Below are 57,671 nucleotides of genomic sequence, written 5' to 3' on the forward strand. Positions count from 1 at the left end.
CGGAAGGCACGAAGACTCCTGCGGGAGTACGGGGCAGTGGGAGACCCCACAGGCGCTTGCGCCGAGGAGGCTCCCAGGCACGCCCGCGGAAAGCGAAGTGCCTGGAGCGCAAATCAACAGACATATCAAATAGTTTTTGATTAATATCATTATAACAAATTAACGCGGTGAATTATTAAAGTGGTTATATAAAATAAAGGCTGTCGAAAGTTTCTCGACAGCCTGAGCGTGCACATCGAAGTGCACGCTTTTATTTGATGTAATGGAGACTATGGGCTTATTGTCCCACTAGAACTTAAAAGGACAGGCGTGCAAAGATACTTGCACGCCTGTCAGTCCTATTTTCCACTTTTCTTTTCACCGTTTTTTTTATCGCTAAGTGTTCGGTAAATTTGGGTATGCATGCTGCCTTCCACGATGTTCTCAAGAAAAAATGGACCGATTAGCTCTAAATATCCTTCATCGTCGAACATCTTTTTATTTTGCCATTCCATTTCTGCCAATCCCTCGTAGGTTGACAGAAGTGCATATGTATGATCATTGCCTGAAATTGGTGTGAGAATTTCGACTTTATGATTAAAATTCTCCATCCTGTATTTTTTAATTTCTCTTAAATTTTCGATTGCTTCTTTAAATTTTTCCAGTTTTACTACGAACGTCTGATACACAATGACAGACATTGCTGCACCCCCAAAGTATTAGCTGGTTATCAATAATATGGACCTTTTTCACTTCTTTATTCATTTTGGGCAGGGTAAAATGGAAATAAGACTTTTAGCACTTAAGCTGGTGAAATAGGAAACTAGCATGGTACGAAAGGAATGTTTGCCAGGAAAAAGAAACTGAAATGGAATAAACTGGGGGATTTCCTGAAACTAATTACTTGCGACATGCGTCTAAGTTACAAAAGAGGCATTGGAAAAATGAAAAACGGGGGAACAAGTGGGGATGTTTAAACGGCGTAGGTTGTTGTTGTTATTGGTCGTTTTCAGTTTATTTGGGTTGGTCGGATGCCTGGAGAAAACAGTCAAGGAAATAGAGGTCAAGGCAACCGAGGTTGAGCAGAAACAAGCAGAGAAGACCAAACCGGCTCAGCCAAAGGTTGAAAAGCCTATTATTGTCAATATAATTGACCCGAATACAAAGGCTATCATAAAATCGTATACGCCAAAAGACTATGGATTCGGGACAGACAATGAAAAATATAAAGCAGAACTAGCCAAATGGGCAAAAGAATTGGCTAGAGGTACCAAGGACACACCGGGATACGATAAGCGAATGACGCTTGACAAAATTGATGAAAATGGCCAGGTGATCAAAGGTACTCCACAAACGTTACTTGATGAGACCGAATTGACGGAAAGACTTCTCCAAGCATCCGGAAAAGGCGGCGATGTTGAGATACCGCTTTACACGACTGCCAGTGGCTACAAAATGGAAGATGTGCCAACACTTAATGAAGTAATGGTCGCCTCGTTTACAACCCGCTTTAATGGCAATGTTGCCGGAAGGTCAAAAAATATTGAATTATCTGCCGAGGCGATAAATAATATTATTCTTGGTGACCAAGATTCATTCTCATTTAATACAACCGTGGGACCAAGAACGGCGGAAACCGGTTATCAGAAAGCACCTGAAATCATCGATGGAAAGTTGGTTGACGGAATTGGGGGAGGTATTTGTCAAACCTCATCGACGTTATTTAATGCCATTGATCAATTACCTGTCACCTATATTGAGCGACACTTCCATTCCCTCGATGTCGGCTATGTGCCGAAAGGGAGGGATGCCACGGTTTCCTACGGCGGGAAGGACTTCAGGTTCAAAAATACGACCGGCGTGCCTTTGCTGTTAAGAACAGTTTATAAAAAAGGCTCATTAACCATTGAGGTTAGGACCTCAAAAATATATAAGTCCATGATGAAAAAGCCTGTGTAAAAAATTGATCCCTTCATGCCTAATGCATGAAGGGAATTTTTATTTAGCTATATTGTTCCCAATCAGTATAATGCCCGCTACCTTGGCATCCTGGACATTCAAATGAATTGAAATAGGCAAATTCATTATATGGATAAACCGTATAGCCCCGTCCTTGGCAATCAGGACACTTGCCTTGGTCTCTCATGTTGGAGAGATGATTTTGGTATCGAGTTTCCCTCCATTGATTAAACGAGCTGAGCAGTCCCATTTTTTTCACCTCATCATTCAGGCTTTTTAAATTAGTATTGGGTTAAAATGGAATATTTATGCTTCCGTTTTTCCCTAAAAAATCGGGGTCCCGCTGCGGCTGAAAAACTATTATGTAATAATATTTTTATGAAAGTTATGTCAATTTGTGAGTGTTCCTTGAAAAAAAGCTTGGTCTATTTAGGCGTTTTTTGCTTTTTTTCGGAAATACTAAACTCGAGGTGAGTCAATTGGACAAATGGAACGGGCAATCAGCCCCGAATAATAATCTGCCTCCGAAAACACTTCGGACAGGGAATTTTACCGGAAAACAACCAGACCATGAATTTTCTGAGGAATTGTCTGATGGCGGTGAGCGTGACCAATACATTAAGCGGCAACAAAAGGATTTGAAGATGAAATGAGAGTGGCGATGAAAAATCGTCACTTTTTTCTTTACAGGATAAAAATTTTATTATAGAATTTCTATGTACCTAATAAAACTAGGTAGGTGATAAAATGTTTAACCGTGAATTAGTCAAGGGAAGTACCTCATTAATATTGCTGCAATTGTTAAATGAACGCGATATGTACGGCTATGAATTGGTAAAAGTGCTTGAACAGCGCAGCGACAATGGCTTAAGTGTTAAAGAAGGGACTTTATACCCTGCGCTTCACAAGCTGGAAAAGCAGGAGTACATCGAATGCTATTGGCAGGAGCAGGAGAAAGGGCCGGCACGAAAGTATTATCGGATTACAAACGCAGGCAGGGAGCTGTTATCAGAAAAAACCCGGGAATGGCAGGATTTTGTAAAGGTCATGAACAAAGTAATCGGGAGATCAAACAATGGAACGGCTAAAGAGTAGATTTCTGGACCAACTGGCAATAAAGCTGGAGAAACATCCGGACAAAGAGAGCATTCTTTTAGAGTATGAATCGCATATTGACGAAATCCTTCTTGAATCATCACATTGCTCGAATGAGGAAGAATTAATGGAATTGATTATTTCAAGGCTTGGCAGCCTGGAAGAAATAGCGGATGCTTGGAAAGAAGAACTAGCTGTAACCCCAAGTAATATGAAGTGGCTGTTTATTTTGATGAACATTCTTTTTTTCGTTGGCGGCAGTTTGTTAACACTCGTACATAATCTCTATCAATGGACATGGCTGACAACCATATGGGAGCATCTAACCGCCATCCCAACCCTTATTGCTTTTTTATATATGTTTTTCTGGGCATTGCTTGGGTACGAAATTGGCAAAGGCTTCGGGCACGGCGGCCGCAAGCTTCTCAAGAAAACGTTTTTGCTCTCGCTGATTCCCAATTTGCTGCTCATGATATTAACTGTGTTTGAAATCATTCCGCATTCGTGGTTTGCGCCGTTATTGACGAAAACATTTATGATTGCTTGTATTATCTTTACCGTCAGCCTTTACCCCATCAGTTTGCTTGGCTACCGCTGGGGGAGGAAAGCTTCGATATGAGCAGTTTTTTTTGCCTACATACCTAGAATAACGATATATATAGAAATTCAATGGAAGAGAGTGCTAACAATGGAGAAGACATTTGCAACAAAAGATTGGGTCTTTTTGTTTTTATGTTTGCTGCTTGGAATATTGGCGGAGGAGATGCTGCTTCGAGGGAAAATCGGGATTTCTTATTTGGTCTTTATCAGCGCATTTTATGGTGTGTTTTTTTGGCGCTTCCGCGGGTTTTCGTTCTCCCACCAGCGCTTTGGCTACCTGCTGTTATGCTGTATCTGGCTATTGGCTGCGGGATATTTTATTAACGATAACATTCTGTTTCAGGTGTTAAATATGCTGGTCATCCCGGTGTTGGCAATTGCTCATTTGGCAGTAGTGACAAGCCCGAAAAATCAAAACTGGAATCAGTTTGCCTTTATCCACTACCTATTTAACAAGCTAATTGGGGTCTTCAAATACGTAGGCGAAAGTGCTGGAGTGATCGGGAAGGGGGTAAAACGGGGAGTCGATGAAGACAAATTATTAATCTGGAAAAAAGTGCTGATCGGCGTTCTAATCTCCATCCCGATTCTTGCAGTTGTACTCAGACTTTTGATGTCGGCCGATACCCAATTCGAACGAATGATCGGCGGGATTCCAAATTGGTTTCTTGTCATCGATATGGAGAACTTCATAAGGTTATTGGTCGTCCTATTTTTAACAGCTGCTTTCTTTTCTTACATGCAAGTTCTATTGAAAAAACACATCCAGGTGCTGAAGCAGCAAGACCATGCCGAAGGTTTCAAAATTGATGCGATTATTACGGTCACTTTTCTCGTTTTAATCAATCTGGTATATGTGCTATTTACCGTTGTCCAATTTAAATATTTCTTCAGCGGCACCCTTCAATCAGACTTTACGTACGCAGAATATGCCAGAAAGGGATTTTTTGAACTCCTGTTTGTGACGATGTTTAACCTGTCTGTAACGGTTATCGTGTTGACATTCGTTGACCGCAGCCTGAATGGCCTTAAGATGATAACACAGGTTTTGCTCACGCTATTGGTCGGATCAAGTTTCGTTATGCTTAGCTCCGCTTTCATGCGCTTAAGTATCTATGAAGAAGCCTACGGATTTACCTTTACCAGGGTACTGGTTCATTCGTTTATGCTATTTTTAGTGTTCATTTTGGTTTACACGCTGGCGAAAATCTGGATGGAAAAGCTGTCCTTATTCCATTTCTATTTTATTGCATCTTTAATCTATTACACAGCGATCGCCGTGATAGATTTGGATCGATTCGTGGTGAAGAAGAATATCGAACGCTATGAGGACACTGGAAAAATTGATGTCCACTACTTGAACAGCTTATCGTACATGGGTGTACAAGGTTTAATTGAACTTTATGAAAAGCATCCGGAAATCGAGGGCTTGGGCCCAATCATACAGGACAGGAAGCAGGAGGCCGTCTCAACGGATAATCCTTGGCAATCGTTTAATTTGGCGAGGGAGCTGACGTATAAGGAACTGAGAAATCTTGATTTGAAGTAAAAGTAAAAAAGCAGGGCCGTAATGCCCTGCTTCACCACAATAATTAGTCCCCATTAAACATATCAAAGATCCCGCGGGCGATGCTGCCTTCGTCTTTGCTTCCGCCTCGATGGGGTGCTGCTGCAAACACCCGGCTTGCCAGCCTGCTGAATGGCAGCGATTGAATCCATACCGAACCAGGACCACGCAACGTGGCAAAGAACAAACCTTCGCCGCCGAACAACGCGGTTTTAACTCCTTTTACAAATTCAATATCATAGCTGACATCCCGAGTCATCGCCACCAAACAGCCGGTATCCACACGCAATGTCTGGCCAGGAAGGAGCTCCTTTTTGGTAATCGTTCCACCAGCGTGGACGAACGCCATTCCATCACCTTCTAGCTTTTGCATGATAAAACCTTCGCCGCCAAAGAAACCGACGCCGATTTTGCGCTGGAATTCGATTCCAACCTGGACTCCTTTTGCCGCAGCAAGAAAGGCATCCTTTTGACAGATGATCTTGCCGCCAAGCTGGCTTAAATCCATTGGAATGATTTTTCCTGGGTATGGAGAGGCAAACGAAACATGCCGTTTAGCCGAACCGGCATTTGTGAAAGTAGTCATAAATAAACTTTCACCCGTGAGGACCCGCTTACCGGCAGAGAAAAGCTTTCCCATCAGGCCGCTAGTGCCAGCGCCGGAGCCGTCTCCAAAAATCGTCTCCATTTGAATGTCATCATCCATCATCATAAAGCTGCCCGCTTCCGCAACGACTGTCTCATGCGGATCAAGTTCAACCTCAACAAACTGCATATCATCGCCGTGAATCTTGTAATCAATTTCGTGGTTATTCATACCCGTTCCCTCCACTTATTTTAAAAAATAAAGGCCCAACTATATTTTAAAATAAATAGGAAGAAAGTGCTAACATTAGCCAAAAAAATCCAAAATAAAAGGACGCCTGAATAGTTCAGGCGTCCTCTTGCGTATTGCGGCGAAAAACCACACTCCACATTGTGTGTTCCATAAGGAATGTTTTTCGGCTTATGCAATTCAGCTCATCGCTTGGCTATTGTATCATGAAAGATTTACAAAAGCAAATGAACATTTTTTAGTATTTACCACTTGATATTAGTAATCTATTATTATATATTCAAATAATCAGATATACAAAAATAAGAAGATAAGAAGGGTGAACATGTTTACTGACAAAAGGTTCCATCACTATTCTTTAAAGAGCGTGCCAAAAGATCTGCTCTCAGGGTTGATTGTCGGGGTCATCGCGATTCCCCTTGGTATGGCCTTTGCCATTGCTTCCGGAGTGAAGCCAGAGTATGGAATCTATACGACCATCGTTGCCGGGATTCTCATTTCCTTATTTGGCGGATCGAAGTATCAAATTGGCGGTCCGACTGGTGCTTTTATCCCGATCTTGTTCGGGATAGTCATGACCTATGGCTATGAAAATCTGCTGATTGCCGGATTTATGGCCGGAATTATTCTTGTGTTAATGGGCATATTTAAGCTGGGCTCATTGATTAAATTCATCCCGAGGCCGGTCACGATTGGATTTACAACCGGGATTGCGGTCACGATTTTTACGGGTCAAATTGCCAGTTTCCTAGGATTAGAGGGTATTGAGAAGCACGAAGAATTTATAAAAAACATCGGGGAACTCGTGGTCCATTTGAGTACCATCAATATTTTCAGCGTCCTAACGGCGGCAATTTGTTTATTGACCATCATTTATACACCAAAAATCGCCCCAAAGATTCCCGGACCGTTACTAGGCTTGCTGGTATCGACCTTTATCGCGGCACTGTTGTTTCCAGGTGAGGTGGCAACGATAGGATCGGCTTATGGGCAGATTCCCAATTCATTGCCTAGTATCCAGATTCCCGAAATAAATCTGGATGTTATTATGAAACTGATTAAGCCGGCATTCATTATTGCAATGCTTGGCGGTATTGAATCGCTGCTGTCAGCAGTTGTTGCCGATGGTATGACTAACAGCAAGCATCACAGTAATCGGGAACTGGTTGGTCAAGGAATAGCCAATATGATTACGCCATTGTTTGGCGGGATTCCGGCGACAGGGGCAATTGCCCGGACAGCGACGAATATAAAAAACGGAGCGGTGTCCCCTTTATCAGGAATTTTTCACGGGATCGTTGTGCTCTTGGTATTAGTATTTTTTGCACCGTATGCTTCCTATATTCCACTTGCCAGCATGGCGCCTATCTTAATGGTGGTGGCTTGGAATATGAGTGAGCGAAAGGTGTTTGCCCATATATTTAAAACAAAATCAACGGATTCCCTGGTTCTAGTGGTCACATTTTTACTTACTGTTTTCGTCAACCTTACGACAGCAGTGGAAGTCGGTCTTGTCATGTCGGCTATCCTGTTTGTAAAACGGATGAGCGATGTCATGGTAACCGCAAAAGCGTTACCCAATCCGCAAACGAATCGGGCCAAGGTGGAGACAGGAATGGTCACGGATACTCATGATTGTCCGCAAATCAGTATCTTTAATATTGAAGGTCCGTTATTTTTTGGGGCGGCACTCAGCTTTGAAGAAACGATCATGAAGACCATCAATTACCGCCCGAAAATCCTGTTATTGCGGATGGGAAAGGTTCCGTTCATGGATACTACTGGGGAAGCGAATTTGTCGAGTATTGTTCGCCAGTTTTCTAAAAATGGTATAGTATTACTATCAGGGTTAAATCCTCAGCCGGAAAGTGTTTTGAAAAAGACGGGCCTATACGATGTCATTGGAGAAGATCACTTTTTCGAGCATACCGGTGAGGCCATTCAATATGCACTTGGTCAACTAAATCAAAATAAGTGTCTCGGGTGTAAGCATTTTGCGTTTAGAGAATGTCAAAAGTTGTCTGCTACCGAGGTTGTGGAAAGAAAGAAGCAGAAATTAACCGTTACAATTTAGCAAATAGGTAAAGGTGATGATGAGTTGAATTTGGAAATGCAAAGATTTAAGGCAGAATTTTTCAAAGCACTGGCACACCCCTTAAGAATCCGAATATTAGAGGTACTTGCAGAGGGTGAGAAAAGTGTCAATGAAATTCAAACCCATGTCGGCAGTGAAGGATCGGCTGTTTCTCAGCAGCTTCAAATACTGCGGGCTAAAAATATTGTTTCCGGAACAAAGGATGGAAATAAAGTCATATATACGCTAAAGGACCCGATGATTATCGAACTGCTAGCGGTGGCTCGGCAAATTTTCAATAATCATCTGGTCGATACCATTACGATTTTGGACAGATTTAAGGATGACGAGGAAGTGCCGGCTGCGCCGAAGAATTAAGTTCTTCGGCTTTTTTCTATTTGTAAGGTAAATACAGAGATATTGTTATAATTTGGAAATTATCGATTTATTGTAATATTTAACGCGTCATTTCGGCAGTAAATAGTATTACTATGAAGGTGGAACTAGATATAAAAGGAAGGTGATGGTCTGATGTATGACTTAGTGCTTCTGCATCCTCCAACCGTATATGATTTCAGGAAGGAGATGCTGTTTACAGGTCCAATCAGCGATGTGGTTCCTTCTTCACCCGTATTTGAAATGTACCCGATTGGGTTAACAAGTATCGGAGATTACCTGGAGCGATTTGGGTTAAAGGTGAAGATTATTAATATCGCCAACAGGATGCTGCTAAATCCAAATTTTGATGTTGAAAAAAAAATCAGGAAAATCAAGACGAAGGCATTTGGGATTGACTTGCATTGGCTCCCGCATGCCCATGGCAGCGTGGAACTTGCCAAAATCGTCAAGAAATACCATCCGGACACGCCGGTTATGTTTGGCGGCCTATCGAGCACTTATTTTCACAAGGAATTGATCCAATACCCATCCATTGATTTTGTCGTCCGCGGCGATACAACAGAGAAATTAATACTTATGCTGCTGAACAAATTGGAGGCCGAAGCGGACAGCTTTTTTGAAATCCCAAACCTTACTTGGAAACGGGAGGGGAAGTATTATCATAACGATATGACCTATGTTCCCGACAGTCTCGATGAGTTTGAACATCCAGGGTACCGTTATGTTATTGGTTCGGTGTTTAAATATTTTAATCTGTTGGACCCATTACCCTATAAAGGCTGGCTGCAATATCCAAATACAGCGATTCTAACTTCAAAAGGGTGTACATACAATTGTTTGATTTGCGGCGGCTCAAGGGATGCGTATGAATTAAACTGCAATCGGAAGAAACTGGTCATGCGCTCCCCGAAAAAAATGCTCGAGGACATTGCCTTGATCCAGCGGTTTACCCGTGCGCCCATTTTCTTGTTAAACGATATCCGCCAGGGCGGGAAGGAATACGTTGATGAATTCTTGAGCGGATTGGAAAAAATGGATTTGAAAAATGAAATCGTTTTTGAGTTATTTAACTATGCTGATGAAGAATTTTTTGAACGATTAAACCGGGCGATGCCCAAATATAGCATTGAATTGACACTGGAATCTGCAGATGAAGATATCCGAAAATATAACGGCAAACTCCCATGTACCAATGCCAAAGTAATCGAAATGCTGCAATATGCACTCAATCATGGCTGTGCAAAGATTGATTTATTCTTTATGACGGGAATTCCCAATCAAGACTATGACAGTGCATTAAGAAATATCGACTTTTGTGAAACTATTCACAAGGAATGTGGGGAAAGCACGAAAATTTCCTACTTTGTGGCGCCGTTATCGCCATTTCTTGACCCGGGCAGCCCCGCTTTTGAGAACCCGGAAAAATACGGCTATAAAAAGTTCTGCCAGAAGCTCGAAGACTTCCGCGCGGCAATGAAACAGCCATCATGGAAAAATATGCTAAGCTATGAAACAAACAAAATGACACGCGAGGACATTGTCCGGGCAACCTATGATTCCGCATTAAGGCTGAATCAATTTAAGTACAGAAATAACCTCGTCTCGAAAGAAGTCCATGATGAAGTAGCCTATAAGATCGAAAAATCGGTGGAATTCCTGCGGCAACTGGACGAATTTGCACTTCTTCCGCAGGAGGAGCAGGCTGCGGAGTTGGTAAAGATTAAAGAAGAGGTAGATCAAATTAACCGCCACAGCATTTGCGGAAAAAATGAATTGAAGTGGGAAGTGAAAAAGCTGTATGCGAATTTTCTCTCGCTCACTTACATTGGCTTTGAATTATTTGTGGATGACATGATTAAAAGGGTCAAATGCCGGCTTGGGATCATTGACCGGAATATAGTGGCTCCCAGTAATATAAGGAAATAGCGGCTTAAATTTAAGGAAATTCCATATATTTTTCAACAAAAATTGACAGCTTTCTTCATTGTGATTTTAGACAACATGAATGATTAGACTGTTATCATCGGTCCGGGCTAGGAAATGATCCCTTGGTTGGTCCCGTTTTCACTGGTTTCTAACGTATTGGGATAGAATTGTGTCGTATTATGTAGCCTGCCCCTTTGTTGACATCAAAAGAAATAAATGTTAAATTGTAAACAGCCGATTCACGAGATAAGATTTATGTTACAACTTCTTCAAGGTTTTAACCGATGTTTGGATGAGGTAATGAAAGTAAAGCTATCTACGTTGCAATTTGGTGAATTTTAAGCATGGCTTGCCCAAGCCAATAGGAGGATTTTTTTTCATGAAAAACGGTAAGGTAAAATGGTTTAACTCAGAAAAAGGTTTCGGATTCATCGAAGGAGAAGACGGAAACGACGTATTCGTTCATTATTCTGCAATCCAAACTGAAGGTTTCAAAACTTTAGAAGAAGGTCAAGAAGTATCTTTCGAAGTTGTTGAAGGAGCTCGTGGACCACAAGCTGCTAACGTAACAAAGAAGTAATTTTCTAATGCTAATTATAACAGCCCGGCAATGCGCCGGGCTGTTTTTTGTATGCTAAATTTTCCATAGCCCCGTAAAGTAGCTGTCATACTGGAATGAATTCCACCCCCCGGGCCCCCCGCTATTTTGATATAATAGAAGCATTGAGAGTTTCATAATGGAGTGATACAGATGAAATTTATCCACACTGCCGATTGGCATTTGGGAAAACTGGTACATGGCGTCTATCTGACCAATAACCAGCGGGAAGTGCTCGAACAGTTTATCGAAGTCGTCGCGGAAGAGAAGCCCGATGCCGTGGTTATTGCCGGGGACCTATATGACCGTTCCGTCCCGCCGACAGATGCTGTCGAACTGCTTGATGAGATCCTGTTTAAAATCAACGTTGAGTTAAAAACACCGGTTGTAGCGATTGCCGGTAACCATGACAGCGCCGAACGTCTTTCCTTTGGCAGCTCGTGGTACAAGCACAGCCAATTCTATTTAACTGGCAAGCTCACAAACAGCTTAGAGCCGGTTCGGATCAACGGAGTAAACTTTTATTTGCTTCCATATGCGGAGCCTGGCGTTGTCCGACAGGTTCTTGGTGATGATTCCATTCATTCTCACCAGGAAGCCATGAAAGCGATGATTGGAAAAATCGAAGAAAACTTAAACCCTAATGAACCGAATGTATTGGTAGGGCATGCCTTTGTATTGGGAGGCCAGACCTCTGATTCCGAACGGGTTTTATCAGTTGGAGGCTCCGGCTGTGTCGGGGCGGAATTGTTCGAACCTTTCTCCTATACGGCACTTGGCCATCTTCACAGCCCTGACGCGATCAAACACGATAAAGTGAAATATTCCGGTTCGCTATTAAAATATTCTTTTTCCGAAGCAAAGCAGCGCAAGTCCATTTCGATTATTGAAATGGATGAAAAGGGGGACTTTTCGCATCGCTACCGCTCACTTTCACCAACCCATGACATGCGGGAACTGGAAGGGCACCTGGAAGAATTATTGGATCCGCAATTTTATGAAAAAGAACGGACCCATGATTATTTAAAAATTACCCTGCTTGATGAAGGGGCGCTGATTGATCCCATTAACAAACTACGGCAGGTGTATCCGAATGTGCTCCATCTTGAGCGGAAATTGGACATGACCGACCTAAAGAAAAAACAATCGCTACAGGCTATTCGCAGTGAAAAGAAGTCGGAAATCGAGTTGTTTGAGCAATTTTATACCGAAATGACCACTGCTGAATTTTCGACACATAAAAAGGAAGCAATGGTTGAAATCATTGAGAAAGTCATGAAAGGAGTGGGGGTTGGATGAGACCTTTAAAATTGACCATGCAGGCGTTTGGCCCCTATGCCGAGACGGAGTCGATTGATTTTACCAAATTGGGAAACCGGACAATGTTTGTGATTTCAGGTAAAACGGGCTCCGGAAAAACAACCATTTTTGATGCCATCACCTATGCGATTTATGGAAAGGCCAGCGGGGAGGACCGAAATGGTCCTGAGCTGCGAAGCCAGTTTGCTAGAGACGACCTATTAACAGAGGTTTCGCTGGATTTTTCGCTTCGAAACAAAAGGTACTGTATTACCAGGTCCCCACAGCAGTTAAAAAAGAAGGATAAAGGTGACGGGTATACGCAAATCGGTGCCAAGGCTGAGCTGTATGAATGGAGCCCTGATGGTGAGAAATCTTTATTGGCTTCAAAAGTAAATGATGTTGAGGAAAAAATTAAAGAAATTATGCTGATCGATGCCAACCAATTTCGGCAGATCCTGATGATTCCACAGGGCGAATTCCGCAAATTGTTGACCTCAGACAGCAAAGATAAAGAGGTCATCCTGCAACGGCTGTTTCATACCCAACTTTATAAAATGGTGGAGGACAAGCTGAAGGAAGAAGCAACACAGTTGAAAAAGTCGGTCGAGGACCAGGTCCAAGCACGAAATGAAGCGATTCGCCGGATTCAGGCCGTGACAAATGAGGAGCTTCGGGGATACCTGGAAGCCGGCAGTGTGAATGACACGATTATCATGCCGCTTCTGGAAATCGAAATTGCCGGGATGGCCGAGCAGCTTGAAAAATTGAAAGATATACTCAATGAAAAGTCTACTGAACGCGACCGAATTAAGGCACAGCTATTTGAAGCGGAAGCGATTCTCAAGCAGCTGCGGACGAAAGAGGAATTAAAGGAGGAAGAGGCCCGGCTCGGGTCCCAGGAGCATTTTTTCAAGGAAGTCGATGTCCAGATTCAACGCGCACAGCGGGCGGCGTTGCTGGCTAAACAGGAAGAACTCTGCCACCGGCTAAAGCGTGACGCCGATCAATATGAGACCAATGTCAAAGCCATCAAAGAGGAAATCACAAAGTATACAGCGATGGTTGAAACATACGATGCCCAGCTCCAAAAAGAACAAGACCGAGAAGGGGAGCGTCAGGCTGCGCTTGATGAAGTGAATCGGCTAGTAAATATGAAGGACGATGTATATTCCTTTGCGGCATTAGCAAAGGAAACAGCCAAAACAGAAGGTTTGCAGGCTGCAGCCAAGGAAAAGCAGCAACAGCTTGAAAAACAGCTTGAGGGGAACGAGGCGAGAGCAAAGGTACTGCAAGCCAAGAAGGAAGAAATTGAAAAAGGAAAAATTACCTACCTTGAGAATAAAGCCAAGCTTGACAGGCTGCAAACCGAGTTTGACCGTCTTGAAAAATACGAGACTTTACTGGGACGTCATCGTGAGGCAGTTGGAAAGCTTCAGGCCATTTCTGGACGCTATGAAAATACTGCGGCAAAATTGGCGGATGCCCGTGCGTTAGTGGAGGAACTGGAACAAAAATGGCTTTATGGACAAGCCTCCCTGTTGGCAGCAAATCTCCGCGACGGGGAAGCCTGCCCTGTTTGCGGTTCCGAGCATCATCCCGCTCCAGCCACCTTGAATGACCATGGCCTCCCAAGTGAGGAAGATCTCAAGGCAGCAAAAGCTGAAGCGGTCAAATGGGAAAAAGCAAAATCTGCGGATGAATCGCTGCTGTATCAGAGTCAGTCAATCGAGAAAACAGCCAAGGAGGCACTTGAAGAAACTCTTGCCGGAATTGTCTCGCTGCGGCCCGGTTTTACCGAAGAGGACCTCAGTTTCGTTAAAGGTGATGTGAAAGCAAAAAGAGCCGGGCTTATGCAGGTTCAAAGTAATCTGGAACAGCAAATTAGGCTATTTGACCGTGTGATTCAACAGCTGGCCGACATGGAAACTGAAAAGTACAACCTGCAAAACCAGAGTCAACAAGCTGCTGCCGAGGCAACAGAGCTAACGATTCAATTTACAGAAAAGAAAACAAATTTGACAAGAATGATGAATGCGATTCCGGAGAATCTTCGTACTGAGGCCGAATATGAGAGAGTATATACCGCCTCTAAAAAGCATCATGAACTATTGGTGAAACAGCTCGAGGAGGCTGGGAAACGCCTGCAGGCTGCGAAGGAAAAGCTTACCACTGAAACTGCCAGATTAATCGATGCTGAAAAGCTATTGAAAGACAAGCAGCTGGAGCTGTTGACAGAGCGGGAAGTCTTTAAGACGAATCTATCGGAACAAGGTTTTGAAAATTACAATGTGTACTATTCTTCCAAACGTACAGAAACTGAGATTCAGAGATTAAGTGCGGAGTTGCGCGACTATCGGGAGAGACTTCGTTCCGTATCGGACAGGTTAAGAGAACTGACTGAGCTCCTGGCAGATGTGAAGGTTCCAGATGTCGCTGGCTTAAAGGCTGAGCTTGACAGAATTGGCAATGAAATTGAAGGTCTTAACCATGAACATACAAACCTGTTTATGAAAAAGCGGGATAATGAAGAAATCTACAGCCAGGTAGGGCGACTTAATGAAAGCATGAAGGTGCTCGAGGAGCGTTATAAACTGATTGGCCACCTGTATGAAATTACAAAAGGGCAGAACAGCTTCCGGATCACCTTTGAACGGTACGTGCTGGCGGCATTTTTGGATGATATTCTCCGTGAGGCGAATTACCGGTTGCGGAAAATGACTTCTGGGCGGTATGAATTGTTGCGTAAAACTGACAGGTCCAAGGGAAATGCCCAGAGCGGGTTGGAACTGCTTGTCTTTGACCAATATACCGGCCAAGAGCGTCACGTCAAAACGTTGTCCGGCGGCGAAAGCTTTAAGGCCTCGTTGTCATTGGCATTAGGGCTTGCCGATGTGGTGCAAAACTACGCGGGCGGGGTCTCTCTGGAAACGATGTTTATCGATGAGGGATTTGGCACATTAGACCCTGAATCGCTGGATCAGGCAATTGAAGCGTTAATGGACATCCAAAGCAGCGGCCGTCTGGTCGGGATCATTTCGCACGTTCCGGAATTAAAGGAACGCATCGATGCCAGACTGGAGGTAATTGCCGGTCAAACTGGAAGCCGGACAGAGTTTGTGTTTACGAATTAAAATTGACAGCGAGGAGCTTTTGACTCCTCGCTGTTTTTTATTTAGTTTGGTATTGTGACGGTCACTTAAAATAGTCACGTAGAAAATTTCTACGTGACCCAACTAGAAACATTTAAATCAAAACCTATCTGAGTTCCTCGGCCAGTGCCCGGCCCGCCTGCCTTCCCGTAAACAAGCAACCGCCGAGAAAGGTGCCTTCCAACGAGCGGTAGCCATGGATGCCACCCCCGCCAAACCCGGAAACCTCGCCTGCTGCATAAAGTCCTGGTACTGGATTACCGGACGAATCTAGGACTCTGCCAGATAAATCTGTTTGTAGTCCGCCGAGGGTTTTACGAGTGACAATATTTAACCGAACAGCAATTAATGGCCCTGCCTTAGGGTCAAGAATCTTGTGAGGCTTCGCTACCCTGATCAGTTTATCGCCAAGGTAGTTTCGGGCTGTCCGCATTGCCGCAATTTGCAGGTCTTTGGTAAATTTATTATCCATTTCCCGGTCACGTGCTTTTATTTGCCGCTCAATTTCTTCCAAAGAAAGCAAGTTATCTCCAGTCAGTTTATTCATCCCATCAACTAATTCTGGTAGTGTATTCGCAATGACAAAATCCTCACCTTTATCCATGAAGGCCTGGACCGGAGCGGTCGCCCCCGGAAGAACCCGCGACAATACCTTTTTAATGCTCTTTCCGGTCAGGTCTGGATTTTGCTCCGAGCCGGAGAGGGCAAATTCTTTTTCAATAATCTTTTGGGTTAAAATAAACCAGGAATAATCGTAGCCGGATCTCATGATCGCTTCGAGCGTGCCAAGCGTATCGAATCCAGGAAAATTTGGAGTTGGGAAACGCTTTCCTTTTGCATCAAACCAAAGCGAGGAAGGCCCAGGCAGAATCCGAATCCCATGCATCGGCCACACCGGATTCCAGTTTTTAATCCCTTCCGTATAGTGCCACATCCGGTCGCGATTCACGATTCGCCCACCGGCAGCCTCCGTAATTGCCAGCATCCGGCCATCCACATGCTCCGGCACCCCGGAAATCATTCTTTTTGGAGCGTCTCCAAGTCGGGAAGGCCAATTTTTCCGGATTAACTCATGATTTCCTCCAATGCCGCCACTCGTTACCATTACGGCTTGGGAATAGAACTCAAAGCTTCCAATGACTTCACGTGAACTTGATTCGCCGCGTTTAGCATTACTTGATACAAGGATTTCACCAATGGCACCAACTACGGCACCTTTCTCTGTTATTAATTGATTAACGCGGTGCCGCGGTCGGTAATGGACGATGCCATCAGCCATCGCTTTTCGAACTCTTTCTTCAAAAGGCTTAACCAGTCCGGGGCCTGTTCCCCAAACGATATGGAACCTAGGCACGGAGTTGCCATGACCATCGGCAAGATAACCGCCGCGCTCCGCCCAGCCAACCACTGGGAAGAAGCGGACACCCAAATCATACAGCCACTGCCGCTTTTCGCCGGCGGCAAAATCAACATAGGCCTCGGCCCATTTTTTGGCCCAAATATCTTCGTCGTCTTCGCGGTCAAATCCTGCGGAGCCAAGCCAGTCTTGCCAGGCGAGGTCCTTTGAATCCTTGATTCCCATCCGCCGTTGTTCCGGTGAATCGACAAGAAATAACCCGCCAAACGACCACCAGGCTTGTCCTCCTAGCGAGGCTTCAGGTTCCTGGTCTAAAAGAAGGACCTTCTTCCCGGCTTCAGCAAGCTCGGCAGTTGCCACCAAACCAGCCAGGCCGGCCCCAACTACGATCACATCATATTTCAAATTTCTCCCCCCTAACAAATATATCTCATTAGTACCAAATCGTATTGTAAGTTTGCTGAAAAGTCAATTATTTTTGGGGTTCAGATAAAAAGGGAAAAATGAAATTGAATTAACCTACGGGGGGATTATTATGTCTGACTACTGTCCGGTGCTTTGGCCGGAGGAACCGACTCCGGACCATCTTAACAATTGCAGTGATTGCGGTCTCGACAAGCATGGGTCGCGGATGGTATGGGGAGAAGGGAATCCGAATGCTCCAATTATGATTCTGCTCGATAATCCAGGAGCCCGTGAAGATCGTGAAGGAAATCCATTTGTATGCGGCACCAGGCAAACACTCCAGAAGGCTGCAGACCATGTTGGCTTAACCATGGAGGATTTATATGTAACCTGGATTTTAAAAAGAAAGCCTATTAGGGCCTATGACAAGGAACATGTTCGGCAAATTTGTATGAATCACCTAGGGCAGCTACTAAAGGTAAAACAGCCAAAACTGATTATTTGTATGGGAAATGTCGCGGTTCAGTCTTTTTTCAACGATAAGGATGCTGAAGTGAAAGGCGCTAAGGGGCAGGGTTCATCAAATCAATGGTTTTTCGACTGCAGTTGGTTATCATCTACTGGCAGTGCGGCGCCGCCCGAACCTTTGGTCTGTTTTTGCTGAGGATTGGAAGCTGGCAGCTGATTACTTTCATTCCATTTGAATTTTTTGGTAAGCTTAAAAAAAGGGGGGGACAATAGCATGATAAAAGCTTTATTATTTGATTTGGATGGAACATTATTGGATCGCGATGTTTCTGTCTATAAATTTATCAATAACCAATATGATCGTCTAAATATGTGGGTCGGACATATTCCAAAAGAAACATACATTTCTAGATTCATACAATTGGATTGCCGGGGTTATGTATGGAAGGATAGGGTGTATCAGCAACTCGTCTCTGAGCTAAACTTAAAGAACATTAAATTGGAAGACTTACTTCTGGATTATATCGAGAGATTCAAGGATTCCTGTGTCCCATACCCAAATTTGCACCAAATGCTAGAGGAGCTGATACATTACGACCTTAAATTAGGCATTATCACGAACGGGAAGGGGCAATTTCAACTTGATAATATCCGTGCCCTGGGCATCGAGCACTATTTTTCTACCATTCTAATTTCCGAATGGGAAGGAATCAAAAAGCCGGACACCGAAATATTTAAGCGAGGCCTTCAACAGCTTCAAGTTTTGCCACATGAAAGTATTTTTGTCGGCGACCATCCCAAAAATGATATTTTGCCAGCCAAACAACTTGGAATGACAACTATTTGGAAAAGAGATCAGCAATGGAATTATGTCGAGGCTAGCTACATAATTAACGATTTAAAGGAGATTCCACTACTAGTAAAGAATGGTAGTTTAAGTCACTGACATGAAAAGCTATCAAGGCAATGGCCAGAAAATTTCCCAATGATTTCAAGAGAAGAGGAAAAACTATGTTTAAAAGATCAACTCCAACTATAAACAGTGAACATGCAGTAGCGGAATTGCAAAAAGTTAGGATTGGCGGAGTCGACCAATGGCTGCTAATTCGTGGGGAAAGTTTAGCAAACCCCATATTATTAATGCTTCACGGCGGGCCCGGTGCGGCGCAGATCGGCTTTAATCGGGAATACCAAAAGGAATTGGAAAAACATTTCATAGTCGTAAACTGGGACCAACGCGGTTCAGGCCTGTCTTTTTCAAAATCGATTACTAAAGAATCGATGAGTGTGAATCAATTTTTAAACGATGCAATTGAAGTAACGGTTTATCTAAAGACAAGATTTCAAAAAGAGAAAATTTATTTAATTGGGCATTCGTGGGGCAGTATTTTAGGAATGCTAACCATTCATAAATATCCGGGGGATTTTTTTCATTATTTTGGTGTTTCCCAGGTTGCAAGTATGCGAGCAGCTGAAGAATTATCTTATAACCTAATTTTGGAACAAGCGAAGAAAAAGAACGACCAAAAAGCGATTAACGATTTGACCTTGATTGGAAAACCGCCATGGAGGAACTTAAGGCATGATAAAGTCCATCAAAAATATGTGGATTTGTTTGGCGGCGGCATTTCACATGATGGGAAACTGGTAAATGTATTTGTAAAGAAACTTTTAAAAAGCAAAGAATACACCTTCTTGGATGTTGTTAACCATTTAAGAGGGCAGCTATTCAGTATGAAATCAATGCTTGTGGAATTGAGAGATTTAGATTTAAAGGATGTCATTCACAATGTCGAAGTGCCAGTTACCATCATGATGGGTAGACATGATTTAACGGTGCCGCATGCTCCAACACAAGAATTTTTCGACCAATTGCAGGCTCCGAGTAAAGAATGGTTAACCTTTGAAAATTCGGCTCATTCGCCGAATTATGAAGAATTGGAGAAGTTTACACAAATTGTCGTGTCAAAGCTAAAGAAATAACTATAAAAGGAACTGACTTTATGATCCGAAAAATTAATTTTCAAGATAATCGCCTGGTTCAAAATCTGTTCGAACTTCAAAGGGCTTCCTATCTGGTGGAAGCAAACTTAATCGGCTTCGAAGAGATTCCGCCTTTAAAGGAGAGCTTTGAAGAACTTATGAATTGTGGAGAGACTTTCCTGGGGTATTTTGAAGGAGAAGAATTGGCTGGTGCAATTTCATATACAATCAACGGACAAGAGCTCACCATTTGCAGAACAGTGGTTGCCCCAAATCATTTTAGAAAGGGAATTGCTCAAAAACTATTAAAAGCAGTAGAGGATACACATAAAGAAATTCCAGTTTTTAAGGTTTCTACCGGCAAGGATAATTACCCTGCGAAAAATTTATATTTAAAAAATGGCTTTATATTAGGAGAGAACATAGAAGTTGCACCCAATTTCTTTATAAGTACTTTTGAAAAAAGAAAGGCAGATAAGTGATGATCGGGGTGGCCACACTGGGCACCCCGTTATCCTTTTATAGCACCGTTTCGAACTCTTGAACGTTCTTTTATGATCGTCAGTTGTTTCAGTGTAGCTTCCCCCGGTGAATTGTGAAATAGTCCTCCGCCAGAAGGCTTTCGCAGGTTCGTTTTTTTCAATTTGCGTAATATGCCATTTTCCCGAGAACATGTTGAAAATTTCAGTTGCAGCGATTTTTCCATAACCATTTCCGGCATATTTTCGAACGATGAAGAATTCAAGTATAGCGTTGGGTTCTGTTTCCGTGGCGCTTTCAACCAAAGCAAACCCGATTAGCTCGTTGTCCTTTTTAATAAAAAACGCGTGATGGTTGGGGCGCTCCCAAAAGAGCGTTAAATCGAAGGGTTTGTAAGCTCCATTTTCCTCCAACGTGATGGAAGGAATATATTGACTAAATTCATAAATATAAAATTGCATAAGATTATGTAAAGTATACGCCTCTTCTTTTAACACTTTTACTATTCTGATCATGTGTGGCCTCCTAACTTTTCTATTAAAATTTGACAATCGCCTACAAAATTCCTCTAAAATAAATGTAGTTATAATGAACGGTGCAGATGGTGTTATTTAAAGTAGAAAAGCAAAAATTGGTTTCAACGCTTTTTCGGCCATTTTAATTTCTTACCCGCAACTTGGTTTAAAGCTATTGTGATAAAGCTGGGTGCTCGGTCAGGTAGCTCGTCAATTCCTGCAAGTCCTGCGACTCATGGACCATACCAATATTGTCAAAAACGATGAAGGCTGTTTTTTTCTTAATATGGAGATTGGGATAGATTTTTTTTGCCATATCCCATTCCGGTAAACTTAAAATATTTTTTACTGCAGTTGTGATGGTTTGATTTTCCTCAACAGGTGCCCCCTCATCCTGAATTCCCACGACCAAAAGTGAATAGGTTTGATCATCTTCAGCCAAAAGGTTGGGATAAGGAAAAGGTTGGTTAGGATCCTTTTCTTGATTTTTCTGCTGGCTGGCCTCACTTTTGGGTTTTGTATCAACAGCCTTTGGTTCACTGTTTTGACATGCGGTTAATAACATTAAACCCGCGAGCATTGGTGCAATCAATTTTTTCATATTAATCTTCCTTCTGTTAAAAATGTCCTTTCTAAAAACATAGCACATTATGAAAAACAATTACCTTTATGATTGTGGAGGATTAGTGACAACAAAAGCAGGAAAAATAAAAGATATGTCAAAAAGAACTATATACATTTTTGGGGGAGTGATCGAATGTGCAACAGGTTAAAGCAGGGATTGACGCTGGTGGGACATTATTAAAAATTGTTTACCAGGAAAACGGTGCGAAGCACTATAGAAAGTATCCGATTGGTGAATTGGATTCGGCTATTTCATGGCTAAAAATGATGGCGCCGGATTTAGACGTCGCGTTAACAGGCGGGAAAGCCCATATCGTCCAGGAAAAATTTTTCCCGGATGGGTTGATGGTGCCGGAGTTTCAGGCTACATGTGAAGGTGCTCGGCTTCTCTTGCTTGAAGAAGGGAAGAAGCTGGATGCACCGTTTATCATTGTAAATGTCGGGACCGGGACGTCTTGGCATTTGGTTAATGGGGAAAAGTATGAGCGCATTCTTGGCAGCGGAATGGGCGGAGGAACGTTTATGGGACTTGGGGCATTGGTAACGAATGAAGCTAACTATGAAAAATTCACTGAACTGGCTGCAAGTGGTCAAAAGGGTAATCTTGACCTACTTGTCAAGGATATTTACGAATCAGATCAGGCGCCGATTAATGGCGACTTAACTGCAGCCAATTTTGCAAAGGGATTATCTGTTAAGCACAGTCCAGCAGACAGGATGGCCGCTTTGGCCAATATGATTGCAGAAACCATTATGTTATTAACCCTGCAGGCAGCTGCGATCCATAAGGTAAAAGAGGTCGTGTTTATCGGAAGTTCGTTAATTGACAATCCATTGTTAAAGGGTACGCTTAACAATTATATGACGATGCTAAGTTTGGAGGCCATCTTTTTAAAAAATGGTGAATATTGCGGAGCGCTTGGTGCGTTTCTATCTGTTTGAAAAATGTTCCCTTGAACATTCAAGCCAATAAAGCTACAGTAGAGGAGAAGACGTTAAAGAAGGTGGCAAGCTTGGAAAAAAGATATTTTACAATTGGAATGGCCGGTCATATTGACCACGGGAAAACCTCGCTTACAAAAGCATTAACCAATATCGATACCGACCGATTAAAAGAAGAAAAAGAACGGCAGATTTCGATTGAACTCGGATTTGCTCCTTTATATGAAGATGATGAAATCCAAATTTCCGTTATTGATGTTCCTGGACACGAGCGGTTTATTCGCCAGATGATTGCCGGTGTCGCCGGAATTGACCTAGTGGTGCTCGTGGTTGCTGCTGATGAGGGAGTAATGCCGCAGACCAGGGAACACCTGGATATTTTAAAATTTCTGGGAGTCAAAAATGGGATTGTCGCCATTACCAAAACAGACCGGGTTGACGAAGATTTTATTGAATTGGTGAAGGATGATATTTTGGGAGAGCTAACCGGAACGGTGTTCGAGGACGCGCCATTTGTCCTCGTAGACAGCCTTTCCAAAAAAGGCATCGACGAAATAAAGGAGCTTATTATAAAAAAGCTGAAGGAACAAGAGATGCGCGATGCCAAAGGAGCATTCCGGCTGCCAATCGACCAGGTGTTTACTGTGAAAGGGCAGGGAACCGTGGTTCGTGGTACCGTTTATGAAGGTACCGTGGAAGAAGGACAGGTATTAAAAATCATGCCGAGGGGGCTGGAAGTCCGGGCCCGCCAAATTCAGGTCCACCACAAGCAAGCGCAAAAAGCGTATGCGGGCCAGCGGGCGGCGATCAACCTTTCGGGAGTTTCCAAGGAGGACCTCGAACGCGGTGATGTCCTCGTTTCTTCCGAACATTTTATTGTGTCCAGAGTCATCGACGTTGCGATAACAGTTGTAGAAGAACTAGAGCATTTAATCAAGCAGCGCATGCCAATCAAATTACATATCGGGACAGCCGAGGTCATGGGGCGCATTGTCTTCTTTGACCGCAACGAAGTGAAAGAGGAGAATGGGGAAATTCTTTGTCAGCTGAGGCTTGAAGAGGAAATTCTGACAAAACGGGGCGACCGCTTCATTTTGCGCCGTCCAAGCCCAACCGAAACCATTGGTGGCGGCTGGGTTATTGATCCAAGAGGCAATAAATACCGCTTTGGCGACGAAACCATTAGCGAATTAGAAAAGAAAAAAGTCGGTTCGCCAAAGGAACGGATCACGGCGGCATTGCTCGAGGCAAAAAGTCTGCCCTTGACGGAATTAATCAAACGGACTGCGCTTGATGAAGAAACCCTTGCAGAACACCTTGAAAATGAGGATGATTTTGTTTTATACAATGGCAAGGAATATACCCTGAAACAATTAATTGACGCGATTGAGGAAGATATCTATGACCGTCTGCGGGATTTCCATAACCAACATTCGATGAAAGCGGGCGTCAATAAAGCGGAACTGATTCAGACCATGCAAAAGAGATTTCCAAAGGCACTGCTTGAGTTTGTGGTCGAAAACGGCATAACAAACGAAGTGTTTCAGCGAAAAGGACAGTTTGTCTCGTTGGCAACATTTATGCCGCATGTGCCGAAAAGCTGGGCGAAGCGGACAGAAAATCTGCTAGAGGAAATGAAAAAGGATGGCTTAAAGGTTCGCTACTTGAAAGACTATTTCACTGCGGCCGGTATCCCTGCTAATCTTGAACATGATCTTCGGCGGTTTTTGGAAGACCAGGGGTTCATCATGATGCTGGATGAACAGTATGCCTATTATGGAGGAGTCTTTAACGGAGCAGTAGAGAAACTACGCAGTGGGACTGGCGCCGAATTTGAGGTTGGCGATGCGAAGGAGATTCTTGACCTTTCGCGTAAATACATGATTCCTTTCCTTGAAAGATTGGACGCCAACGGCTATACAAAACGTGTGGAAAACAAGCGTGTCTGGAAAAATTAATACAAAAAAGCCTCTATCCTATTGGATAGGGGCTTTTGGCTATGATAAAAACTCTGCCGGATTCAACCCGAGCTCACGGCAAATGTCAGCAACAGTTTGTTTTTCATAATTGTCGAAGTTGCCGTCTGCATAGCCGATGGCAATACAATATCTTGCAACCAGGCGGGCAATTTCCGGTTTAGTTCTGATTCTTCCCAGCGCCCGGTATGCTTCTGCCGTCCCAAGCATCCGATCCATTTCAATTCGCGACACAAAGTAATTGAATCGCTGAATAACCTTATTCGTATCAAATACCCGCAACTCATCACTTTGATGGACGAATTCAAGCAGTTTTTGCCGTTCGGAGGCATCGAGATAGCCGTCCGCCATCGCCACCAGGGCGCAGCCTGCTACAACAGCATCAAGGACATCCTGGCTCTTGTAACGAGTGAACAGCTCCTGAGCCCGCCGTTTTTGGTTATTCGCCCACTCGGCATAATCGGTTTGGGACGGGGACCAACTGCTGCCGCAGTTGTTGCAGGTAAGTTTTAACTGGTTTTGACCGATAAATCCGCCAAGCAAGCCAATTGGGCCGAGTATTAATCCGCCAACGGCTGCTTTGCCTAAGCCAAATCCTTTTTTTCCGGTCCTGACATTGGTCGAATGACAGCGTGGACATATTATATCGTCACCACCATATGTTTGCCTGGAGCCGGCTGCAGATGGATACGTCTGTGATGGATAGCCATAAGATGGCTGCCGGTTGGATGATTCGGGCTCAAGATGAATCGACTGCTGGTTAAACGGCTGATTGGCCTGGCTTTGACGATAGGGGTCATAATTGGTTTGACTTTGTCTGTATGGGTCATAATTTTGCTGATTTTGCCGATTCTGATTAAATCCTGATTGATTCTGCCGGTTAAAATCAAAATTCCCCTGGTTGTGGCTGCTCGGATGAAACTGGCCCTGATTCTGTCCCGCCGGAATATAGTTCCCCTGACTTTGCTGAACGGGACTGGTTTGATTTGCCCCATAACCGGGTTGTTGATACGAATTAGGCTGCTGAGTCTGCGGACTAGGTGCAGGATCATCAACGGTTACGCCAAAGTTCTGGCATAAAGCGGCAAGTCCGCCTTGAAAGCCGCTGGCAATCGCATTAAATTTCCACTCTCCGTTATGGCGGTATAGTTCCGCTGCAACAATGGCCGTTTCAATCGTAAAATCTCGGCCCAAATTAAACCGTAGTAGTTCTTCATTATTTTGTTCATTAAATATACGAACATAGGAATCGGAAATTTGTCCAAAATTTTGCCGCTTTACTTGGGCATCGTGAATCGTGATTGTAAAGGCAATCCTGTGGATATGGGCGGGAACGGTTTTTAAATCAATTCGAATTTGCTCATCATCCCGGACGCCAGACCCGACTCGATTATCGCCACTGTAAACAATGGAGCCGTTTCCACCTGTAGGATTGTTATAAAAAACAAAATCCAGATCCGATTGAACTTTCCCGTTTTGCCCCAATAAAAATGCCGACGCATCCAAATCAAAGTTGGCGCCGACCTGGTTGATTGTCCAGCCCAGCCCGACCACGACATTCTGCAGACCTGGATGGGACTTTGTCAAATCTACCTTTTGCCCTTTGCTAAGTGTTACTCCCACACACCCTCACTCCTATCATTTTCTACTTCCTATTATAAACCGATTTTAAGGAAATTTTTAATAAGATTCATTAGCTAAGTTCTACGAATAAAATGTAGAAAAGTTTCACTACTATGAAAAAATTAGTAAAAAATATTTCTAGAATTTTAAGAACAGTTTGAATAAAGGGGAAAACTATTCTATAATAGTTAGAAAATAGAAATCTAGTAAAAGAAAGGGGAAGCCAATGAAGTTATATGTTTCCGTTGACATGGAAGGAATCACCGGGCTGGTGGACCACACCCATGTCGATTCTGATAAGCACAATTATGAGCGCAGCCGAATAATTATGACGGACGAGGCTAATCACGTCATCACCTCCGCCTTTGAATATGGCGCAAAAGAGGTAGTGGTCAATGACAGTCACTCCAAAATGAATAATTTATTAATTGAAAGACTGCACCCCGAAACGCAGTTGATTACTGGCGATGTTAAACCATTTTCAATGGTACAAGGTTTGGATGGAACCTTTGATGGTGCCATTTTTACCGGATATCACGCACGGGCCGCGCAAAAAGGCGTCATGACGCATTCGATGATTTTTGGAGTCCGGAATATGTACATAAACGACGTGGCTGTTGGGGAACTAGGGTTCAATGCCTATGTTGCCGGATATTACAATGTACCAGTGATCATGGTTGCCGGAGATGACGGTGCAGCCCTCGAAGCACAGCAGCTTATTCCGAACATAACAACCGCTGTGGTCAAGGAAGCGATTTCCCGTTCCGCTGCCAAATCATTGACACCAGCCAAAGCAGGTCAGCTTCTAAGAGAAAAAACAGCCCTGGCGATTCAAAATAGCGACAAAGTGAAACCGCTAACACCGCCGGACCGGCCGCTCTTAGGGATTGAATTTACCAACTATGGCGAGGCCGAGTGGGCAAATTTAATGCCCGGTACCGAAATTGTTCCCGGAACAACGATCGTCCGCTTTCAAGCAAAAGATATTTTGGAGGCATACCAAGCGATGCTGGTTATGACCGAATTAGCGATGAGGACAACATTCTGTTAGGACGTGGTGATACGTGAATACATATTTTATTAAACGTTTTGTTGCCATGATTATTACATTATGGCTGATCGTCACCGGGACCTTCTTCTTGATGCACTGGGTGCCGGGGTCTCCGTTTAACGAGGAACGGACAACCAACGCAGCGATTCAAAAAAACCTAGAATCTTACTATCAGCTTGATAAGCCGTTATTGGTTCAATACGGAAATTACCTGAAGGCATTAGTCCAGTTCGATTTGGGACCTTCCATTAAAAAGTCATCACAAACAGTAAACGACATGCTCGGCAGGGGATTTCCGGTTTCGTTTGAGCTCGGACTATATACATTGCTTCTAGCAATTGTTTCGGGAATTACGCTTGGTGTATTTGCGGCATTGCGACATAACGGACTGATTGATTATTTGGCGATGAGTATTGCTGTTCTCGGCATATCGGTTCCAAACTTTGTTATGGCAACATTGTTAATCCAACAACTGGCCGTGAATATTCCGATTTTTCCGGTCGCGACTTGGTCTAGTCCCATGCATATGGTATTGCCAATCCTAGCCTTGGCAACTGGTCCGATGGCGATTATTGCCCGCTTGACCCGGACAAGCATGCTTGAAGTATTAACACAGGATTATATTCGTACCGCTAAAGCAAAAGGTTTGTCACCAGTGAAAATTGTTTTCAAACACGCGCTCCGAAATGCGCTGCTTCCGGTTGTAACCGTTCTCGGCTCCCTTGCAGCCAGTATTTTGACCGGGACATTTGTCATTGAAAAAATCTTCGCCATCCCGGGTATGGGAAAATATTTCGTTGATAGCATCAATAACCGCGATTACCCCGTTATCATGGGGACAACCGTTTTCTATAGTGCCATTCTCATTCTTATGCTGTTTTTGGTTGATTTAGCCTATGGAATTTTGGACCCTCGGATTAAACTGCACAAAAAGGAGGCGAAATAAATGGAGCTTCGCAAGCAAGATGTACGAAATATTTCGCCCGATGTTCCTAATGATTGGTTTGTTCCGAAACAACAAAACCAGCAGGCGGGGGAAGCCGTTGTCCGGCCAAGCCTTTCCTACTGGAAGGATTCTTGGCATAGGCTGTTGAAAAATAAATTGGCCATGGCAGGACTTATATTTTTGATATTCCTGGCGATTTTCGCCATATTCGGACCCCTCCTCTCTCCCCATTCGGTGGAGACGCAAAGGTTGACCGAGCAGAATCTGCCGCCATCAGGCAAATACTGGTTTGGAACCGATGATTTGGGTCGCGATGTATTTACCCGTACGGCCTATGGTGCCCGGATTTCCTTGTTTGTCGGCTTGATGGCGGCAATGATTGATTTTATTATCGGCGTTGTATATGGCGGGATTGCCGGCTATAAAGGCGGCCGAACGGATAACCTGATGATGCGGTTTGTGGAAATTTTATATGGCCTGCCATATCTTCTTGTCGTCATTCTGGTCATGGTTGTCATCGGCCCAGGGTTAACGACGATTATTCTGGCACTTTCGATAACGGGCTGGGTCGGAATGGCGAGGATTGTTCGCGGCCAGGTCCTGCAAATTAAAAACTATGAGTTTGTGCTTGCATCCAAAACATTTGGAACAAGTGCAGCCCGTATCATTCGAAAAAATTTGCTTCCCAATACGATGGGACCCATTATTGTCCAAATGACATTGACCATCCCATCGGCAATTTTCGCTGAAGCATTCTTAAGCTTCATTGGCTTGGGAATTCAAGCCCCGCATGCCAGCTGGGGGGTAATGGCCAATGACGGCTTGTCGACAATTCTATCTGGTTACTGGTGGAGACTATTCTTCCCTACCCTATTTATCTCATTAACTATGTTTGCATTTAACGTTTTGGGTGACGGGCTCCAGGATGCCTTAGATCCGAAGTTGAGGAGGTAGGACAGCATGGAAAAAATACTTCAAGTAAAAGACCTTCACGTATCCTTTTCAACCTATGGCGGGGAAGTCAAAGCCGTCCGCGGAGTCAGCTTTGATCTTCATAAAGGTGAAACACTGGCGATTGTTGGAGAGTCCGGCTGTGGAAAAAGTGTGACTTCGCAAAGCATCATGCGGCTAATTCCCGATCCGCCCGGCAAAATCCATCAAGGGGAAATTATTTTCAAAGACAGAGATATCATTAAAATGAAGGAACCGGAGCTACGAAAGATTCGTGGTGCTAACATCTCAATGATTTTTCAGGACCCGATGACGGCCTTGAACCCGACGCTGACCATTGGCGAGCAAATTATGGAAGGAATCATCCAGCACGAGAAGCTGTCAAGAGATCAGGCGAAAAGAGTCGCCATTGAAATGCTGAATTTGGTTGGCATTCCCAACCCTGAAATTCGCTTAAAGCAATATCCGCACCAGTTCAGCGGCGGGATGCGCCAGCGAATTGTCATCGCAATGGCACTTGTGTGCCGGCCGGACGTCTTAATTGCCGATGAACCGACAACAGCACTTGATGTGACGATTCAAGCACAAATCCTCGAGCTGTTTCGTGATATTCAAAAGAAAACAGGGGTATCTATTATCCTCATTACCCATGATTTGGGCGTAGTGGCCCAGGTTGCTGACCGAATTGCGGTCATGTATGCCGGCCGAATCGTCGAAATCGGGACAAGGCGGGAGATTTTTTATCAGCCGCAGCACCCTTATACTAAAGGATTGCTTCAATCAGTTCCTCGGTTGGATGCGGAAAAGGCTGAACTTGTTCCGATTCCCGGAACGCCACCAGATTTATTTTCACCTCCGGTTGGCTGCGCTTTTGCGGCACGCTGCCCACATGCCATGGAGGTTTGCGACAAGGTTTACCCGTTTAAAACGCAGTTAACCAGTGACCATAACGTTGATTGTTGGCTGCAGGACGAACGGGCCAAAAAATTGGTTTCGTCCTTTAAATAACATAAAAAAATTTGACCAGGGGGAAAAAGATGAAAAAGATTACTGCAATTTTAGCTGCTGTAATGATGTTGTTTGCGCTGGCAGCCTGTACAGCAACCAAGGAAGCCGGCAAAGAGCCAAAGGATGAAGGAAAAGGAGGAGAAAAGGAAAAGGTTGAAAAGGTTCTTTACCTAAATAATGGACAAGAACCAACATCGTTTGATCCGCCAATTGGCTTTGATGCCGTATCTTGGAATTCCTTGAACAACCTAATGGAAGGTTTGACCCGCCTTGATGAAAGCCACCAGCCTAAGGCAGCTACTGCAAAAAATTGGGACGTTTCCGATGATGGCAAGGTCTATACTTTCCATATCCGGGATGATGCCAAATGGTCCAATGGTGATGATGTAACTGCAGATGACTTCGTATTTGCCTGGAAGCGTTTGTTGGATCCTAACACCGGTTCTCCGGCAGCCTTCCTCGGTTATTTTATTGAAGGTGCTGAAGCTTACAACAACAATGAAGGCTCTGCAGATGATGTTAAGGTTAAAGCCGTGGATAAAAAGACCTTCGAAGTAACATTAATTAGCCCGCAGGCTTATTTCTTAAGTGTTATTTCAAATCCTTGCTTCTTCCCAATCAATGAAAAGGTAGCGAAAGAAAATCCACAGTGGTTTGCAGAAGCTAGCTCATTTGTTGCCAACGGTCCGTTCAAACTTGCTGAATGGAATCATGACAGTGATTTCACAATGGTGAAAAATGATAAATACTGGGATGCAAAAAATGTAAAATTGGATAAGGTTCATTGGGCTATGGTTTCCGATACGAATACGGAATACCAAATGTTCACGACTGGTGAACTAGATACCTCCGACGTTCCTGGAGAACTTGCTGACAAACTGTTTAAAGAAGGAAATGTAAAAGTAGAAGACCAGGCAGGTCAATACTTCTATCGTTTTAACGTGACAATGAAGCCATTCCAAAACGAAAATATTCGTAAAGCATTTGCTTTAGCGGTAGACCAAAAGCAAATGGTTGAACTAGTGACAAAAAATCAGGAAAAACCTGCATATGGCTTTGTTTCCTACGGATTTAAAGACCCGGCAGGAAATGACTTCCGTAAGCAAAACGGGGATTTAATTAAGACGGATGTAGCAAAAGCGAAAGAATTGCTGAAAAAGGGTATGGAGGAAGAAGGCTATGCCACTCTTCCAGAAGTAACCTTGACTTATAGCACACTCGATACACACAAGAAAATTGCGGAAGCCTTACAGCAAATGTTTAAGGAAAACCTTGGTGTGGATGTAAAGCTTGCTAATATGGAAAGCAGCGTGTTTGCAGCCGATCAGAAAGCATTAAAATTCCAGCTTTCTCGTAGTTCATTCCTTGCTGACTATGCAGATCCGATCAACTTCCTTGAAAACTTTATCACGGGTTCACCAATGAACCGTACTGGTTGGAGCAATGCAGAATTCGACCAACTTATTAAGGATGCAAAGCTTGAAAAGGATGAAAAGAAACGATACGAAATGATGTACAAAGCTGAAAAGATATTATTGGATGCAGCACCAATTATTCCAATTCACTTCTACAACCAGACTTACCTGCAAAGTAAAGAAGTTACAGGTATCGTTCGCCACCCTGTTGGTTACCTGGAGTTAAAATGGGCTGACAAGAAGTAATAGTTTTTAAAAGGGGTGTTCGATTTTGAACATCCCTTTTGTCCTCATATCATAAAGTTTTAGATGAAAGGGGGTTCTAAAAGATGAATTTAATGAAACCATATCGGCTGCAACAAGGAGATACGGTTGGAGTGATTGCCCCGGCAAGTCCGCCAAACCAGGAGAATCTCGAGCGGGGTATCCAGTTTTTAAAAGGATTAGGTTTGAAGATGAAAATCGGGAAAAGTGTTGGAAACATCCACGGCTATTTGGCAGGCTCTGATCAGGAACGGCTCGATGATTTGCATGCCATGTTCATAGATCCGGAGGTAAAAGGCATCATTTGTGCCTGCGGCGGTTACGGAACGGGCAGAATTGCCGCCAACATTGATTATGATTTAATCAGGAATAATTCCAAGATTTTCTGGGGCTATAGTGATATTACCTTTTTACATACGGCAATTCGCCAAGAGACAGGATTGGTGTCCTTCCATGGTCCTATGCTCGGTTCTGACATTGGGAAGGAAGATGCCCATCCATTATCAAAAGAAGGATTCCAACAGTTATTTGCACCCAAAGCCTTGACCTATTCGGAGCTATATTCCCCATTAGAAGTGCTGGTCGAAGGAAAGGCAGCCGGCCCGCTTGTGGGCGGCAATTTATCCCTTTTAGTCAGCACGCTAGGGACCAAATTTGAAATTGATACAAAGGGTAAGCTGTTGTTTATAGAAGATATCAATGAGGAGCCCCGGGCTGTTGACCGGATGCTGAATCAGCTTTATATGGCCGGAAAGCTTACGGATGCGAGTGGAATGGTCGTGGGTGATTTCTGTGACTGCCTGCCGAAGCGGGATTTGTCGCTAACCCTTGATGAAGTCATTGACCATTATGTTAAGCTAACAGGCAAACCGGCAATGAAAGGATTCCAAATCGGTCACTGCAATCCCCATATCTCGGTTCCATTTGGTGTCAGCGCAACGTTAGACACAAAAGAAAAAAAACTGGTTGTCGAAAGCGGCATTCTATAAAAGGAATGATAAATGATGAAGATCGAAAGAATAGAAACTTTTAGAGCTGCGGTGCCTCTGATAAAACCTTTTAAAACGGCTCTACGAACCGTGGTAACGGCGGAAACGATCATTGTAAAAGTAACTTGTGACAACGGGATTGTTGGCTGGGGCGAGGCTCCTCCTACCGTAGTGATTACCGGTGACAGCCTGCGAAGCATCGAATCAGCCATACAGGATATCATCGGACCCTTTTTGGTACAAAAAAGTCTATTAAACTTTGAATTGCTTTTTCATGGATTAAAAAGTATCTTAGTAGGCAACTCGAGCGCTAAAGCCGCTGTCGACATGGCCTTGTATGATTGCTTGGCACAAGCTTGCAAACTTCCACTCTACCAATTCCTCGGCGGTCATAAAAATCAATTGGAGACCGACTTTACCGTCAGTGTCAACGGGCCGGAGGAAATGGGCGAGGATGCGGTTTCCTATGTCAAGAAGGGATTTAATGTCTTAAAGGTAAAGGTCGGCAAGGATGATATCGCCACCGATATCGAGCGTATTCGTGAAATTAGGAACAGAGTCGGTTACGACATTAAAGTTCGTCTCGATGCCAATCAAGGCTGGAACGCCAAGGATGCCATCAGGGCCATCCGTAAAATGGAAGATAGCGGGTTGGAAATTGAACTCGTTGAACAGCCGGTTAAGGCTGACGATATTGACGGATTGAAGCAGGTAACCGACCATGTCGATACCCTGATTATGGCCGATGAGAGCGTGTTTACTCCGAAGCAGGCCTTTCATGTATTACAAACAAGAAGTGCTGATTTGATCAATATCAAGCTGATGAAAGCCGGGGGAATCTATCAGGCACAAATCATCAATCAACTTGCCGAAACATGCGGGGTGGAATGTATGGTTGGCAGCATGATTGAAACGAAACTCGGCATTACTGCGGCCGCCCATTTTGCTGCAAGCAAGCAAAATATTACCCGATACGATTTCGATGCGCCACTCATGCTGGCAAAGGAAATCGTAGATGGCGGAATTCAATACAATAACAGATTTATTACGATCCCGGATGAACCCGGCCTAGGAGTAAAGGGAATCAACGTAGAAGGAGGAAATTAAGTTGGAGAAATGGCTTGTCAATGTACCGGTTGCGACTGTTTGGACGTCTTATGATTCAGCACGGGAAATCGACTTGGATGCTGTCACAAATCCGGTTGATCTCCATGCTTGGCTATCGGCCTTGACCTATGAGACGAGATTGGGTTTATGTGATGATAACCTTGTGCAAACGCAAGTATTATATGGTCAAGAGGTATTGCTCCTCGAGGAGAAGGAGGAGTGGGCCCATATTCTTGTTCCGGAGCAGCCCTCATCCAAAAATGAACATGGCTATCCGGGCTGGGTTCCCAAATGCCAGCTTGCTCAATTTCCGGCAGATTGGGATTTGCATGAAGGTCCAGTGGTAGTCGTAACCAAACCCCAGGCAATTTTAACAAATGAAACGAAATTGGAACTGTCGTTTCAAACAACGCTGCCGCTTTCAAGGGAAGAAGATGGACAGGTTTGGGTTAAAACACCGAATGGGACAGGGGCATTGGACAGGGAACATGTAGTTGTATTCCAATCCTTGGCAGCAAGGTACAAAGGAATCGGAAACGATATTGTGTCAGCGGGAGAACAATTCCTCGGGCTTCCTTATCTTTGGGGCGGGATGAGCAGCTACGGCTATGATTGCTCCGGGTTTAGTTATTCGATGTGCAAGGCCAATGGCTATGTGATACCGCGTGACGCCCATGACCAAGCGGATGCAGGCATCCCTGTTGATCCTTCCGAAATAAAACCGGGTGATTTACTGTTCTTTGCTTATGAAGAGGGGAAAGGGAAGATCCATCATGTCGGGATCTATTACGGGGATGGAAAGCTGATGCATTCGCCGAATACTGGCAAGACAATCGAAATTATCCCACTTGCCGGAACGATCTATGAAAAAGAATTATGTGCAGCTAGACGCTATTGGCTTGAGATGGAGGAATAAACATGAATAATCAACAAGCGCTTCTACAGGTCAAAAATTTGAAAAAGCATTTCCACTTGGGCAAAAACGAAATTCTCAAAGCAGTAGACGGGGTTTCTTTTCAAATCAATAAGGGAGAAACCTTCGGGATTGTCGGTGAATCCGGCTGCGGCAAATCAACTGCAGGGAGAACCATCATCGGGTTATACGACCGGACCGATGGCGAAGTTATTTTTAAGGGAAAAGACGTCCATTTCTTAAATAGGAAAGAACGGTTCGCTTTTCACCAGCAAATGCAGATGATTTTCCAGGACCCTTATGCGTCATTAAACCCGAGATCGACAGTGGCGGAAATTATCTCCGAACCGATGGAAGTCCATGGGTTATACAAGAATAAGCAGGAACGCATGAGAAGGGTGTATCAGCTATTGGAGGATGTCGGGTTGAACAAGGACCATGCCAACCGCTATCCCCATGAATTCAGCGGCGGCCAGCGCCAGCGGATCGGGATTGCCCGCGCCCTGGCATTGGATCCGGAATTCATTATAGCCGATGAACCAATCTCTGCTTTAGACGTGTCTGTTCAGGCCCAGGTGGTTAATTTGCTGATGCGGCTGCAGCAGGAAAAAGGGTTGACGTATTTGTTTATTGCCCACGATCTGTCTATGGTTAAACAGATCAGCGACAGGATTGGCGTTATGTATTTGGGGCATATGGTGGAGTTGACTTCGAGCGGCGAACTATATCAAAATCCGCTTCATCCGTATACCCAGGCATTGCTGTCGGCGATTCCGATTCCAGACCCGGATGTCGAAGACCGTCGTGAGAGGATTATTTTAAAAGGGGAACTGCCGAGTCCGATTAATCCGCCAAGCGGCTGTGTATTCAGAACCCGCTGTCCGATGGCGATGGAAGTATGCGGAACGGATAAACCGGCTTGGCAGGAATTAACCGGCAACCATTTCGTTGCCTGCCATCTTTACGATAAAAATAAAACCGGCGGCCATGATTATTCTCAGGTCGCTGCGACGAGATAACCAATGAGCATTCTGGAGACAAAAATTAAGGAGGAACTTGTTGGTTTCAGGGGCAGAATCGGTTTGGCAATCGAGGCAGGGGACGAAGGGATCTATTTTAACAGTGATGAAGTTTTTCCTTCGGCAAGTGTCATCAAAGTTCCGATTTTACTGGCGGGCCTTAGGCAGGCCGAAGAGGGCCTGGTGAATCTGGACAAATTAACCGTCATTACTGAAAGGGTGGGCGGCTCGGGAGTGTTACAGAGCCTGTCCTCGCTTGCGTCTCTGACGATCAAGGACCTCTTGACTTTAATGATTACCGTTTCCGATAATGTGGCAACTAATATGGTAATAGATTTATTGGGAATCGAATCCATTAACCAGGAGATAGAACGGCTGGGGCTAAAGTCTACCAATCTTAAACGGAAGATGATGGACTTTGCCGCAATACAGCGAGGTTTTGATAATGTTACCTGCCCATCAGATATGGTGAAATGCCTAAAGGCGATCAACGAAGGAGCATTTTTATCAGGGGAAAGTAAAAAGGTAGCATTGACTATCATGCATGCACAGCAATTTCTCGATAAATTGCCTGCAATGATGGACTCTGAAAGGGTGTTTATCGCCAATAAAACCGGTGGGCTGCCGAATGTGGAGCATGATTGCGCCATCTTTAAATACAAAGGGGAAACTGCCTATGCAGCAGTTTTAACCGATCAGCTTGAAGACAGCTATCGTGCGAAACAGATGATTAGTAGAATCGGCAAGCATATATATGATTATTTGCTAAGTTAATAGTGTATAAAAAGGACCGACCCGTTATATTGAGTCAGTCCTTTTTCATCAGCCTGTCTTTTCTGTTTCTAAAGGCTTGTATTCCTTCTCCCAGAAATCAGCATCTTCAATGCCAAGCTTTACCGGGTCAAAAACTGGATCCTTGCCGTCTTTCAGCTGTGCCTCGTAGTCTTTCAGCACTTTCAGGGTAGGTTTGGTGAGCAGTAGAATCGCGATAATGTTCAGCCAAGCCATACTGCCGACACCGACGTCACCTAATGCCCACGCCATAGACGCTGTTTTCACGCTTCCATAGAACACCATTCCACAAATGACTATTTTCAGAGCAAATATTGTCCATGGACGCTTTGTTTTTCTATTAATATAGGCAAGGTTTGTTTCTGCCATGTAATAGTAGGCCATGATTGTTGTAAAAGCGAAGAAGAATAAAGATAATGCTACGAATGGAGCACCAAAGCCAGGGAAAACTGACTCAACGGCAGCCTGAGTATACCCAGGACCTGGTTCGATGTCAGCCAAGTTGTTGACGATCGCCGGCTTGTTATCAGGCGTAACATTGTACATGCCGGTAATGATAATCATAAACGCGGTAGCAGAGCAAACCAATAAGGTATCGATATAAACGGAAAATGCCTGAACAATGCCTTGCTTTGCCGGATGGGAAACCTCAGCAGCAGCTGCAGCATGCGGACCTGTACCTTGACCGGCTTCATTGGAATAAATTCCGCGTTTTACACCCCAAGAAATAGCCGCACCCAAAATACCACCGAATGCAGCATCGGCACCAAATGCACTAGAGAAGATTAATTTAAGGACACCTGGTAATTCTGAAATGTTCATTAGTACAATAACTAGTGCTACTGTAACATAACCCAATGCCATAAATGGCACAACCAACTCAGCGACGCGGGCAATCCGCTTTACCCCACCAAAAATGATAATGGCAAGTAAGGCAACTATAATTGCTCCGGTAATTGCAGGGTTGATTCCGAAAGCGTTTTCAACACTTAAGGCGATACTGTTTGCCTGAACACCAGGCAAAAGCATACCAGTAGCAAGAACTGTAACACCGGCGAATAACATAGCATACCATTTGATTTTAAGTCCTTTTTCTATGTAGAAAGCAGGACCACCACGGAATTGACCGTCTTGTTTAACCTTATAGATTTGACCTAATGTAGATTCAATAAATGCGGAGGCAGCCCCTAAGAAAGCCATTACCCACATCCAGAACACGGCACCAGGGCCCCCGAACGCAATGGCAGTGGCAACCCCGGCAATATTACCGGTTCCAACCCTTCCGGATAACGCAATGGATAATGCCTGGAAGGATGAAATCCCCGCCTCGGATTTTCCGCCTTTAAACATTAATTTGAAGATATCCTTCATATGAATTACCTGAAGGAATCTTGTTGCGATTGTGTAAAACAACCCTACCCCTAAACAAAGATAAATAAGTGCTTGGCTCCAAATAATGTCATTTAGCCAATTAACAACTGTCTCCATAAATTTCCCCCTTTGTCCTTTAATGCTTTTTAATTATATAACAATTTTGTTGTTAAATAAAGAATATTCCTTATATTTTGAATATTATTGCAGGATAATTTTTTTAAAGAGTGTAAAAAAACACGCTGAACAAGTGATTCAGCGTGCAAATGGATGAATGTTCCTCTAATTTTTTCTAAATGGCCACCAGTTGGCTTCTCCAAAGGTCCTTACCATGACCGGAACAAACAATGGCAGGACAACTAAGGCATATAAGGCGAGCCCGATTAGGAGAATCGTGGCAATTTGCAGCAATGACAATACGCCGGATGGCATCATCGCCGCAAAGGTTCCTCCCAGGATAATTGCTGCCGATATGATGACGGAACCCATTTTCTTCATAGATTCATGAATTGCTTGTTCTACTGGCAAGTCTTTAAATTCGTTGAAGCGGTCCATTAAGAAAATGCTGTAGTCAATTCCAAGTGCAACCAAAATGACGAAAGCAAAGAATGGTACCGCCCAACTGATGCCCGTATAACCTAGCCAATTCATGAATATCACTTCGGAAATGGACATCGACGTATAATAGGTCAGGACTAACGAGCCTATCAGGTAAATCGGCATAATGAACGAGCGCAGCAGGATGATGAGGATTATGCTGATCCCGGTTAGCATCAGGATAACCGTTCGTGTATAATCCGCTTTGGAAATTGAATCTAAATCCTTATGCATGCTCGATACCCCGCCGACGGCAACCTTAGCATTTTCAAGTTTCGAATCCTTGACGGCACGTTCAACTGCTTGCTTGATCGCTGGGATGTGGTCAATGGCTTCGTTTGAATAAGGGTTCTTATTAAAAACCACATCGATTGTCATCACTTTTCGATCCTTGGACATATAGGTGTTCAACACAGGCTCGAACTCTTCGCTATTCAGCATGTCTTCCGGCATATAGAAACCATTTTGCTGCTGCTTGGATACACCTAACAGGTAATCTTGGGCAGAGGTTAAGCCGTCCGAAACCTGGTTTAATCCATCGGCACTTTGTGATAAGCCGTCTGAAAGCTGGGTAATTTGGCTGCCAATTGAGTGGAATCCTGTTAGCAGCTCTTGCTGGCCATTGGTTATACCGGTAAGTCCATCTGTGAATTTCGGCAAGTTGGTGACGATTTGTCCTTGGCCGTCACCCATTTGATAGAGTGCTGCCTCCAATTTTTCAAGGCCAGGAAGCAGCTGTTCCATGCCTTTTACCAGTTGTTCTTGACCCGCGATAAGCTGTGAAAATCCACTATCGGCACTAGTAAGTCCGTCATTTATTTGATTCAGTGCTCCGGCGAATTGCATTGTAGCCATTTGTGTGCCAGGTGCTTGCGGATTGCCCGGGATCCCTTTAATTGTCATTTTAATAGTTTGGTAGTCAGGGCTTTGAATAATCGTCGGATATTCTTTTTCTAGATTTGAAAAATTTGTATCAAGAGCTGTTAGACTTTGATTTAAAGTTTGCAGATTGCCGGAAATTTCACCAAGACCTGCGTGTGCTTTCTGGTAACCGGCTAATAATTCCTTGCTCTTCTCTAAGGCCATGGCTGAATTTGATTCAATTTGAGCAAAGCCTTTCCTTATTTCAGTTGCCCCTAATGAACCATCCTTAATTCCAGTTTCAATAGCTGAGAGTCCGGTTTGAACCTTAGTCAGGTTCGTTTTGATTTCGGTTGTTCCTTTTATTAATTGATCAATCCCGCTTGTTGCCTGCTCCATTTTCGGCTGGTTTGCCGCCATTTGACTGCTGGCATCGGCGAGACCGTCGCTGATTTGCTTTATTCCCTCGTTCCCCTGGTCTAGGCCATTGCTTAATGATTCGGCCTGCTTGGAGATGTAGAGATCGTCAATTGGTTTTCCGGTCGGGCGGGTGAGAGAACGAACCGTTTTGACATCATCGATCTTGTTCAGCTCTTGGCTGATACTTTCGGTAATGGCCATATAATCGGCCGTATTCATCTCATCATCGTTTTTAATGACAATTTGAGTCGGCATTGATTCACCAGGGCCGAATGATTTGGAAATGATGTTAAAGCCTTTTATCGAAGCATAGTCATCACTGATTTCTTCAAGTGAGTTAAATGATAATTGATCCTTGTATGTGAACAAGAATGGTACGGTGATGACGGCTACGAGAATGAACGCAATGAATGGGCGTTTTAAGGCAAAGCTGCCCATCGGTCCCCAAATCTTGCTGTCGCCATGTTCAAGCTTGCCTTTCGTCGGCCAGAACAATTTTTTGCCTAACACGGCCATGAAGAATGGGACGACGGTTCCAAGGGCAAGCAAAAGGATCGCAACACCGACGGCAACGGCCGCTGCTGATTTATATAGCTGGAAGGTGGAAAACCCGATCGATGCAAATCCAATCAATACAGCGATTCCACTGAAAAGTACCGTTTTTCCGGCCGTGCGGTATGTGGTGACAATGGCTTCTGTGACATTTTCTTCACGAGCTAGTTCCTCTTTGAACCGGCTGAGCAGCAGGATGCAATAGTCCGTTCCGATTCCAAAAAGTACTGCGACCAGGAATATCTGGGTAAAGGTCGACAGCGGAAAATTGACCTGATTAACCAATATTGCCACTATCGATTGCGCGGTTAGATAGCTAAACCCTACCGTAATTAACGGAATGATCGGCGCAACTGGTGACCGGAACACAAGCAACAGCACGGCCAAAATGAACACTACGGTAATGCCCTCTGTTTTTTTCAGGCCTTCCTGGGAGTTCGTGATCAGGTCCTCGCTAATGACCCAGCTGCCAGTATAATAGTGTTCTAGCTTTACATCATCAATCGCATTATTCAAGTCTTTTATAATTTCTTTTCCTTCCCGGCCATTGGCGGTAACTTGCAGTGAAACCAGGATGGTTTTCCCGTCTTTAGAAACAAGCTGATCCTTTAATTCCTCTTGATTAAAATGAGTGAGAATTTCGGTAATGCCAAGTTCTTCCTTATTGGATTCTAGTGCTTTTATAGCTTTTTCAGCTTCGTCGAAATCTTTGTCGGTTAACTTTTTATCGCTATGAAAAACAAGCGCTGTTTGGAGGTCGGTGCCTTTATTTTCGTTGGATTGTACATCCTTAAGAATTTTTTGGGCCAATGTGGATGAATATCCCTCGGGGACGGTGATTTGGCCTTTTTCCCGAACAAGATTCTCCATATTTGGTGCTACCATGAACAGGCCGGCGATGATGGCGATCCAGGCGGCCAAAATAAACCATTTTCCTTTAATGATGACTCTCACTTGCTATTCCCCCAGTTCATCCTTTTTCTTGTTGTCGAGTATTTGAGCAAGTTTTTCATAAGTATTGATAAATGTGGTGATTTCCGTTTCATCAAATTTGGTAATGATAGATTCCACCAATTGATGAACTTTTTCCTGGCATGCGCGAAAAAGTTCCTCCCCAGCCCCTGTTAACGTCAGATAGACGACACGACGGTCATTGACATCACGGGTCCTTTCGATAAGCCCCCGATCCGCCATCCGACTAATGATGGCAGTTATCGCACTTTTATTGACATCAAAGGCATCGGCGAGTTCGGTTGAGGTACAGCCGCTGGCCTTACGGATATAACTTAAAACATAATGCTGGTCATTGGTTAAGTCATTGCCCAGTTCCGCCTTGATAAGGGATTCCGCTTTTTTATGTACCTGAAAGGAAACATTCACATAGCGGTCAATCAAGTCTTGAATTAGGGGATTATTCATTTGGTGTCACCTCTGTTGTTATTGATATTAGTTTAATCATTGAACTATTCACGTGTTAAACTATAAAACAATTGAACAATGTAGTCAATTAGGAATTATTAAAAACACCGGGGGAAGAATTTTTAGGGTTCGATGAAGAAGTAAAGGGGTCCATGCACGGTAAAAAAGAAGGTGTTATTTTTCCCGTGAAAGGGTGGGAAAGGGTGCCGGTGGTAAAAGCACCTCCACAGTTTATCGGACAAGTCTATATAATTTAATCTTATTCGAGACCGACAGACTTTAGCCTATAAACAAAACAAAAAACAAGCCATACTAAGGATGGCTTGTTGATGAACTTATTCAACAATTACGGTGCCTTTAAACATATTCATGCCGCAGCTAAAGGTATATTCCCCAGTTTTGTCGGGCATGAACGTTAATGTCGTTGTGCCAATTTTTAAATCAGCATTGTTAATATTAAAATCAGGCATATTAAATTTCGAGAAGCAGCTATTATCGCCTGGATTTTGAATTTCTAGTTCGACTGGAGCACCTTTTTTCACCCGAATGACATTCGGAGCATACCCTCTGTCCGTAACAAGCATCTTCACCTTAGGTGTTGCTTCATCCGTCACGTCAATCTCCGCCCTTGCCGCAGGCTGTGTGGTCTTCGTTTGTGAAGCCTCGGCCTGTGCGGCTTCAGTTTTGACAGGGATTTCCACCCAATTACTGCTATACAAAAACAAAAACAGGGAGGCAAATACAACTCCGCCCGCAATAATAGCAAACGGTGACAATTCCTCTGTTTGAACCGAGTATTTTTGATTGTTATCAGCCAAAATAAAAAGTATGACAAGCCCGATAATCACAATAAAAAGGCCCAATAAAATACCTAAGAGAATGATAGGATTAATGAAGATAAGTAGGACACCTAAAATGGCACCGATAATCCCGCCAAGCAAACCGAATATGGAACTCATCACGATGGCCAGGAGTCCAATCGGATGCCCCGCCAAAAACCCAACCATAAAACCGATAATCATACTGATGCCGACAACAAGGAACATCTCTCCGGATAAAATGCCGGTTATCGTCCCGGAAAGCAACCCTGCCATTGTTGAAATGGCAATCGAAATCATCAAGCCCGGCGTTTTTGCCAGTTGCCCCTTATTTTTGTATAAAAGATAAATAGAATAGCCTGTTGTCGCCGCAACGATGATGGCAGAAATAATCATAAAATATGTCATGTTTAACGTCTCCTCTTATGGGTTACTAACATAAGAGTATTATATAGGTTAAAAAACCATTTACAGCGACAAGAATTGAACGTTTTATGAACATCTCAAAACTATTTTTCTTTTTCGTTTTCCAATGTTTTTTTATAAATCCGTTTTAGGGTTTCATTTTGCATTTTCATTAAATCCAGCAGGAATTCTTTTTCTTCCTCTTCAAGGTCAAGTTCATCCTTTTTGTTATCCTCCATGCAAATCACCCCAATTTAACTGATCAATATAATATTACCCGATTTAGCACCAGCTTTAAAGTATGGAAGAATATTAATTAGGTAAAACTGGACGTATTATTAAAATATTCCACAATAAGAATTGACTTTTATGATGGAGAACTATATAATTTTTTCTAAAATATAGCTTGAAACAATGACGGGGATTAGTAAATTGAAGCTGTCTTACCAAGAGAGGAAACCATTGGTGCGAGGTTTCTTAAGGCAATCAGTTGAACCTGCCTCCGAGTTCTGTATCGGATATTGCTGAAGATACATGCGGATAAAATCCGTTATCATGGAAAGAGTATAAAGCAATCGCTTTATGAATTTAGGGTGGTACCGCCAGGCCTTGGTCCCTTTTTAGGATCAAGGCCTTTTTATATTTAAAAGCGGAAGCGCCTTCGGAACAAGCGCAGCTTGTTCCTGCGAGGATTATTCTAAGGAGCTTTCCTTAGTGGCCAGGGGCGACAGGCATAAGACGAGCCGGCAGGAAGGCTGCTCTTTAGCCTTCTTGACGGATTGGCTTATGACCCGAGCCCCTTGGCGCTGGAGCTGGATATATTTTAAAAAAATAATGAGGTGTCAAAATGGCTAAGGAATTTGTAAAAGATATTACGGCGATGGATGATGATTTCGCGCAGTGGTATACAGATGTCGTAACAAAAGCAGATTTAATCGATTATTCAAGTGTACGCGGTTCGATGATCATCCGCCCATACGGCTTTGCGCTTTGGGATAATATCAAAAACGAACTGGACCGACGCATTAAAGAAACAGGGCATGAAAACGTGTATATGCCTTTATTCATCCCTGAGAGCCTGCTGCAAAAAGAGAAAGACCACGTTGAGGGCTTTGCTCCCGAAGTGGCATGGGTAACACACGGAGGTTCCGAGGAGCTGACGGAGCGATTGGTCGTCCGTCCAACATCAGAGGTTCTATTCTGTGAGCATTATAGCAATATCATTCACTCCTACCGTGACCTGCCAAAGCTGTATAATCAATGGGCCAACGTTGTACGCTGGGAGAAAACGACCCGTCCATTCTTGCGGACATTGGAGTTTTTGTGGCAGGAAGGGCACACCGCGCATGCGACGGATGAGGATGCGATGGAAGAAACCATCAAAATGTTGAATGTGTATGCTGATGTACTTGAGAACATTCTGGCGATTCCGGTTGTTAAGGGGCAGAAAACCGAGAAGGAAAAATTCGCTGGAGCTAAAGCAACATTTACTGTCGAAAGCTTAATGCATGACGGTAAGGCGTTGCAGTCCGGCACTTCCCACCACTTTGGTACCGGCTTTGCCGAGGCATTTGGCATTCAATACACCGATAAAGAAGGGAAGCTGCAGTATGTCCATCAAACATCATGGGGCTTTACCACTCGTGTCATCGGTGCGTTAATCATGGTCCACGGTGATGACCGCGGCTTGGTGATTCCGCCAAAGGCTGCGCCAACTCAGGTGATGATTGTGCCAATCGCCCAGCATAAAGAAGGAGTCTTAGACTTTGCCTATGACCTGAAGGCATCTCTTTCAAAAGTGGCCCGTGTTGGTATTGATGCCAGCGACAAGAAGCCAGGCTGGAAATTCAACGAGTATGAAATGAAGGGAATTCCGGTTCGTTTAGAAGTGGGACCTAAAGATATTGAGAACAAGCAAGTTGTATTGGTTCGTCGCGACACATTGGAAAAAGTGGTTGTGCCAATGGATCAGTTGGAGCAGAAGCTTGTTGAGTTGCTTGATGACATCCAATCTAACTTATATAACAAAGCATTGAAGCATCGCGAAGAGAGAACCTCTGTGGCGACAACTCTTGATGAGTTAAAGAGTACATTGGAGGCAAAACCAGGCTTTATCAAGGCAATGTGGTGCGGCGAGCTCGCCTGCGAGGAGAAAATTAAGGAAGATGTGGGGGCGACCTCACGCTGTATCCCATTTGAGCAGGAAAAAATCTCTGATAAGTGCGTTTGCTGCGACAAAGACGCCGATAAAATGGTTTATTGGGCAAAAGCATATTAATTTTGAGGGCTCTTCCGGGGTGGAAGAGCCTTTTTTCTTGGTTGATAGAATATATCCGCGCAAACATGCTGGATATCCGCGGACGCCATTTTTAAAAGGTTTTCCAACCATAAAAGGCGAATATATAAAACTCGGGAGGAGAGGAAGACAGAATGAAACCAATTTTAAAAGAATTTCCGGAAGAGATTGCCACAGAAAGACTCATCATCCGCAAGCCGATGCCTGGTGACGGAAAGGCTGTTTATCAGGCGATGCAGGCGTCAATGGCTGAACTAAAGCCGTGGATGCCGTGGGCTGATCGGGAGCAAACGGTGGATGATGTTGAAGCGAACATGCGCGAAGCCCATGCCAAGTTTTTAACCAGGGAAGACCTAAGATTGCATATTTTTAATAAGGAAACAGGAGAGTTTATCGGGTCATCAGGTTTGCACCGAATTAACTGGGATATTCCTAAGTTTGAAATCGGTTATTGGATTGATACCCGTCATCAACGAAAAGGCTATATAACGGAGGCGACAGAAGCGATTACGAATTTCGCTTTCACCGAATTGAACGCCAAGCGGGTCGAAATTCGCTGTGATTCAAAAAATAATCGAAGTAAAGCGGTCCCCGAACGCCTCGGGTTTCAGCTTGAAGGCATCCTGAAAAATGACGGTCTATCCGGAGACGGCAAAGAAATACGAGATACGTGCATTTATGCAAAAATAAAATAACAAGGAAAAACTCGGCCAACAAAAAAAGCCGAGTTTTTCTATCAATCAATCCAAAATATATCGTTTTAAATAAAACTTGGTTATCGCCAAATATTCGCGAAAATAGGATTTCACAACAGCTTGAATTGGCGTTTCTGCCGGAAGTCCGTCCACCTCCAGCCCTTGGTCACGGGCGATGGAAACTCCGCGATATAGGTGGAACGCATTCGTAACCACAACACCTAGCTTTGCCTCAGATGGAATTAGTTTTTTAGAAAAAGCAATATTTTCATAGGTGTCCGTCGATTGATTTTCCAGAATAATCCGCGATTTGCTGATGCCTTGTTTCAACAACTCCCGCTTAATGCTCTCCGCTTCAGAAATGTCCTCGCCGCGGCCTTGACCACCGGAAGCAATCACCAGTGTAGTTGGGTTATCCTTAAGGTATTCCGCTGCAGCATCGATTCGACGGGCCAGTGCCAAAGAAGGGACGGTGCCGTTAACCTTTGCACCCAAGACAATCAAATAATCGGCATTTTTTGGTGCTTCCACATGCCAATACTGACTAATTTTAAATTGCAAAAACAGACAAAAAATCAAACCGATACCAATTAAAATGCCGAGAATAGTATATATCCGCTTCCGATTTTTCATGTTTCCCCTAACCTATTTTTTCTTAATAGTAATGTATCTACTTAATAATTTCCAGCATATTGTGGAATCCGTAACAGGAAATTGGGACTATGACCTAGTTCTAAATATTCTAATATAACAATGTGTGATTTAAATCACTAAGCTGCCATGTTTTTTGTCATATAATACTACGTACATAGTGAAAACCAAAAGGAGTGTTCAATGTGTTAAATCAAAAAACGATAGAAATTGTTAAATCAACCGTTCCGGTGCTCGAGCAGTATGGTGAACAAATTACGATCAGATTTTATCAGCTCATGTTCGGAAACCATCCGGAATTATTGAATATTTTTAATCATGCCAATCAAAAACAGGGGCGGCAGCAAAAGGCCTTGGCTGGCACCGTATATGCTGCGGCAATGTATATTGATAATTTGGAAGCCATCCTTCCGGTCGTGAAACAAATTGCTCATAAGCATCGAAGCCTTGGCATCAAGCCTGAGCATTATCCAATCGTCGGGAAGCATCTTTTACTAGCAATTAAGGATGTGTTAGGGGAGGCGGCAACGGACGAAATTATTGACGCATGGGCACAGGCCTATGATGTAATTGCCAATGCCTTCATTGGTGTGGAAGCAGAAATGTATCATGAAGCTGCAACCTTGCAAGGTGGCTGGGACGGGTTCCGCGCCTTTTACGTTGACCGGAAAGTGCAGGAAAGTGATGTTATCACGTCCTTTTATTTAAAACCAACCGACAACCAAGCCATTGCCGATTTTAAACCGGGACAATATATCAGTATAAAACTTGAAATCGAAGGCCAAAAGTTCACCCATATTCGCCAGTATAGTCTTTCCGATGCACCAGGCAAGGGCTATTACAGAATTAGCGTTAAACGTGAAGCGGGAACAGCCAATCCTGATGGTGTGGTGTCCAATTACCTTCATGAGGGTGTAAACGAAGGAGATTTACTTCAGATTAGTGCCCCTGCAGGAGATTTTGTACTCGATACTGAAAAATCCTCACCGGTTGTACTATTAAGCGGCGGGGTTGGTTTAACTCCAATGATGAGCATGCTTAAAACAGTTGTCGAAGTTCAGCCTAAACGTATGGTGGCCTTTGTCCATGCGGCCCAAAACAGCAATGTCCATGCCCTTAGAGAGGAAGTGGAGGAGTTGGCACAGCTTGAAAATGTAACATCCTACGTTTTCTATGATTCTCCGACAGACGACGACCGTAAACACAATCGTTTCGATGTCGAGGGCTATGTCACCCGTGAATGGCTAAAAGAAAAGGTTTCAATCGAAGATGCCGATTTTTATTTCTGCGGGCCGGTTCCATTTATGAAGGCCATTAACAGCAGTTTGCAAGAACTGGGTATTAATGAAGAAAGAATTCACTTTGAGTTTTTTGGACCAAAAGCAAGCTTGGTTTAAAAAAAAAGAACCCGATTTTCCAATTATGAAGGAAATCGGGTTGTTTATTATTCACAAACCCACGAAAGCCCTAACGTTCCAGCCCCCGTATGCACGCCAGCAACAGTGATCAGCATCATGACCTCAGTTTGTAAATCAGGAAATTGCTCATGAATATATTTTTCAAAGGCGACAGCCTTGTCCTGTTCGTGCGCGTGAATAATAGCCACTTTTGTCACCTTATGCGACTCCAAGTCTTCCTTCAAGCGGCTAACAAGCCAGGCGAGAGCCTTTTTTTCAGACCGGACCTTGTCCTTGATTTTGGCGGTGCCTTCTTCAATCGATAGGATCGGCTTAATGTTAAGCAGCGATGCCAATATTTTTTGGCCGCCGGATACCCGGCCACTCTTATGTAATTGGTCAAGATTGGACGGGACTAGAAACAGGCGGGTATCGTCACGCATTTCATTCAGTTGGCGAACAACCTCATTAATCTCTACACCTTGTTCGACCCATTGAATGCCTTTCTTTATTAAAAATGACAGCGGATAGGAACCGGTGCGGGAATCTATACCGTATAGTTTGAAACCGGCCATTTCCGCTGCCAAAACGGAAGTTTGATAGGTTCCCGTCAGAATGCTGGAGGCATGTATTGCTACTCCGAAATCATATTCTGTCTTTAACTTTTCATAAAGCTCAACAAAGTCGTTAAGTGAAGGCTGGGATGATTGAAATTTTCCTTCTTCCGTTTTCATTCTTATATAAAATTCTTCCTGCGTGATGTCGATTGTCTCTTTAAAAAATTGGTCATTAATCACAACGTGCAGGGGAATGACATGTATGTGATGTTGCTCGATAAATTCCTTGCTGAGAGATGATGTGGTGTCTGTTATCCAAGCAATTTTCGCCGGGTTCATTTCTTTCTCCTCCTGAGAGTGGCCATATTTATAGTATTACCCGCTATACATATGACATTATTAAAGCTTTTGTTAAATAATGAAACATAGAATAGGGGTTACGGATTTGCACAACCAAATAAAAGATACTTTAACAGTTGAAACCCGTCTATAAACAAATGTCATGTAACTAATAAAAATTTTTTTGCTAAAACTTTTAATGTGGTATGAAACTGTGATTAAATGAGGGTATATTCATGGCCGGAAAGGGTTGAGCTGTTTGAGTAAAAACATGGTTCGCTTAGTGACGATTATTGCGGCTTTATTTTTTCTTCTTTGGCTGGCCGGCCTTGGCTGGGCAGTGTCTGAATACTATGCAGGGAAACAGGATCAAGTTCCCAAGGCAAGTGAGCAGAAAATAGAAAAGGCTGAAAACAAAAAAGGGTTAACGGTAGTCGCCTTGGGTGATTCATTGACGCGAGGAACGGGTGACGAGACCGGTAAAGGCTATGTCGGTGTTTTAGTGGATGAATTGAAGGAAAAGACAAAGCAGCCGGTACAGCTTACGAACCTTGGCATCAATGGACAGCGCTCAGACCAGCTGCGGAATCAGGTTGGGCAGACGGAGGTGCAGCGGCAAATCCACAAAGCTGATGTCATTGTAGTGACAATTGGTGGGAACGATTTGTTTCGAGGCGGGCAAGGGATTATCGAGTTTAAAAATGAGGACCTGACTGGGATACAAACCAAATACCTCGAAAATATTAAGGCTATTTTTGAACAAATTCGAAATCACAATCAGAATGCCAATGTGTTTTTTATCGGACTTTATAACCCATTTATTGAGCTGGGAGAAGGAAAAGAGATGTCCAAGGTTGTCCGGCAGTGGAACTATCAAAGTGCAGAAGTAAGCGCTGCTTTTCCAAAAATAGTGTTTGTTCCAACGTTTGACCTATTTGAGCTAAAGGTTAATGATTACCTATATTCCGATAAGTTTCATCCAAATACAAAAGGGTACCGGTTAATTGCGGAACGGGTGGCCTCATTAATCACTTGGTGAGGAGATTATTTATGAAAAAAAATATCACTTTATCGGTAAAGGATTTAAAAAAGAAAATTGGCCGCAAAGAAATAATCAAAGGATTGTCCTTTGATTTGCGGGAAGGGGAAGTGTTTGGTTTCCTTGGGCCAAATGGTGCTGGGAAAACAACAACCATCCGAATGCTTGTTGGCTTGATTAAGCCGACTTCTGGCACGATCCATATCGGTGGCTATAATATTGAAGCGCAATTTTCAGAGGCAATGAAGAATCTAGGCTGCATTGTGGAAAATCCGGAATTGTATCCATTTTTGTCAGGCTATAACAACCTGCTCCATTTTGCTCGGATGCTCGAGGGGATTGGAGAAGAGCGAATTCATGAGGTAACCAAACTTGCCGGTTTGACTGAGCGGATTCACGATAAAGTGAAGACGTATTCTCTGGGAATGAGACAACGCCTCGGTATTGCCCAAGCTTTGCTTGGAAATCCAAAGGTGCTCATCTTGGATGAACCCACTAATGGTCTGGATCCGGCCGGAATCCGTGAGATGCGGGAATTTATAAGGTTTCTTGCAGAAAAAGAGGGACTAAGCGTTCTTGTTTCCAGTCATTTATTAAGTGAAATCCAGCAATTGTGCGACAGGGTGGCCATTATTTCCAAGGGACGTATTATAACCACCGATACGGTTGAAAACCTATTATCCAATCGGGAACGAGTACAGTGGGTGATGAATCCTAGCGAAAAAGGCAAACAAGTTTTACGTGAGTTAACAAAGGTTGAGGAACGAGAAGACGGTACAGTCTTAACCGAATTTGATGAACAGGGGACTCCGTTGTGGAATAAACGACTAGTAGAAGCAGGTGTCTCGGTACTAGAAATGAACCGCAAGATGCCGGTGCTGGAGGATTTATTCCTTGAATTGACCGGGGGTGAGACAATTGACTAAGCTGGTCCAAAATGAAATGCTGAAGCTAATCGCAAAAAAACGCCTGATTGTTATTGGTATTATCATTGGTGTTCTTGTCATCTTGTTTACATATGCCCAGTATAAGGAAACCGAAACACAAAGGAAAAAATTAGGCACGAGCGATTGGCGGACGATTCTACAGCAGCAAATTGTCGATACGACCAATCGTCTTAGCAGCAGCCGAATTTCTGATGAGTGGAAAAAGCAACTGCAAATTTCGCTGCAGCAGAAGCAATATTATCTTGATCATGATATCAATCCGGCTGAGCCAGGAGCTCCGACATTTATCAGAATTTTTCTGGAAAACTCGATTGATTTATTTATCCCGTTAATGGTCATGGTGATCGCTAGTGATTTGGTGTCTTCCGAGCATAGTATGGGGACGGTCAAGCTCCTGTTAACGAGGCCGGTGAAGCGGTGGAAAATTCTTTTAAGCAAATATATTACCCTGTGCCTGGCTGTCTCGCTAATCATCGCCATTGCCGGAATCCTCTCTTACCTCATTTCAGGTACAGTCTTTGGCTACAAAGGCTGGGGAGCTCCGATTTTAACTGGGTTTAATATTACCGATGAAGGACTAAGCACTTCTGATGTTAGATTATTAAGTTTATGGGAGTTTCTCTTGATGGATTTAGGCCTTGTCTGGTTTGTCGCCATTGTGGTCGGGACATTGTCATTTATGCTATCGGTATTAATTCGTAGCACCGCCGCCGGAATGGGTGTCATGCTTGCGGCACTGATCTCTGGTGCTATTTTAAGTAATATGGTTTCCTCGTGGGAATCAGCTAAATATTTTTTCATGGTGAATTTAAGGTTAACAGATTATATGAAGGGAAGTGCACCGCCGATTGAGGGCATGAACCTGTCATTTTCGATGATGGTTCTGCTCGTCTGGTGGGCGGCAGCGCTGATTGTTTCCTTTGTTGTCTTTACAAAGAGAGATGTATATTAATTTTTGACTAAATAAACAACCCGCTCCCATTAAGGAAGCGGGTTGTTTGTCTTAAAATCGGGGGAATTTAAGACATATCATTGGGATGCTTCTATTCAAATGCAACAAGGAGGTGTGAGGGGACGTTCCCCCTTGCTGCGGAAAGTAAACAATCATAAACAGGCTGGAATGCCTATTGCTTGGCAGTCATTTTTACAGGCTCGCGGTCCACGCCTACGTGCTGCTTGAAAATTAATGCCGGTCCACCCAAGTTAAATAGGTAGCGGGCTTCAATTACTTGCTTCATAAAGGCGCCGATTAATCCGGAAAGACGGACACTGCCCACCAATCCTACTGCCGCAAAGTTGCCGATTGAGGCAACAGAACCTTTGTGGTGATATTCAAATACTTTTAGTTCTTCGCCGCGAATGGTCGCGACAATATTTTTTGCACAAACAGGTGCCTGCTGCAAGGCCACTTGAGCCGTAGGTGGCAAAGCGTTCTTTTCGTCCTTCATGAACAGTGAACAATCTCCAATACTGAAAACGTTGTTCATATTTTTTACTCTCAGGTAAGGATCAAGTGCAATTTTTCCTCTTTCCATCGGGAAGCCAAATTTTTCCACGATTGAATTAGCTTTTACACCGCAGGACCAAATTAATGTCCGGGTAGGTATATCAAGGCTATTTTCAAGACGAATTTTTTCAGCTGTTACTTCCAGTATCTTTGTTGATGTAATTAATTCAACATTCATTTTCTTTAAAGTATTGATGGTGTATTCAATCGATTGTTTTGGGAAGAACGGAATAACGGATGCCGCAGCCTCGACAGCAACGATTCTGATTTTTTCAAATGGAATATCATGCTCTTTGCAAAGCTTTGGAAGTCCGTCCGCCAATTCGCCAAGGATTTCAACTCCGGTAAAACCTCCACCGGCAACCACAAAGGTAAGGCGGGAAGGGTCCTGATCTTCTTTATAAAGGTTAAATTGTTTAATAATTTGATGATAAATGGCTTTTGAGCTTTTGAAGCTGCGAATTTCAAAGGCATGCTCCTTAACACCCGGGATGCCGAATGTTGCCACTTCAAAGCCTAATGCAACTAATAAATAATCGTATTGGATCGCAGTGCCGCCTTCAAGATGAACTTCCTGGTTAGCTGTATCGACAGATGTTACTTCTGCTTTGATAAAGCGGGTTTTGTTAGGGTCAATTAATTCCGGAATCGAGATGGCGATTTGCCGGTCGGCAGCAGTTCGTACACCGATTTTGTGCAGCTGTGTGGTTAAGTAATGGTAGTTATGTTTATTGATTAACGTAACATCTGCCTCGCCGGACTTTAATAATTTCTCTAACCGTTTAGAAGTAATAAGTCCTCCGTACCCTCCACCTAAAATAACGATTTTTGGCTTGTTCATCTTCAATCAGCTCCTGGTTCCCATAATTCTAAAATATCTTCTTGTGAAACATTTCACATTAATAATGTTTTAAAATAGAGCAATCGCTCTATATTATTGTTTGTGAAATATTTCACATTTATTTTCTAATAATAGAATACGACAATTTTAAAGGTAACGCAAGAATTTTTTAACAAAATTTATGACAAACTGGTAAATTTTTTTTCAAAATTTGGGCATGATAACGAAGGGCAAATTTACCAATGCTACAGGAGTTCATTACCGATATACGAAAGGAGCTTGACAAATGAAAGCAAAAATAATACTTTTTATGATTGGAATGTTAGTTTCGGTTCCATTTGCCGCTGGAGCAAACGAAGTGGTGCCTGACACCAATGTGGATAACCAAGAACAAGTTAATAATGTGGATAACTCCGAGGAATGTGATTGCGAGGCGGAGGAGAGCACGGATCAGCATGGCACGCAAGGGCATGGGCATAAGCATGGGGATTGGCAGGCCAAGATGGCAGACCGGGAAAAGCAGCTGCTTGGCTGGGTTGACCAGTATACACCAGATAAAAAGGATGAATGGACTCAGGTTTTGGAGGAAAAGAAGCAGCTGCGCAATGAGTGGATGAGCCCAAATAATGCTGAAAAACGGGAAAAATGGAGGAGCGAAAAACTTAAAAAGATGAAAGAGCTCCATAAGCAGCTGGAGGAAGGCAAAATCACCAAAGAAGAATTCATCAAGGAAGCCCATGGCGGAAAAGATATGGCACGCTGGAAAATGTACCACGACCTTAAGCTTGCAGTCGAGAAAAAAGATGATAAGCTGGCTGCTGAGGGGTTGAACCAGCTTTTGGAACAGTATAAACAGCATAACCAAAGGCTAAAAGAAAAGCTTGACGATTAGTGTGTGAACCAATCCTTATGGGGTTGGTTTTTTTATTTAAGCCAGTGCTGGTTAATAATTATCATGGTTAAAAGAATATCGAAACGGGTAATTTAACTAAGGACGAAAAGGTGAGGAGGGTATAAATGAATCGAAAAAAATTAATGATGACAACTGTTGCTCTGGGGGCGGCCTATTTACTCCGAAACGATAAGTCCCGCAAAAAAATAATGAATCAATTTCAGACCCTGGCAGAGAAATCAAGACGATAACCTTCGCAAATGGTACAACGGCCAACAGTTCAGCCTGAGTCTAAAAAAGCATCCCCCATGAATACCAGGGGATGCTTTTAAAAACTTTATTTTTTCAAATCAACTTGTTTAATTTCCTTTATGTCTTCCGTAATATCTTTCCGAATGTCATCAGCAATGCCGCTGGTGGCATTTTTAAATTCACGGATTGACTTTCCGAAGGCACGGCCGATTTCAGGTAGTTTATTTGGTCCAAACACAATCAATGCTAACGTTAGAATTAGAATTAACCCTGGTACACCGATGTTAGAAAACATGATTCCATCTCCATCTCATTAATGAACTGACATTTTTATTATAGCTGCTTACCGCGATTTGTAAATGTAAAATTAAATGACCATCTCTGATTGAACATAGTAATATAAAAGCTTTGCTGTGTTCTCAAGCGAGGATTGATGGGTCCGTTCAAATGCATGGGACGAATCAATTCCCGGTCCGATTAATCCATGAACAAGATCATGTCCGGAGCGAATGGCTGCCGATGCATCGGAACCATAGTGTGGATAAATATCAAGTTTGTAACCGATATGGTTGGCTTCCGCTAACCTTACCAATGCTTTGCGTAAACCGTAATGATACGGGCCGCTGGAGTCCTTCACGCAAATCGAAACCGTGTATTCATCAGTGGACTGGCCATCACCCATCGCACCCATATCGACCGCCAAGTATTCGACTGTTTCCGGAGTAATATTAGAATTTCCGCCATATCCGATTTCCTCATTATTGGAAATCAAAATGTGGGTTGTGTAGGGCAACGTGATATTTTCTGTTTTTATTTGCTTGATTAATTGCAATAGAACGGCAACGCTAGCCTTGTCATCCAAATGGCGGGATTTGATATAACCGCTTGGTGTCACCTCTACCCGCGGGTCGAAGGAAACAAAATCCCCGACTTCAATTCCAAGGGCACGGACTTCCTCAGCCGTATGTACTTTTTCATCGATTCTTATTTCCATGTTTTCCTGATTGCGTTCTGCTTTCCCGGCATCTTTGTATACATGGACGGATGTTTGGTGCATCAGGATGGTCCCGGTGTACTTTTTGCCGCTGCTTGTTTCAATCTGGCAGTATTCGCCTTCAATGGAGTTGTATTTAAAGCCGCCGATTAAGTCGATGCGCAAACGGCCGTTTGCCTTGATTTCCTTCACCATCGCCCCTAATGTATCAACATGTGCCGTCAACATCCGGTGCCGGCTGGAATCTTTTCCTTCAATGGTAGCGATTAAGCCGCCCTTACGATTTCTTGTTGTCTCGACTTGCAAGCCGGCAAGGAAATTTTCAACATATGTAATGACTTCATTGGTGTTTCCCGATGGACTCGGAATCGACACCAGGTTTGTTAACAACTTCATTGTTTCTTCAGTATTTGGATATGCCACAGTCTGGGTCCCCTCTCAATCATATTGTCCTTTTTATTATACAACTTTTTAAAAATCTCATGTCAAATGTCAACATTCTTTGTCAGCATGCATAGGTTTACTAATGGCGATTTCTAAATTTGGAGGCCAATCATTGGGAATAAGAGTAAGGAGAGAGGGAGAAAGTGACAAGACTTGAATTATATCATAATAAGTCCAAGCCATTTCCGTGGAAGGGCCTGTTTCTATACCTGTTTTTAGCAGTTGTGATAGCCATGGGGATCCTTGGTTTCAGTCATTATTATCAAAGTACAATAAAAATTGAAGCACCCGAAGTGGACTTGGGGCCAAAGGTAGTGATTCATCTACCAAATGGCCAAAAGGTTTATACTTATGAAAATCTTATTGTTAAAAAGGACGGAAAGACCTATTATAAGGGGGAACATAACACCATCGATTTGACTGGCGGGGAAATTGTCTATGAAAATTGGGAATAAAAAGGCGGAGACCTGACGGGTCCTCCGCTTTTCTATTAACAACACAACTATTTAAACCAACCCTTTTTCTTAAACCACCACGACATCCCAAGTCCAACAAGAAACATGACGATTAACACAAAGAAATAGCCATACTTCCAGGAAAGCTCTGGTATGTATTGAAAGTTCATTCCATACAACCCAACAATAAATGTCAACGGCATGAAGATGGTCGTAATAACGGTTAAAACCTTCATGACATGATTGGTCTGATGGGAATTAATCGATATATAGCTGTCGCGAATATCGGTTGTCAGTTCGCGGCTTGCTTCAATCATTTCCGTCAGTTTAAGCAAATGGTCATGAATATCTGAAAAATAAACCATTTTACCCTGCATCGCTTCCATCCGCTGCGAATTTAGGATGCGGTAGACCAGGTCACGCATTGGGGTAATCGTATGCCTCATTGTCAGGAGCTGATGGCGGGTATCAAATAAATCCTCCAATAAATCTTCCATCAACCGCCCTTTAGAATTCTCATCTATCTCATTTAACTGATCTTCAATTTTATAAACCAAAGGGAAATAGTTATCCACCATTTTATCAATCACATTATACAACACATGGGAAGGATCCCACTTTTTTATCTGATTCGATTGACTGAGTCTGTTCCATACCTCATTAATTTCCAATGAAGGCTGGTGATGAAAGGTCACGATGTAATTTTCGCTCAGGAAGAAATCCACTTCATCTCTTGTAATTGTCTCCTGATTCAACGTTTGAGTGACAAAGAACGTATAATTTTCATAATAATCAAGCTTTGGCCGCTGCAAATGATAGATGCAATCCTCAATCGCTAAGGGATGAAATGACAATGGATCCCGGAGAAATTCCACCTCCTGCTCTGATGGTTGATTAAAGTCAATCCAGTACCAGAGAAAATCCCCGTTAATAAGTCTAGTGATTTCGATGTCCTGAACCAATTCATAATTTTTATTTACCGCTATCGTTCTGATCATTATAGAGACTCCTTACAAACCGGTCATTCAAGCGGGAGTTATTCCTTCTTTGGTGATATCACCGCTTTATCTATCCATTTTTTCCGTAACTTTTTATCCTGCCATCCCTGGATCAGACTGCTGATGGCAAGGTACATCACTATAATCATACCACTAAATACAATAAAAACAGCTAAATATTCAAATGGATTATAGTAAGCCAAGCGCTCCCAATGTATGTTACCTTCCAAATCATGAGTGAACAAATTCATGCTGAATATCCCGCAAATAACGGTATAGAGAGTTAGAATCAATAGCAAAAAACTGTCCCTTTTTGTGGCCGTATTTTGCTGGTAATGGAATAGGGACGTAAGGATTTCTTTAGAGCATTGGTATAAGCTGTCGATATGAAATGCTTGTTTAAATCCATTAAAAAGTTCTGCTCCTCCAGAGTCGCGTGGAATCGTGACAAAATAATAATTCGAAGTAAACGAATTCATTGTATAGATCAGTTGTCTAATTGCCTTTTTATCACCCTCAATATTAATATCAGCGTAATCCTGCAACAATTTTAGGAAAAACAACCGATGATATAAATTTGTCAACAGGGCGTAATAATATCGTCCATAAAAAT

General features: G+C 43.4%; 54 protein-coding genes and 1 other annotated feature (1 of these 55 running past the window's edge). Of the genes, 36 read left to right on the forward strand and 18 right to left on the reverse strand.

Going from position 1 to position 57,671, the window contains the following annotated elements; genetic code table 11:
* Positions 1-338: 338 nt before the first annotated feature.
* Positions 339-680: a hypothetical protein gene (locus M3234_RS04610; RefSeq protein WP_262303583.1), complete on the reverse strand. Its 342-nt coding sequence runs from the start codon at positions 678-680 to the stop codon at positions 339-341.
* A gap of 268 nt (positions 681-948) precedes the next feature.
* Here M3234_RS04610 and M3234_RS04615 point away from each other — a divergent pair, with 268 nt between their 5' ends.
* The 5 genes from M3234_RS04615 (at position 949) to M3234_RS04635 (ending at position 5,182) form a co-directional block, all read left to right on the forward strand.
* Positions 949-1,938, forward strand: a complete 990-nt coding sequence (locus M3234_RS04615; RefSeq protein ID WP_262303584.1) for a VanW family protein — start codon at positions 949-951, stop codon at positions 1,936-1,938.
* Between the two features lie 479 nt (positions 1,939-2,417).
* A complete protein-coding gene (locus M3234_RS04620; protein ID WP_262303585.1) occupies positions 2,418-2,591 on the forward strand; it encodes a hypothetical protein in 174 nt (57 codons plus the stop codon).
* Between the two features lie 94 nt (positions 2,592-2,685).
* Entirely contained in the window at positions 2,686-3,033 is a 348-nt protein-coding gene (locus tag M3234_RS04625; protein ID WP_262303586.1) for a PadR family transcriptional regulator, read from the forward strand.
* Positions 3,014-3,652 carry an HAAS signaling domain-containing protein gene (locus M3234_RS04630; protein ID WP_262303587.1) on the forward strand — a complete coding sequence of 213 codons (639 nt, stop codon included), beginning with the start codon at positions 3,014-3,016 and terminating at the stop codon, positions 3,650-3,652. Before M3234_RS04625 ends, M3234_RS04630 begins: the two co-directional genes overlap by 20 nt.
* 69 nt (positions 3,653-3,721) lie before the next feature.
* Positions 3,722-5,182: a DUF4153 domain-containing protein gene (locus M3234_RS04635; RefSeq protein ID WP_262303588.1), complete on the forward strand. Its 1,461-nt coding sequence runs from the start codon at positions 3,722-3,724 to the stop codon at positions 5,180-5,182.
* 43 nt (positions 5,183-5,225) lie between these two features.
* Here the strand turns inward: M3234_RS04635 and M3234_RS04640 are convergent, their stop codons facing one another.
* Positions 5,226-6,017, reverse strand: a complete 792-nt coding sequence (locus M3234_RS04640) for a TIGR00266 family protein (protein ID WP_262303589.1) — start codon at positions 6,015-6,017, stop codon at positions 5,226-5,228.
* 343 nt (positions 6,018-6,360) lie between these two features.
* Here M3234_RS04640 and M3234_RS04645 point away from each other — a divergent pair, with 343 nt between their 5' ends.
* From M3234_RS04645 to M3234_RS04670, 6 genes are all read left to right on the forward strand, one after another.
* On the forward strand, positions 6,361-8,109 hold the full coding sequence (locus M3234_RS04645; RefSeq protein WP_262303590.1) for a SulP family inorganic anion transporter: 1,749 nt from the start codon (positions 6,361-6,363) through the stop codon (positions 8,107-8,109).
* Positions 8,110-8,133: 24 nt separating this feature from the next.
* Positions 8,134-8,487, forward strand: coding sequence for an ArsR/SmtB family transcription factor (locus tag M3234_RS04650; RefSeq protein WP_262303591.1), 354 nt, complete (start codon positions 8,134-8,136; stop codon positions 8,485-8,487).
* 153 nt (positions 8,488-8,640) lie between these two features.
* Positions 8,641-10,434 (forward strand): TIGR04190 family B12-binding domain/radical SAM domain protein, encoded by a 1,794-nt coding sequence (locus tag M3234_RS04655; protein WP_262303592.1) that lies wholly within the window; start codon positions 8,641-8,643, stop codon positions 10,432-10,434.
* A gap of 379 nt (positions 10,435-10,813) precedes the next feature.
* Complete coding sequence (locus M3234_RS04660) at positions 10,814-11,014, forward strand: cold-shock protein (protein ID WP_042463935.1); 201 nt, start codon at positions 10,814-10,816, stop codon at positions 11,012-11,014.
* 171 nt (positions 11,015-11,185) lie between these two features.
* Positions 11,186-12,331 (forward strand): exonuclease SbcCD subunit D, encoded by a 1,146-nt coding sequence (locus M3234_RS04665; RefSeq protein ID WP_262303593.1) that lies wholly within the window; start codon positions 11,186-11,188, stop codon positions 12,329-12,331.
* The gene (locus M3234_RS04670) at positions 12,328-15,465 is read left to right on the forward strand and encodes an AAA family ATPase (protein WP_262303594.1); all 3,138 of its coding nucleotides are present in this window, start codon (positions 12,328-12,330) and stop codon (positions 15,463-15,465) included. Before M3234_RS04665 ends, M3234_RS04670 begins: the two co-directional genes overlap by 4 nt.
* A gap of 124 nt (positions 15,466-15,589) precedes the next feature.
* Here M3234_RS04670 and M3234_RS04675 read toward each other — a convergent pair whose 3' ends face one another.
* Positions 15,590-17,245, reverse strand: a complete 1,656-nt coding sequence (locus tag M3234_RS04675; RefSeq protein ID WP_262303595.1) for an FAD-binding dehydrogenase — start codon at positions 17,243-17,245, stop codon at positions 15,590-15,592.
* A 130-nt stretch (positions 17,246-17,375) separates the two neighbouring features.
* On the opposite strand from M3234_RS04675, the gene M3234_RS04680 reads away from it, so the two are divergent.
* The 4 genes from M3234_RS04680 to M3234_RS04695 all read left to right on the forward strand — a co-directional run bounded on the left by M3234_RS04680 (position 17,376) and on the right by M3234_RS04695 (position 20,178).
* On the forward strand, positions 17,376-17,909 hold the full coding sequence (locus tag M3234_RS04680; RefSeq protein WP_262303596.1) for a uracil-DNA glycosylase: 534 nt from the start codon (positions 17,376-17,378) through the stop codon (positions 17,907-17,909).
* Between the two features lie 78 nt (positions 17,910-17,987).
* Positions 17,988-18,659, forward strand: coding sequence for an HAD family hydrolase (locus M3234_RS04685; RefSeq protein WP_262303597.1), 672 nt, complete (start codon positions 17,988-17,990; stop codon positions 18,657-18,659).
* 65 nt (positions 18,660-18,724) lie between these two features.
* Positions 18,725-19,696, forward strand: coding sequence for an alpha/beta fold hydrolase (locus M3234_RS04690; protein ID WP_262303598.1), 972 nt, complete (start codon positions 18,725-18,727; stop codon positions 19,694-19,696).
* 20 nt (positions 19,697-19,716) lie between these two features.
* The gene (locus M3234_RS04695) at positions 19,717-20,178 is read left to right on the forward strand and encodes a GNAT family N-acetyltransferase (RefSeq protein ID WP_262303599.1); all 462 of its coding nucleotides are present in this window, start codon (positions 19,717-19,719) and stop codon (positions 20,176-20,178) included.
* Here M3234_RS04695 and M3234_RS04700 read toward each other — a convergent pair.
* Both M3234_RS04700 and M3234_RS04705 read right to left on the reverse strand, forming a co-directional pair.
* Positions 20,107-20,691 (reverse strand): GNAT family N-acetyltransferase, encoded by a 585-nt coding sequence (locus M3234_RS04700; protein WP_262303600.1) that lies wholly within the window; start codon positions 20,689-20,691, stop codon positions 20,107-20,109. The two genes, M3234_RS04695 and M3234_RS04700, sit on opposite strands and share 72 nt — an antisense overlap.
* A 172-nt stretch (positions 20,692-20,863) precedes the next feature.
* Positions 20,864-21,292 carry a hypothetical protein gene (locus M3234_RS04705; protein WP_262303601.1) on the reverse strand — a complete coding sequence of 143 codons (429 nt, stop codon included), beginning with the start codon at positions 21,290-21,292 and terminating at the stop codon, positions 20,864-20,866.
* Positions 21,293-21,450: 158 nt separating this feature from the next.
* Between M3234_RS04705 and coaW the strand changes: the two genes are divergently transcribed.
* Both coaW and selB read left to right on the forward strand, forming a co-directional pair.
* Positions 21,451-22,257 carry a type II pantothenate kinase gene (gene coaW, locus M3234_RS04710; protein WP_262303602.1) on the forward strand — a complete coding sequence of 269 codons (807 nt, stop codon included), beginning with the start codon at positions 21,451-21,453 and terminating at the stop codon, positions 22,255-22,257.
* A 71-nt stretch (positions 22,258-22,328) separates the two neighbouring features.
* Positions 22,329-24,215 (forward strand): selenocysteine-specific translation elongation factor, encoded by a 1,887-nt coding sequence (gene selB / locus M3234_RS04715; RefSeq protein ID WP_285858264.1) that lies wholly within the window; start codon positions 22,329-22,331, stop codon positions 24,213-24,215.
* Positions 24,216-24,254: 39 nt separating this feature from the next.
* On the opposite strand, the gene M3234_RS04720 is transcribed toward selB, so the two are convergent.
* The gene (locus M3234_RS04720; RefSeq protein ID WP_262303603.1) at positions 24,255-25,856 is read right to left on the reverse strand and encodes a TerD family protein; all 1,602 of its coding nucleotides are present in this window, start codon (positions 25,854-25,856) and stop codon (positions 24,255-24,257) included.
* 226 nt (positions 25,857-26,082) lie between these two features.
* Here M3234_RS04720 and M3234_RS04725 point away from each other — a divergent pair, with 226 nt between their 5' ends.
* The 10 genes from M3234_RS04725 to M3234_RS04770 all read left to right on the forward strand — a co-directional run bounded on the left by M3234_RS04725 (position 26,083) and on the right by M3234_RS04770 (position 36,293).
* On the forward strand, positions 26,083-26,907 hold the full coding sequence (locus M3234_RS04725) for a M55 family metallopeptidase (protein ID WP_262303604.1): 825 nt from the start codon (positions 26,083-26,085) through the stop codon (positions 26,905-26,907).
* 46 nt (positions 26,908-26,953) lie between these two features.
* A complete protein-coding gene (locus tag M3234_RS04730) occupies positions 26,954-27,853 on the forward strand; it encodes an ABC transporter permease (RefSeq protein ID WP_396953927.1) in 900 nt (299 codons plus the stop codon).
* On the forward strand, positions 27,854-28,807 hold the full coding sequence (locus tag M3234_RS04735) for an ABC transporter permease (protein ID WP_262303606.1): 954 nt from the start codon (positions 27,854-27,856) through the stop codon (positions 28,805-28,807).
* A gap of 6 nt (positions 28,808-28,813) precedes the next feature.
* Positions 28,814-29,812: an ABC transporter ATP-binding protein gene (locus M3234_RS04740; protein WP_262303607.1), complete on the forward strand. Its 999-nt coding sequence runs from the start codon at positions 28,814-28,816 to the stop codon at positions 29,810-29,812.
* Positions 29,813-29,841: 29 nt separating this feature from the next.
* Positions 29,842-31,473, forward strand: a complete 1,632-nt coding sequence (locus M3234_RS04745; protein WP_285858265.1) for a peptide ABC transporter substrate-binding protein — start codon at positions 29,842-29,844, stop codon at positions 31,471-31,473.
* An 83-nt stretch (positions 31,474-31,556) separates the two neighbouring features.
* The gene (locus M3234_RS04750; protein ID WP_262303609.1) at positions 31,557-32,480 is read left to right on the forward strand and encodes a S66 peptidase family protein; all 924 of its coding nucleotides are present in this window, start codon (positions 31,557-31,559) and stop codon (positions 32,478-32,480) included.
* Between the two features lie 15 nt (positions 32,481-32,495).
* On the forward strand, positions 32,496-33,587 hold the full coding sequence (locus M3234_RS04755; RefSeq protein WP_262304112.1) for a mandelate racemase/muconate lactonizing enzyme family protein: 1,092 nt from the start codon (positions 32,496-32,498) through the stop codon (positions 33,585-33,587).
* Positions 33,583-34,503 (forward strand): C40 family peptidase, encoded by a 921-nt coding sequence (locus M3234_RS04760; RefSeq protein WP_262304113.1) that lies wholly within the window; start codon positions 33,583-33,585, stop codon positions 34,501-34,503. The genes M3234_RS04755 and M3234_RS04760 overlap by 5 nt, the downstream gene beginning before the upstream one ends.
* Positions 34,504-34,505: 2 nt before the next feature.
* A complete protein-coding gene (locus M3234_RS04765) occupies positions 34,506-35,519 on the forward strand; it encodes an ABC transporter ATP-binding protein (RefSeq protein ID WP_262303610.1) in 1,014 nt (337 codons plus the stop codon).
* Positions 35,520-35,522: 3 nt separating this feature from the next.
* Complete coding sequence (locus tag M3234_RS04770; protein ID WP_262303611.1) at positions 35,523-36,293, forward strand: serine hydrolase; 771 nt, start codon at positions 35,523-35,525, stop codon at positions 36,291-36,293.
* Positions 36,294-36,341: 48 nt separating this feature from the next.
* Here the strand turns inward: M3234_RS04770 and M3234_RS04775 are convergent, their stop codons facing one another.
* From M3234_RS04775 to M3234_RS29190, 5 genes are all read right to left on the reverse strand, one after another.
* Complete coding sequence (locus M3234_RS04775) at positions 36,342-37,799, reverse strand: alanine/glycine:cation symporter family protein (protein ID WP_262303612.1); 1,458 nt, start codon at positions 37,797-37,799, stop codon at positions 36,342-36,344.
* 165 nt (positions 37,800-37,964) lie between these two features.
* A complete protein-coding gene (locus M3234_RS04780) occupies positions 37,965-41,066 on the reverse strand; it encodes an MMPL family transporter (protein WP_262303613.1) in 3,102 nt (1,033 codons plus the stop codon).
* Positions 41,067-41,069: 3 nt separating this feature from the next.
* A complete protein-coding gene (locus tag M3234_RS04785) occupies positions 41,070-41,531 on the reverse strand; it encodes a MarR family winged helix-turn-helix transcriptional regulator (RefSeq protein WP_262303614.1) in 462 nt (153 codons plus the stop codon).
* Positions 41,532-41,866: 335 nt separating this feature from the next.
* Positions 41,867-42,757, reverse strand: a complete 891-nt coding sequence (locus M3234_RS04790; RefSeq protein ID WP_262303615.1) for a cupredoxin domain-containing protein — start codon at positions 42,755-42,757, stop codon at positions 41,867-41,869.
* 101 nt (positions 42,758-42,858) lie between these two features.
* On the reverse strand, positions 42,859-42,993 hold the full coding sequence (locus M3234_RS29190) for a hypothetical protein (protein WP_285858267.1): 135 nt from the start codon (positions 42,991-42,993) through the stop codon (positions 42,859-42,861).
* 166 nt (positions 42,994-43,159) lie between these two features.
* Positions 43,160-43,375, forward strand: a binding site (T-box leader).
* 226 nt (positions 43,376-43,601) lie between these two features.
* Here M3234_RS29190 and proS point away from each other — a divergent pair.
* Complete coding sequence (gene proS, locus M3234_RS04795) at positions 43,602-45,032, forward strand: proline--tRNA ligase (RefSeq protein ID WP_262303616.1); 1,431 nt, start codon at positions 43,602-43,604, stop codon at positions 45,030-45,032.
* Between the two features lie 152 nt (positions 45,033-45,184).
* Positions 45,185-45,745, forward strand: coding sequence for a GNAT family N-acetyltransferase (locus tag M3234_RS04800; RefSeq protein WP_262303617.1), 561 nt, complete (start codon positions 45,185-45,187; stop codon positions 45,743-45,745).
* Between the two features lie 45 nt (positions 45,746-45,790).
* Here M3234_RS04800 and M3234_RS04805 read toward each other — a convergent pair whose 3' ends face one another.
* Positions 45,791-46,378 carry a YdcF family protein gene (locus M3234_RS04805; protein WP_262303618.1) on the reverse strand — a complete coding sequence of 196 codons (588 nt, stop codon included), beginning with the start codon at positions 46,376-46,378 and terminating at the stop codon, positions 45,791-45,793.
* Positions 46,379-46,581: 203 nt separating this feature from the next.
* On the opposite strand from M3234_RS04805, the gene hmpA reads away from it, so the two are divergent.
* Positions 46,582-47,793, forward strand: a complete 1,212-nt coding sequence (gene hmpA, locus M3234_RS04810) for an NO-inducible flavohemoprotein (RefSeq protein WP_262303619.1) — start codon at positions 46,582-46,584, stop codon at positions 47,791-47,793.
* A 47-nt stretch (positions 47,794-47,840) separates the two neighbouring features.
* On the opposite strand, the gene M3234_RS04815 is transcribed toward hmpA, so the two are convergent.
* Positions 47,841-48,689 (reverse strand): DegV family protein, encoded by an 849-nt coding sequence (locus M3234_RS04815; protein WP_262303620.1) that lies wholly within the window; start codon positions 48,687-48,689, stop codon positions 47,841-47,843.
* Positions 48,690-48,948: 259 nt separating this feature from the next.
* On the opposite strand from M3234_RS04815, the gene M3234_RS04820 reads away from it, so the two are divergent.
* The 3 genes from M3234_RS04820 to M3234_RS04830 are packed head-to-tail and all read left to right on the forward strand — an operon-like array spanning position 48,949 to position 51,627.
* On the forward strand, positions 48,949-49,728 hold the full coding sequence (locus M3234_RS04820; RefSeq protein WP_262303621.1) for an SGNH/GDSL hydrolase family protein: 780 nt from the start codon (positions 48,949-48,951) through the stop codon (positions 49,726-49,728).
* Between the two features lie 11 nt (positions 49,729-49,739).
* On the forward strand, positions 49,740-50,654 hold the full coding sequence (locus M3234_RS04825; protein ID WP_262303622.1) for an ABC transporter ATP-binding protein: 915 nt from the start codon (positions 49,740-49,742) through the stop codon (positions 50,652-50,654).
* Entirely contained in the window at positions 50,647-51,627 is a 981-nt protein-coding gene (locus M3234_RS04830) for an ABC transporter permease (protein ID WP_262303623.1), read from the forward strand. The genes M3234_RS04825 and M3234_RS04830 overlap by 8 nt, the downstream gene beginning before the upstream one ends.
* Before the next feature lie 172 nt (positions 51,628-51,799).
* Here M3234_RS04830 and M3234_RS04835 read toward each other — a convergent pair whose 3' ends face one another.
* Positions 51,800-53,023, reverse strand: a complete 1,224-nt coding sequence (locus M3234_RS04835; protein WP_262303624.1) for an NAD(P)/FAD-dependent oxidoreductase — start codon at positions 53,021-53,023, stop codon at positions 51,800-51,802.
* Between the two features lie 286 nt (positions 53,024-53,309).
* Between M3234_RS04835 and M3234_RS04840 the strand changes: the two genes are divergently transcribed.
* Positions 53,310-53,915 (forward strand): hypothetical protein, encoded by a 606-nt coding sequence (locus M3234_RS04840; RefSeq protein ID WP_262303625.1) that lies wholly within the window; start codon positions 53,310-53,312, stop codon positions 53,913-53,915.
* A gap of 125 nt (positions 53,916-54,040) precedes the next feature.
* Positions 54,041-54,166: a hypothetical protein gene (locus M3234_RS29195; RefSeq protein WP_285858268.1), complete on the forward strand. Its 126-nt coding sequence runs from the start codon at positions 54,041-54,043 to the stop codon at positions 54,164-54,166.
* An 86-nt stretch (positions 54,167-54,252) separates the two neighbouring features.
* On the opposite strand, the gene M3234_RS04845 is transcribed toward M3234_RS29195, so the two are convergent.
* Both M3234_RS04845 and M3234_RS04850 read right to left on the reverse strand, forming a co-directional pair.
* Positions 54,253-54,462 (reverse strand): twin-arginine translocase TatA/TatE family subunit, encoded by a 210-nt coding sequence (locus tag M3234_RS04845; RefSeq protein WP_066308442.1) that lies wholly within the window; start codon positions 54,460-54,462, stop codon positions 54,253-54,255.
* Between the two features lie 72 nt (positions 54,463-54,534).
* Positions 54,535-55,584, reverse strand: a complete 1,050-nt coding sequence (locus M3234_RS04850) for a M42 family metallopeptidase (protein WP_262303626.1) — start codon at positions 55,582-55,584, stop codon at positions 54,535-54,537.
* A 164-nt stretch (positions 55,585-55,748) separates the two neighbouring features.
* Between M3234_RS04850 and M3234_RS04855 the strand changes: the two genes are divergently transcribed.
* Positions 55,749-56,060 carry a hypothetical protein gene (locus M3234_RS04855; protein WP_262303627.1) on the forward strand — a complete coding sequence of 104 codons (312 nt, stop codon included), beginning with the start codon at positions 55,749-55,751 and terminating at the stop codon, positions 56,058-56,060.
* A 47-nt stretch (positions 56,061-56,107) separates the two neighbouring features.
* Here M3234_RS04855 and corA read toward each other — a convergent pair whose 3' ends face one another.
* The gene (gene corA, locus M3234_RS04860; RefSeq protein ID WP_262303628.1) at positions 56,108-57,058 is read right to left on the reverse strand and encodes a magnesium/cobalt transporter CorA; all 951 of its coding nucleotides are present in this window, start codon (positions 57,056-57,058) and stop codon (positions 56,108-56,110) included.
* A gap of 38 nt (positions 57,059-57,096) precedes the next feature.
* On the reverse strand, positions 57,097-57,671 hold the final stretch of the coding sequence (locus M3234_RS04865; protein WP_262303629.1) for a hypothetical protein. It continues 706 nt past the right edge of the window; 575 of the gene's 1,281 nt are visible here — the last part of the coding sequence; its start codon lies beyond the right edge, outside the window; the stop codon is at positions 57,097-57,099.

This window comes from Neobacillus niacini (genome assembly GCF_023715785.1).
GTDB lineage: Bacteria > Bacillota > Bacilli > Bacillales > Cytobacillaceae > Neobacillus > Neobacillus niacini_E.

Coding starts and splice junctions, on each gene's coding strand:
- M3234_RS04610 (WP_262303583.1), bottom strand. CDS start 680: ATGTCTGTCATTGTGTATCAGACGTTCGTAGTAAAACTGGAAAAATTT.
- M3234_RS04615 (WP_262303584.1), top strand. CDS start 949: ATGTTTAAACGGCGTAGGTTGTTGTTGTTATTGGTCGTTTTCAGTTTA.
- M3234_RS04625 (WP_262303586.1), top strand. CDS start 2,686: ATGTTTAACCGTGAATTAGTCAAGGGAAGTACCTCATTAATATTGCTG.
- M3234_RS04630 (WP_262303587.1), top strand. CDS start 3,014: ATGGAACGGCTAAAGAGTAGATTTCTGGACCAACTGGCAATAAAGCTG.
- M3234_RS04635 (WP_262303588.1), top strand. CDS start 3,722: ATGGAGAAGACATTTGCAACAAAAGATTGGGTCTTTTTGTTTTTATGT.
- M3234_RS04640 (WP_262303589.1), bottom strand. CDS start 6,017: ATGAATAACCACGAAATTGATTACAAGATTCACGGCGATGATATGCAG.
- M3234_RS04645 (WP_262303590.1), top strand. CDS start 6,361: ATGTTTACTGACAAAAGGTTCCATCACTATTCTTTAAAGAGCGTGCCA.
- M3234_RS04655 (WP_262303592.1), top strand. CDS start 8,641: ATGTATGACTTAGTGCTTCTGCATCCTCCAACCGTATATGATTTCAGG.
- M3234_RS04660 (WP_042463935.1), top strand. CDS start 10,814: ATGAAAAACGGTAAGGTAAAATGGTTTAACTCAGAAAAAGGTTTCGGA.
- M3234_RS04665 (WP_262303593.1), top strand. CDS start 11,186: ATGAAATTTATCCACACTGCCGATTGGCATTTGGGAAAACTGGTACAT.
- M3234_RS04670 (WP_262303594.1), top strand. CDS start 12,328: ATGAGACCTTTAAAATTGACCATGCAGGCGTTTGGCCCCTATGCCGAG.
- M3234_RS04680 (WP_262303596.1), top strand. CDS start 17,376: ATGTCTGACTACTGTCCGGTGCTTTGGCCGGAGGAACCGACTCCGGAC.
- M3234_RS04685 (WP_262303597.1), top strand. CDS start 17,988: ATGATAAAAGCTTTATTATTTGATTTGGATGGAACATTATTGGATCGC.
- M3234_RS04690 (WP_262303598.1), top strand. CDS start 18,725: ATGTTTAAAAGATCAACTCCAACTATAAACAGTGAACATGCAGTAGCG.
- M3234_RS04695 (WP_262303599.1), top strand. CDS start 19,717: ATGATCCGAAAAATTAATTTTCAAGATAATCGCCTGGTTCAAAATCTG.
- M3234_RS04700 (WP_262303600.1), bottom strand. CDS start 20,691: ATGATCAGAATAGTAAAAGTGTTAAAAGAAGAGGCGTATACTTTACAT.
- M3234_RS04705 (WP_262303601.1), bottom strand. CDS start 21,292: ATGAAAAAATTGATTGCACCAATGCTCGCGGGTTTAATGTTATTAACC.
- M3234_RS04725 (WP_262303604.1), top strand. CDS start 26,083: ATGAAGTTATATGTTTCCGTTGACATGGAAGGAATCACCGGGCTGGTG.
- M3234_RS04730 (WP_396953927.1), top strand. CDS start 26,954: ATGATTATTACATTATGGCTGATCGTCACCGGGACCTTCTTCTTGATG.
- M3234_RS04735 (WP_262303606.1), top strand. CDS start 27,854: ATGGAGCTTCGCAAGCAAGATGTACGAAATATTTCGCCCGATGTTCCT.
- M3234_RS04740 (WP_262303607.1), top strand. CDS start 28,814: ATGGAAAAAATACTTCAAGTAAAAGACCTTCACGTATCCTTTTCAACC.
- M3234_RS04745 (WP_285858265.1), top strand. CDS start 29,842: ATGAAAAAGATTACTGCAATTTTAGCTGCTGTAATGATGTTGTTTGCG.
- M3234_RS04750 (WP_262303609.1), top strand. CDS start 31,557: ATGAATTTAATGAAACCATATCGGCTGCAACAAGGAGATACGGTTGGA.
- M3234_RS04755 (WP_262304112.1), top strand. CDS start 32,496: ATGAAGATCGAAAGAATAGAAACTTTTAGAGCTGCGGTGCCTCTGATA.
- M3234_RS04765 (WP_262303610.1), top strand. CDS start 34,506: ATGAATAATCAACAAGCGCTTCTACAGGTCAAAAATTTGAAAAAGCAT.
- M3234_RS04770 (WP_262303611.1), top strand. CDS start 35,523: ATGAGCATTCTGGAGACAAAAATTAAGGAGGAACTTGTTGGTTTCAGG.
- M3234_RS04775 (WP_262303612.1), bottom strand. CDS start 37,799: ATGGAGACAGTTGTTAATTGGCTAAATGACATTATTTGGAGCCAAGCA.
- M3234_RS04785 (WP_262303614.1), bottom strand. CDS start 41,531: ATGAATAATCCCCTAATTCAAGACTTGATTGACCGCTATGTGAATGTT.
- M3234_RS04790 (WP_262303615.1), bottom strand. CDS start 42,757: ATGACATATTTTATGATTATTTCTGCCATCATCGTTGCGGCGACAACA.
- M3234_RS29190 (WP_285858267.1), bottom strand. CDS start 42,993: ATGGAGGATAACAAAAAGGATGAACTTGACCTTGAAGAGGAAGAAAAA.
- proS (WP_262303616.1), top strand. CDS start 43,602: ATGGCTAAGGAATTTGTAAAAGATATTACGGCGATGGATGATGATTTC.
- M3234_RS04800 (WP_262303617.1), top strand. CDS start 45,185: ATGAAACCAATTTTAAAAGAATTTCCGGAAGAGATTGCCACAGAAAGA.
- M3234_RS04805 (WP_262303618.1), bottom strand. CDS start 46,378: ATGAAAAATCGGAAGCGGATATATACTATTCTCGGCATTTTAATTGGT.
- M3234_RS04815 (WP_262303620.1), bottom strand. CDS start 48,689: ATGAACCCGGCGAAAATTGCTTGGATAACAGACACCACATCATCTCTC.
- M3234_RS04825 (WP_262303622.1), top strand. CDS start 49,740: ATGAAAAAAAATATCACTTTATCGGTAAAGGATTTAAAAAAGAAAATT.
- M3234_RS04835 (WP_262303624.1), bottom strand. CDS start 53,023: ATGAACAAGCCAAAAATCGTTATTTTAGGTGGAGGGTACGGAGGACTT.
- M3234_RS04840 (WP_262303625.1), top strand. CDS start 53,310: ATGAAAGCAAAAATAATACTTTTTATGATTGGAATGTTAGTTTCGGTT.
- M3234_RS29195 (WP_285858268.1), top strand. CDS start 54,041: ATGAATCGAAAAAAATTAATGATGACAACTGTTGCTCTGGGGGCGGCC.
- M3234_RS04845 (WP_066308442.1), bottom strand. CDS start 54,462: ATGTTTTCTAACATCGGTGTACCAGGGTTAATTCTAATTCTAACGTTA.
- corA (WP_262303628.1), bottom strand. CDS start 57,058: ATGATCAGAACGATAGCGGTAAATAAAAATTATGAATTGGTTCAGGAC.